Origin of the sequence: Phenylobacterium sp., assembly GCF_041916435.1 — a bacterium.
GTDB lineage: Bacteria > Pseudomonadota > Alphaproteobacteria > Caulobacterales > Caulobacteraceae > Phenylobacterium.
Genome location: NZ_JAYRZM010000006.1, coordinates 385,876 through 440,928 on the forward strand (window position 1 = coordinate 385,876; position 55,053 = coordinate 440,928).

The 55,053-nt window shown below is 71.2% G+C and carries 52 protein-coding genes (2 of these 52 cut by a window edge); 27 read left to right on the top strand and 25 right to left on the bottom strand.

Going from position 1 to position 55,053, the window contains the following annotated elements:
• Positions 1–1,149: the 5' portion of a flagellar protein export ATPase FliI gene (fliI, locus tag ACE3TA_RS18750; protein WP_374575848.1), read on the bottom strand. The gene continues 189 nt to the left of window position 1, outside the view; only the first 1,149 of its 1,338 coding nucleotides appear in the window; its start codon is at positions 1,147–1,149; the stop codon falls past the left edge of the window.
• A 370-nt stretch (positions 1,150–1,519) separates the two neighbouring features.
• On the opposite strand from fliI, the gene ctrA reads away from it, so the two are divergent.
• Entirely contained in the window at positions 1,520–2,215 is a 696-nt protein-coding gene (ctrA, locus tag ACE3TA_RS18755; RefSeq protein WP_374575849.1) for a response regulator transcription factor CtrA, read from the top strand.
• Positions 2,216–2,324: 109 nt separating this feature from the next.
• On the top strand, positions 2,325–4,718 hold the full coding sequence (locus ACE3TA_RS18760) for a M20/M25/M40 family metallo-hydrolase (protein ID WP_374575850.1): 2,394 nt from the start codon (positions 2,325–2,327) through the stop codon (positions 4,716–4,718).
• Position 4,719: 1 nt separating this feature from the next.
• On the opposite strand, the gene ACE3TA_RS18765 is transcribed toward ACE3TA_RS18760, so the two are convergent.
• Both ACE3TA_RS18765 and ACE3TA_RS18770 read right to left on the bottom strand, forming a co-directional pair.
• Positions 4,720–6,081 carry a hypothetical protein gene (locus ACE3TA_RS18765; RefSeq protein WP_374575851.1) on the bottom strand — a complete coding sequence of 454 codons (1,362 nt, stop codon included), beginning with the start codon at positions 6,079–6,081 and terminating at the stop codon, positions 4,720–4,722.
• 9 nt (positions 6,082–6,090) lie between these two features.
• The gene (locus tag ACE3TA_RS18770; protein ID WP_374575852.1) at positions 6,091–6,432 is read right to left on the bottom strand and encodes a helix-turn-helix domain-containing protein; all 342 of its coding nucleotides are present in this window, start codon (positions 6,430–6,432) and stop codon (positions 6,091–6,093) included.
• Between the two features lie 266 nt (positions 6,433–6,698).
• Here ACE3TA_RS18770 and ACE3TA_RS18775 point away from each other — a divergent pair, with 266 nt between their 5' ends.
• The 4 genes from ACE3TA_RS18775 (at position 6,699) to ACE3TA_RS18790 (ending at position 10,368) form a co-directional block, all read left to right on the top strand.
• Entirely contained in the window at positions 6,699–7,061 is a 363-nt protein-coding gene (locus ACE3TA_RS18775) for a hypothetical protein (protein ID WP_374575853.1), read from the top strand.
• Between the two features lie 54 nt (positions 7,062–7,115).
• A complete protein-coding gene (gene arsC, locus ACE3TA_RS18780; protein ID WP_374575854.1) occupies positions 7,116–7,469 on the top strand; it encodes an arsenate reductase (glutaredoxin) in 354 nt (117 codons plus the stop codon).
• A 275-nt stretch (positions 7,470–7,744) separates the two neighbouring features.
• Positions 7,745–9,025, top strand: a complete 1,281-nt coding sequence (locus tag ACE3TA_RS18785; RefSeq protein WP_374575855.1) for a peptidoglycan DD-metalloendopeptidase family protein — start codon at positions 7,745–7,747, stop codon at positions 9,023–9,025.
• Positions 9,026–9,132: 107 nt separating this feature from the next.
• Positions 9,133–10,368 carry a TetR/AcrR family transcriptional regulator gene (locus ACE3TA_RS18790; protein ID WP_374575856.1) on the top strand — a complete coding sequence of 412 codons (1,236 nt, stop codon included), beginning with the start codon at positions 9,133–9,135 and terminating at the stop codon, positions 10,366–10,368.
• Between the two features lie 85 nt (positions 10,369–10,453).
• On the opposite strand, the gene ACE3TA_RS18795 is transcribed toward ACE3TA_RS18790, so the two are convergent.
• The 8 genes from ACE3TA_RS18795 to ACE3TA_RS18830 form a co-directional block, all read right to left on the bottom strand.
• Complete coding sequence (locus tag ACE3TA_RS18795) at positions 10,454–11,536, bottom strand: Zn-dependent alcohol dehydrogenase (RefSeq protein ID WP_374575857.1); 1,083 nt, start codon at positions 11,534–11,536, stop codon at positions 10,454–10,456.
• Between the two features lie 179 nt (positions 11,537–11,715).
• Positions 11,716–12,111 carry a hypothetical protein gene (locus ACE3TA_RS18800; RefSeq protein ID WP_374575858.1) on the bottom strand — a complete coding sequence of 132 codons (396 nt, stop codon included), beginning with the start codon at positions 12,109–12,111 and terminating at the stop codon, positions 11,716–11,718.
• 80 nt (positions 12,112–12,191) lie between these two features.
• On the bottom strand, positions 12,192–13,088 hold the full coding sequence (locus ACE3TA_RS18805) for an alpha/beta fold hydrolase (RefSeq protein WP_374575859.1): 897 nt from the start codon (positions 13,086–13,088) through the stop codon (positions 12,192–12,194).
• 132 nt (positions 13,089–13,220) lie between these two features.
• Positions 13,221–14,843 (bottom strand): long-chain fatty acid--CoA ligase, encoded by a 1,623-nt coding sequence (locus tag ACE3TA_RS18810; protein ID WP_374575860.1) that lies wholly within the window; start codon positions 14,841–14,843, stop codon positions 13,221–13,223.
• Between the two features lie 85 nt (positions 14,844–14,928).
• A complete protein-coding gene (locus tag ACE3TA_RS18815; protein WP_374575861.1) occupies positions 14,929–15,732 on the bottom strand; it encodes an FkbM family methyltransferase in 804 nt (267 codons plus the stop codon).
• Between the two features lie 27 nt (positions 15,733–15,759).
• Positions 15,760–16,518 carry a bifunctional 2-polyprenyl-6-hydroxyphenol methylase/3-demethylubiquinol 3-O-methyltransferase UbiG gene (gene ubiG, locus ACE3TA_RS18820; RefSeq protein WP_374575862.1) on the bottom strand — a complete coding sequence of 253 codons (759 nt, stop codon included), beginning with the start codon at positions 16,516–16,518 and terminating at the stop codon, positions 15,760–15,762.
• A gap of 57 nt (positions 16,519–16,575) precedes the next feature.
• Positions 16,576–16,959, bottom strand: coding sequence for a type II toxin-antitoxin system VapC family toxin (locus tag ACE3TA_RS18825; RefSeq protein ID WP_374575863.1), 384 nt, complete (start codon positions 16,957–16,959; stop codon positions 16,576–16,578).
• Positions 16,952–17,443 (bottom strand): AbrB/MazE/SpoVT family DNA-binding domain-containing protein, encoded by a 492-nt coding sequence (locus tag ACE3TA_RS18830; protein WP_374575864.1) that lies wholly within the window; start codon positions 17,441–17,443, stop codon positions 16,952–16,954. The genes ACE3TA_RS18825 and ACE3TA_RS18830 overlap by 8 nt, the downstream gene beginning before the upstream one ends.
• A 141-nt stretch (positions 17,444–17,584) precedes the next feature.
• Here ACE3TA_RS18830 and ACE3TA_RS18835 point away from each other — a divergent pair, with 141 nt between their 5' ends.
• Positions 17,585–18,835, top strand: coding sequence for an aspartate kinase (locus tag ACE3TA_RS18835; RefSeq protein ID WP_374575865.1), 1,251 nt, complete (start codon positions 17,585–17,587; stop codon positions 18,833–18,835).
• Here the strand turns inward: ACE3TA_RS18835 and ACE3TA_RS18840 are convergent.
• A complete protein-coding gene (locus tag ACE3TA_RS18840; RefSeq protein ID WP_374575866.1) occupies positions 18,832–20,256 on the bottom strand; it encodes an MFS transporter in 1,425 nt (474 codons plus the stop codon). The two genes, ACE3TA_RS18835 and ACE3TA_RS18840, sit on opposite strands and share 4 nt — an antisense overlap.
• Before the next feature lie 72 nt (positions 20,257–20,328).
• Between ACE3TA_RS18840 and ACE3TA_RS18845 the strand changes: the two genes are divergently transcribed.
• Complete coding sequence (locus ACE3TA_RS18845; protein WP_374575867.1) at positions 20,329–20,952, top strand: helix-turn-helix transcriptional regulator; 624 nt, start codon at positions 20,329–20,331, stop codon at positions 20,950–20,952.
• A gap of 10 nt (positions 20,953–20,962) precedes the next feature.
• Here ACE3TA_RS18845 and ACE3TA_RS18850 read toward each other — a convergent pair whose 3' ends face one another.
• From ACE3TA_RS18850 to ACE3TA_RS18870, 5 genes are all read right to left on the bottom strand, one after another.
• Positions 20,963–21,487: an SRPBCC family protein gene (locus tag ACE3TA_RS18850; protein WP_374575868.1), complete on the bottom strand. Its 525-nt coding sequence runs from the start codon at positions 21,485–21,487 to the stop codon at positions 20,963–20,965.
• Positions 21,488–21,497: 10 nt separating this feature from the next.
• Positions 21,498–21,923, bottom strand: coding sequence for a VOC family protein (locus ACE3TA_RS18855; protein ID WP_374575869.1), 426 nt, complete (start codon positions 21,921–21,923; stop codon positions 21,498–21,500).
• Between the two features lie 92 nt (positions 21,924–22,015).
• The gene (locus tag ACE3TA_RS18860; protein WP_374575870.1) at positions 22,016–23,269 is read right to left on the bottom strand and encodes an RNA polymerase sigma factor; all 1,254 of its coding nucleotides are present in this window, start codon (positions 23,267–23,269) and stop codon (positions 22,016–22,018) included.
• Positions 23,266–23,637 (bottom strand): YciI family protein, encoded by a 372-nt coding sequence (locus ACE3TA_RS18865; RefSeq protein WP_374575871.1) that lies wholly within the window; start codon positions 23,635–23,637, stop codon positions 23,266–23,268. The genes ACE3TA_RS18860 and ACE3TA_RS18865 overlap by 4 nt, the downstream gene beginning before the upstream one ends.
• 122 nt (positions 23,638–23,759) lie before the next feature.
• Positions 23,760–24,464 (bottom strand): YceI family protein, encoded by a 705-nt coding sequence (locus ACE3TA_RS18870; protein ID WP_374575872.1) that lies wholly within the window; start codon positions 24,462–24,464, stop codon positions 23,760–23,762.
• 123 nt (positions 24,465–24,587) lie between these two features.
• Here ACE3TA_RS18870 and ACE3TA_RS18875 point away from each other — a divergent pair, with 123 nt between their 5' ends.
• The 4 genes from ACE3TA_RS18875 to ACE3TA_RS18890 all read left to right on the top strand — a co-directional run bounded on the left by ACE3TA_RS18875 (position 24,588) and on the right by ACE3TA_RS18890 (position 27,889).
• Positions 24,588–24,932, top strand: a complete 345-nt coding sequence (locus ACE3TA_RS18875) for an ArsR/SmtB family transcription factor (RefSeq protein ID WP_374575873.1) — start codon at positions 24,588–24,590, stop codon at positions 24,930–24,932.
• 11 nt (positions 24,933–24,943) lie between these two features.
• Complete coding sequence (locus tag ACE3TA_RS18880) at positions 24,944–25,402, top strand: SRPBCC family protein (protein ID WP_374575874.1); 459 nt, start codon at positions 24,944–24,946, stop codon at positions 25,400–25,402.
• A gap of 8 nt (positions 25,403–25,410) precedes the next feature.
• The gene (locus ACE3TA_RS18885) at positions 25,411–26,073 is read left to right on the top strand and encodes a glutathione S-transferase family protein (protein ID WP_374575875.1); all 663 of its coding nucleotides are present in this window, start codon (positions 25,411–25,413) and stop codon (positions 26,071–26,073) included.
• Between the two features lie 112 nt (positions 26,074–26,185).
• A complete protein-coding gene (locus tag ACE3TA_RS18890; protein ID WP_374575876.1) occupies positions 26,186–27,889 on the top strand; it encodes a hypothetical protein in 1,704 nt (567 codons plus the stop codon).
• Positions 27,890–27,896: 7 nt separating this feature from the next.
• Here ACE3TA_RS18890 and ACE3TA_RS18895 read toward each other — a convergent pair whose 3' ends face one another.
• Positions 27,897–29,645 carry an alpha/beta hydrolase gene (locus ACE3TA_RS18895; RefSeq protein WP_374575877.1) on the bottom strand — a complete coding sequence of 583 codons (1,749 nt, stop codon included), beginning with the start codon at positions 29,643–29,645 and terminating at the stop codon, positions 27,897–27,899.
• Positions 29,646–29,855: 210 nt separating this feature from the next.
• Here ACE3TA_RS18895 and ptsP point away from each other — a divergent pair, with 210 nt between their 5' ends.
• The 9 genes from ptsP to ACE3TA_RS18940 all read left to right on the top strand — a co-directional run bounded on the left by ptsP (position 29,856) and on the right by ACE3TA_RS18940 (position 39,469).
• The gene (gene ptsP / locus ACE3TA_RS18900) at positions 29,856–32,120 is read left to right on the top strand and encodes a phosphoenolpyruvate--protein phosphotransferase (RefSeq protein WP_374575879.1); all 2,265 of its coding nucleotides are present in this window, start codon (positions 29,856–29,858) and stop codon (positions 32,118–32,120) included.
• Positions 32,121–32,271: 151 nt separating this feature from the next.
• The gene (locus ACE3TA_RS18905; RefSeq protein WP_374575880.1) at positions 32,272–33,258 is read left to right on the top strand and encodes a helix-turn-helix domain-containing protein; all 987 of its coding nucleotides are present in this window, start codon (positions 32,272–32,274) and stop codon (positions 33,256–33,258) included.
• A 54-nt stretch (positions 33,259–33,312) separates the two neighbouring features.
• The gene (gene ispG / locus ACE3TA_RS18910) at positions 33,313–34,455 is read left to right on the top strand and encodes a flavodoxin-dependent (E)-4-hydroxy-3-methylbut-2-enyl-diphosphate synthase (protein WP_374575881.1); all 1,143 of its coding nucleotides are present in this window, start codon (positions 33,313–33,315) and stop codon (positions 34,453–34,455) included.
• A gap of 90 nt (positions 34,456–34,545) precedes the next feature.
• Complete coding sequence (locus ACE3TA_RS18915) at positions 34,546–35,025, top strand: hypothetical protein (RefSeq protein ID WP_374575882.1); 480 nt, start codon at positions 34,546–34,548, stop codon at positions 35,023–35,025.
• 145 nt (positions 35,026–35,170) lie between these two features.
• Positions 35,171–35,464 (top strand): hypothetical protein, encoded by a 294-nt coding sequence (locus ACE3TA_RS18920; RefSeq protein WP_374575883.1) that lies wholly within the window; start codon positions 35,171–35,173, stop codon positions 35,462–35,464.
• Positions 35,465–35,614: 150 nt separating this feature from the next.
• Positions 35,615–36,691 (top strand): peptide chain release factor 1, encoded by a 1,077-nt coding sequence (gene prfA / locus ACE3TA_RS18925; RefSeq protein WP_374575884.1) that lies wholly within the window; start codon positions 35,615–35,617, stop codon positions 36,689–36,691.
• Between the two features lie 47 nt (positions 36,692–36,738).
• Complete coding sequence (locus tag ACE3TA_RS18930; protein ID WP_374575885.1) at positions 36,739–37,515, top strand: MOSC domain-containing protein; 777 nt, start codon at positions 36,739–36,741, stop codon at positions 37,513–37,515.
• Positions 37,512–38,381: a peptide chain release factor N(5)-glutamine methyltransferase gene (prmC, locus tag ACE3TA_RS18935; RefSeq protein WP_374575886.1), complete on the top strand. Its 870-nt coding sequence runs from the start codon at positions 37,512–37,514 to the stop codon at positions 38,379–38,381. The genes ACE3TA_RS18930 and prmC overlap by 4 nt, the downstream gene beginning before the upstream one ends.
• A gap of 257 nt (positions 38,382–38,638) precedes the next feature.
• The gene (locus ACE3TA_RS18940) at positions 38,639–39,469 is read left to right on the top strand and encodes a DUF4167 domain-containing protein (protein WP_374575887.1); all 831 of its coding nucleotides are present in this window, start codon (positions 38,639–38,641) and stop codon (positions 39,467–39,469) included.
• Positions 39,470–39,744: 275 nt separating this feature from the next.
• Here the strand turns inward: ACE3TA_RS18940 and ACE3TA_RS18945 are convergent, their stop codons facing one another.
• Positions 39,745–41,742: a TonB-dependent receptor gene (locus ACE3TA_RS18945; protein WP_374575888.1), complete on the bottom strand. Its 1,998-nt coding sequence runs from the start codon at positions 41,740–41,742 to the stop codon at positions 39,745–39,747.
• 106 nt (positions 41,743–41,848) lie between these two features.
• Between ACE3TA_RS18945 and ACE3TA_RS18950 the strand changes: the two genes are divergently transcribed.
• The 5 genes from ACE3TA_RS18950 (at position 41,849) to ACE3TA_RS18970 (ending at position 44,189) form a co-directional block, all read left to right on the top strand.
• Entirely contained in the window at positions 41,849–42,334 is a 486-nt protein-coding gene (locus ACE3TA_RS18950) for a Fur family transcriptional regulator (RefSeq protein WP_374575889.1), read from the top strand.
• Positions 42,335–42,359: 25 nt separating this feature from the next.
• A complete protein-coding gene (gene arfB / locus ACE3TA_RS18955) occupies positions 42,360–42,782 on the top strand; it encodes an alternative ribosome rescue aminoacyl-tRNA hydrolase ArfB (RefSeq protein ID WP_374575890.1) in 423 nt (140 codons plus the stop codon).
• 65 nt (positions 42,783–42,847) lie between these two features.
• Complete coding sequence (locus ACE3TA_RS18960; protein ID WP_374575891.1) at positions 42,848–43,381, top strand: hypothetical protein; 534 nt, start codon at positions 42,848–42,850, stop codon at positions 43,379–43,381.
• Between the two features lie 2 nt (positions 43,382–43,383).
• Complete coding sequence (locus tag ACE3TA_RS18965) at positions 43,384–43,785, top strand: GFA family protein (protein WP_374575892.1); 402 nt, start codon at positions 43,384–43,386, stop codon at positions 43,783–43,785.
• 47 nt (positions 43,786–43,832) lie between these two features.
• The gene (locus tag ACE3TA_RS18970; protein WP_374575893.1) at positions 43,833–44,189 is read left to right on the top strand and encodes a hypothetical protein; all 357 of its coding nucleotides are present in this window, start codon (positions 43,833–43,835) and stop codon (positions 44,187–44,189) included.
• A gap of 71 nt (positions 44,190–44,260) precedes the next feature.
• On the opposite strand, the gene clpB is transcribed toward ACE3TA_RS18970, so the two are convergent.
• The 5 genes from clpB to ACE3TA_RS18995 form a co-directional block, all read right to left on the bottom strand.
• A complete protein-coding gene (gene clpB, locus ACE3TA_RS18975) occupies positions 44,261–46,843 on the bottom strand; it encodes an ATP-dependent chaperone ClpB (protein WP_374575894.1) in 2,583 nt (860 codons plus the stop codon).
• Positions 46,844–46,970: 127 nt separating this feature from the next.
• A complete protein-coding gene (locus tag ACE3TA_RS18980) occupies positions 46,971–47,327 on the bottom strand; it encodes a response regulator (protein WP_374575895.1) in 357 nt (118 codons plus the stop codon).
• The gene (locus tag ACE3TA_RS18985) at positions 47,324–48,361 is read right to left on the bottom strand and encodes a sensor histidine kinase (protein ID WP_374575896.1); all 1,038 of its coding nucleotides are present in this window, start codon (positions 48,359–48,361) and stop codon (positions 47,324–47,326) included. The genes ACE3TA_RS18980 and ACE3TA_RS18985 overlap by 4 nt, the downstream gene beginning before the upstream one ends.
• Before the next feature lie 113 nt (positions 48,362–48,474).
• On the bottom strand, positions 48,475–50,706 hold the full coding sequence (locus tag ACE3TA_RS18990; protein ID WP_374575898.1) for an arylsulfatase: 2,232 nt from the start codon (positions 50,704–50,706) through the stop codon (positions 48,475–48,477).
• A gap of 103 nt (positions 50,707–50,809) precedes the next feature.
• On the bottom strand, positions 50,810–52,744 hold the full coding sequence (locus ACE3TA_RS18995) for an alpha/beta fold hydrolase (RefSeq protein WP_374575899.1): 1,935 nt from the start codon (positions 52,742–52,744) through the stop codon (positions 50,810–50,812).
• Positions 52,745–52,896: 152 nt separating this feature from the next.
• On the opposite strand from ACE3TA_RS18995, the gene ACE3TA_RS19000 reads away from it, so the two are divergent.
• Positions 52,897–54,183, top strand: a complete 1,287-nt coding sequence (locus ACE3TA_RS19000) for an OmpP1/FadL family transporter (protein ID WP_374575900.1) — start codon at positions 52,897–52,899, stop codon at positions 54,181–54,183.
• A 3-nt stretch (positions 54,184–54,186) separates the two neighbouring features.
• Here ACE3TA_RS19000 and ACE3TA_RS19005 read toward each other — a convergent pair whose 3' ends face one another.
• Positions 54,187–55,053, bottom strand: the 3' portion of a protein-coding gene (locus ACE3TA_RS19005; protein ID WP_374575901.1) for a M20/M25/M40 family metallo-hydrolase. Its footprint extends 546 nt past the window's final position; 867 of the gene's 1,413 nt are visible here — the last part of the coding sequence; its start codon lies beyond the right edge, outside the window; the stop codon is at positions 54,187–54,189.

A 55,053-nucleotide genomic window follows, 5' to 3' on the forward strand; every position in this document is an offset into this window, starting at 1 on the left:
CGACAGCGCCTGGCGCGCGGAGGTTACGATCTCGCGCTCCGGCATGGACTGGCAGCCCGGCATGGTCCGGCTGATGGACTTCAGGACGTTGATCGCCGGGAAGCGGCCGCGCTCGGCGATCGCCCGTTCCATCACGATGTGGCCGTCGAGGATCCCGCGCACGGCGTCGGCGATCGGCTCGTTGTGGTCGTCGCCGTCCACCAGCACGGTGAAGAGCCCGGTGATCGGCCCGGCGGTGGTGCCGTCCGGCCGCACGGGCCCGGGCCCGGCCCGCTCCAAGAGCTTGGGCAGTTCGGTGAAGACGGTGGGGGTGTAGCCCTTGGTGGTCGGCGGCTCGCCCGCGGCCAGGCCGATCTCGCGCTGGGCCATGGCGAAGCGAGTGACCGAGTCCATCAGGCACAGCACTTCCATGTCCTGGTCGCGCAGGAACTCGGCGACGGCGAGGGTCATGTAGGCGGCCTGGCGGCGCTTCAGCGCCGGCTCATCGGAGGTGGCCACCACCACCACGGCGCGCTTCAGCCCCTCCTCGCCCAGGGTCTCCTCGATGAACTCGCGCACCTCGCGGCCCCGCTCGCCGATCAGGCCCACGACCACGGCGTCGCAGTCGGCGTTCTTGGCCAGCATCGACAGGAGCACCGACTTGCCCACGCCCGAGCCGGCGAACACGCCCAGGCGCTGGCCGCGGCAGCAGGTGGTGAAGACGTTCATGGCGCGCACGCCAAGGTCCAGCCGCGCGCCCACCCGCCCGCGGGCGTGGGCCGGCGGCGGCGGGCTGCGCAGGGGATAGGCGGCCACGCCCTGGGGCAGCGGGCCCTTGCCGTCGATCGGCTCGCCGAAGGCGTCGACGATGCGGCCGAGCCACGCCTTGGTCGGCCGCACGGCCGAACCCAGCGGCTCGATGCGGATCTCCGCGCCGGGGGCGACGCCCTCGACCGGACCGAACGGCATCAGCAGGGCGCGCGTCTCGCGGAAGCCGACGACCTCGGCCGGCAGCGGCGTGTTGGAGCGGCGCTCGATCTCCACGCGGGCGCCCACGGCCAGCCGGGTCAGGCCGCCACGGGCCTCGATCAGCAGCCCGTTCACGGCCGCGACGCGACCGGACACGATGAGCGGATCGATACGCTCGACGGCGGCGACGAGATTACGCACGGACAGCCCTTCCAACCGAGGTCCGAGAGTCGGCCCCGCGCCGTTAACTCCGGGTGAAGATTCGGCCGCCGGGCCTGCGGTCTTGCGTCTCACTTCGCCCCCAAAATCCGGGAGCGGCGCAGGGGATCGCGAAGCACCCCGGACCCGCCGGAGCAGGCCCCGTTGTCCAATCACAAAAGATTCAACCGGGGTGCGACTCCGCGTCCGCCGGCCCTGCTTGCTGGCGATTCCGAAATCGCGTTAACGATTCGCTCAGCAGGATTTCACCATTAACCGGTCTTAAATTACCTCGCCGGCAAGTTAACGGCGAGGGTCCGAGCGGATTCCGGGTTTGGGCGGAAGAGGCTAGGCGGCGTTCGAGGAGGGGTAGATGCGCGTATTGCTTATCGAGGACGACAGCGCTACCGCGCAGAGCATCGAGCTGATGCTGAAGTCCGAAGGCTTCAACGTCTATACGACGGACCTCGGGGAAGAGGGCGTGGATCTGGGCAAGATCTACGACTACGACCTGATCCTGCTTGATCTGAACCTGCCCGACATGAGCGGCATGGACGTGCTGCGCACCCTGCGCGTGGCCAAGATCAACACCCCGATCATGATCCTGTCCGGCACCGCCGAGATCGACACCAAGGTCAAGACGCTCGGCGGCGGCGCCGACGACTACATGACCAAGCCCTTCCACAAGGACGAGCTGGTGGCCCGCATCCACGCGGTGGTCCGCCGTTCCAAGGGCCACGCCCAGTCGGTGATCAAGACCGGCGACATCACCGTCAACCTTGACGCCAAGACGGTCGAGGTGAACGGCACGCGCGTGCACCTGACGGGCAAGGAATACCAGATGCTGGAGCTGCTCTCCCTGCGCAAGGGCACGACCCTGACCAAGGAGATGTTCCTCAACCACCTCTACGGCGGCATGGACGAGCCTGAGCTGAAGATCATCGACGTCTTCATCTGCAAGCTGCGCAAGAAGCTGGCCGCCGCCGCCGACGGCAAGCACCACATCGAGACCGTCTGGGGCCGCGGCTACGTGCTGCGCGATCCGCACGAATCCCAGGTCGCGGCCTGACCGCCCGCACATTCGAACGACCTCGACGCCCGCCGCTCCCGGCGGGCGTTTTCATTTCGTCGACGGCTCGCGCTAAGTTCGGCGCCGGGTCGCTTGGGAGGCGGGGACCATGGAACGAACGCTAGCGCTGGCCGCCAGCCTGATCCTGGCGGCGATCCTGGCCTGGTTCCAGGAGCTGCCGCCTCATCCGCTGCACGCGAACGCCCCCGCCAGCCAGTTCTCCGCCGGCCGCGCCATGGCCGACGTGCGCGCCATGGGCGCCAGGCCGCACACCGTGGCCTCGCCCGCCGACGCCGAGGTGCGCGCCTATCTCGTCAGGCGCATGGAGGCGCTCGGCCTGTCGCCCCGCATCCAGCGCGGCGTGGCGTTCGAGCAGCGGGCCCGGCGCGGCTACGCCAGCGCCGAGGGCGCGCCGGTCCAGAACGTGGTGGGCGTGCTCCCCGGCCGCGACCGCAGCGCCCCGGCGGTGGCGCTCATGGCCCACTACGACACCGTGCCCGCCTCGCCCGGCGCGGCCGACGACACCACGGGCGTGGCCTCCGCCCTTGAGATCGTGCGCGCCCTGAAGGCTCGCGGAACCCCCGCGCGCGACGTGGTGGTGCTGATCACCGACGGCGAGGAGGCGGGCCTGCTCGGGGCGCGCGCATTCTTCGCCTCCGATCCCCTGGCCAAGCACATCGGCTTCATCCTGAACATGGAATCGCGCGGCGGCGGCGGGCGCGTGCAGATGTTCCAGACCGGCGCCCGCAACGGCGAGACCGTCGACCTGTTCCGCCGCTCGGCGGCGCGGCCGGAATCCAGCTCCCTGGCCGTGTTCCTCTACGAGCACATGCCCAACGACACCGACTTCACCGTCTCGCGCGCGGCCGGGATCGCGGGGCTGAACTACGCCTTCATCGGCCGCCAGTTCGACTACCACTCGCCCACGGCCACGCCGGACAATCTGGAACGGCGCACCGTGCAGGACATGGGCCGCCAGGTGCTGGCCGCGGCGGCCGAGGCGGCGAACGCGCCAAGCCTGCCCGCGCCCGCGCCGAACAAGGTCTACGCCCAGGTTCCGCTCGGCGGGGTGATCGCCTATCCGCAGACGGCCGGCTGGCTGGTGCTGGCCGCCGCCGCCGCGCTGATCCTGGTCGGCCTCGCCCGCGCGCGCCGGCGCCAGGCCCTGGCCTGGCGCGACCTGGCCCAGGGCGTGGGCGCGGCGGTCTATCTCGTCAGCACCTCGGCCGTGCTCCTGCGGCTGGCCCGGCGCGCCACCGGCGTGGACTTCGGCTTCCTCGAGCAGCGCCGGCTGCTGGCCGAGGTCACCCGCTTCGAGACGGCGATCGTCTTCATCGGCGTGGGCGCGGCGCTCTATGCCGCCGCGGCCCTGGCCCGCGGCGGCGCGCGGCGGCCCGCCGCGGCCCTCGCCCTGGGGGCCGGCGTCCTGTGCACCGCCTTCGGCGCGGTCGACCCGATCGGCCTGGGCCTGGGCCTCGTCGGCGCGCTCAGCGCCTTCGCCGTCTTCGGCCGGCCCGCGGGCACGCCCGGCGCCTGGGCGGGCGTGCTGCTGACCGGCCTCGCCGCCGCCGCCGGCCTGCAGGCCGCCGCGCCGGAGACGGCCTTCCTGATCGCCTGGCCCCTGGTGCTGGCCGGCCTCGCCGCGGCGGTCAGCGCCCTGGGCTCGGCCCGCAGCCTGCCGGTGACCATCGCCATCGTGGTGATCGCGATCCCGGGACTGGCCTGGATCGGCGACTTCGCCCACGGCCTGTTCCTGGGCCTGGACATGCCCGAGCTCCTGGCCGTCACCGCCTGGCTCGCCGCCTTCCTGATCTGGCCGCTGGCCCACCCGCGCATCGGCGGCGCCGGCCGGGTCACCGCCGTGGCCGTGCTCAGCCTCGGCTTCCTCTTGATCGTCTACGTGCGCTTCACCCCGCCGTGGACCGAGCGCCATCCGCAGGCGAGCATCGTCGCCTACCAGGTCGACGCCGACGCGGCCCGCGCCTACCGGATCAGCGCCACGCCCGAGCTCGCGCGCTGGTCGCGGGCGGTGCTGCGCGCCGACGGCGGGGCGGTTGCCAGGCGCGCCCTGCCCGCCCTCTGGCGAAAGCCGGTGGACGCCGCGCCCGCCGCCTCCGTCGCCGCCGAGCCGGCCAGGCTGGACCTGGCGCAGCGGCCCGACGGCGTGCGCGAGCTGAAGGCCGTCGCGCCGGCCGGAGCGCAGATCCTGGCGCTGCGCCTGAAGACCAGCGCGCCCCTGGCCGACGTGCGGCTGAACGGCCAGCCGGCGAAGATCCTCGAGAAGGCCGGCGACGAGGCCGACATCCGCTGGTGGGGCCCGCCCGAGGACCTGGTCGTCACCTTCCGGTCCGGCGGTTCCGGCGCGCTGCAGGCGGGGCACGCGGCCGTGATCCGCCGTTGGCCGGCGGCCGCCAAGCCGCTGCCGGCGCGGCCGAGGGACGTGATGGCCTTCGACCTGTCGGACTCCACCATCGTCACCGGCTCGGCCAGGCTGTCCTGGTGAGCTAGATCACGTCCGAGCTGATCCAGATCGACGAGCCGATGCTCAGGATCGCGCCGTTGTAGCTGAAGTGCTCGGGCGCGCCGTCGACGACCACCGAGCCCGAGGTCGCGGTCGCGGTCGAGCCCTGCTCGCCGTGTCCGAGCGCGATCTTGCCGTCCTGGACGGCCACCAGCACGTAGCCGTCCTCCACTCCGTCGCCGTTCACGTCCACGCCCACCCGCTCGCCGGGGACCGCCGAGGTCAGGCCCAGCAGGGTGGAGGCGTCGCCGCTGCCCGCCAGGACGTTGTCCACCGGCGTGATGCTGGTGATCGTCACCTTGTGGATGGTGTCGAAGCGCACCGTGTCCCCGGCGACCTGGCTGTAGTCGATGATCACGCCGAGGTTGGTGTTGGCGTCGCTGGTGTGCGTCGGCGTGGAGACGATGAAGGTGTCCGCGCCGGACCCGCCCTCGGCGACCACGTTGGACTGCACCGAGATCTTGTCGTTGCCGCCGCCGCCGTCCAGCACGTCCACCTGGCCCTTCGGCGCGCCGCCCCCGGAAATCACGTCGTCGCCCAGGCCGCCGTGGATCACCTCGGCCGCTGGCGTGCCGGTCAGGGTGTCGGGGCCGTCGGTGCCGTTGATCGTGGCGACCGGCGCCTTGATCGGCGCGGCGCCGGCCGGCGACACGGTCGCCTCATGCTCGGCGGCGGCCTGCGGCTGCACGGTCAGATGGGAGGCCGCCGGCGCGTCGATGTGGGCGTCGCCGCCGTGCGCGGCGGGCTGCTCCGCGGCCGTGGCGTGGGGCATGCGCGCCGCGCCGAGCTCCAGGGCCGCGTCACGCCCGGCGGCGGCGGCGGCCGCGTCGGCCGCGTGCGGCGCCGCGGACAGGTCGGCGGCGGCGCTCTGCGCCGTTTCAGTAGGCTCGGCCAGCGGCAAGCCGGCGAACTGCGCGCCGGCCTTGAACACAGCGGCCGGATCCAGGCCGAAGGCCGAGGCGGTGACCAGCGCCACCAGCAGTTGGGCGTTGCGCTGATCCAGCTCGTGGTCGAACGCCGGCGCGTCCTGGGCGGCCGGCGCGTCCTCGTCGCCCAGCATCCGGCCGAGCGCCAGCCACAGGTCGCGGCCCTCCCGCACCAGGTCGGCCACCATGTCGTGGATCACCACCGACCCGCCGATCCGGGCCACGTGCACCAGCACGTTCTCCTGGTCGTCCTTGATCACGCACCAGGGGTCGCCCTCGTCGCTGGCGCCGTAGACCACCTCGACGCCGACGACCTGGGCCTTCAACTGCTTGGCGAGCGAAAGGATCTGCGCGCGCTCGGACGACGTCCAATCGCGAACAGCGAAGAACTGCCCCGTGAAGGGAAGGACTTCCCCCATCGTCCCGCCTCAGGCGCGTGCGGCCACGCGCTGTTCCTGAACCCCGGCGCCCTCGCTCTCGAAGAGCAGCCTGTACAGTTCAGGTTCATAGAACCTGAGGAGCGTTCTGGCGAATCCGGCGGCGTCCAGGCCGAGCGCCTCGGCCCAGGCGCCCTGCGCCTCGATCGGCACGCGTCCCTGGCCGCCCTCCACCTGGGAGACGAAGGTGTAGTAGCGAAGGCCCACGCGGCTGGCGAGCTCGGCCTGGGTGAGGCCGGCGTCCTCGCGCCGCGCCCGCAGCCAGCGGCCCGCCTCACGCCGCAGGCTCTTGGTGAGCGCCAGCCGCTCCGGGTCCATCGCCGTTCGAGACATTCCCGCTCCCGTTGCAATCGGGCCGGCGACAAGCGTCATCCGAAAGCCGCTTGCGTCCTGCCGCTCATGGACGTACAGTTTTTACGTAACTAGTCCAAAAGCAATTCGTAACTAATCGTCACCTGGGCCTAATAGCTCACTTCGACCGGTATGACACGCCCTGTCGTGAGCTGATCCCGATCCATGTCCCCCGGGGCGCGCCCAGGTGACGCCCCCCTTCGCGGCGGCGCGATCAGGCGTCGCCACCGTCCGGCCAACAATTGGCCTTGTTGATCTGGCTGTTGCATCTCATGCACCTGACTGAGTTCGGATTTCTGATGGCGGGCGTGCTGGCGGTGGTCGCCGGGCTCACCGCGCCGCTGCGGCCCGACATGATCGCCGCCAAGGAGACCTCCTCCCTCGTGGCCTTCCTCACGGCGGTCGGCTGCACCCTGGCCTGCGCGGCGCTGATTCTCGCCGAGCCCTGGATGCTGCAGAACACGCCGGTGGCCGCCGTCCTGGCGCTCAGCCTGATGCACACGGCCGTGACCGCGGCGAAGTGGCGTCGCGAACGGGCCGCCGCCCCGCGCGCGCCGGCCCGAGACCCGGCCCCTCGCGGCGAAGAACAGCTCCTGCGCAAGATTGCCTGACGCCCGGTCCTTGGCTAACCCTGCCGGCCTTCGGCCAGGCAAGGACGGGACCAGATGAGCTCGAACATCGTCATCTACCACAACCCCGCGTGCGGAACCTCGCGCAACACCCTGGCGCTGCTGCGCGAGAAGGGGCTGGAGCCGACGGTCGTCGAATATCTGAAGGCCGGCTGGACCCGCGAACAGCTCCAGGGCCTGCTGGCCAAGATGGGCGTGAAGGCCAAGGACATCCTGCGCGAGCGGGGCACCAAGGCCGCCGAGCTGGGCCTCACCGAGCCCGGCGTCTCCGACGAGACGATCATCGCGGCGATGGTCGCCGATCCGATTCTCGTGAACCGCCCGATCGTCGACACGCCCAAGGGCGCGGCGCTTTGTCGCCCCGTCGACGTGGTGCTGACGTTGCTTTGAAGCATCGGGCGCCACGGTCGCGCCCAATTCCCCCAATAGGCGAGCATCAGTGACAGTTTGGCGCTCGTCCCGATTATCACCAGCCGTTAACCATTCGGCCTGATCATCGCTGAACCCGCTTTCTGCTGGTTCCGACAGAGCGTCAATGGCGAGACGCCCAGTATAGGCGTCACTAGTACGGGGGCACGATGCAAGAATTCGATCCGCGCCAGCTGGCGTCGCGCAAGATTGCGCTGACACCGAAACTCCTCGCAGGCGCCGCAGGCGTCGTAGTCGTGGCCTTCGGCTGCAAACTCGCCCTCGCCAACGGACGAATCGACCCGCCCCTTCCCGACACCGCCTCGGTGCAGCACCTGGCCTCCGAGGCCTTCACCCAGGCCGAGGCCCAGCCGGGCTTCAGCCGCCCGCAGAACGTGGCCCTGAAGATCAAGCCCGGCGAGACCTTCGAGGCCGCCGTGCAGCGCGCCGGCGTGACCGCGCAGGAAGCGCACGAGGCTGTCGCCACCCTCGGCGAGGCCATGGACACCGTCCATATCAAGGCCGGCATGCCCTTCGACGCCGCCATCGCCCAGCCGCAGGGCGAACACGGCCCGGCCCGGCTGATCGGGCTTTCGCTGCGCTCCGGCCCGGCCAGCGCCATCACCCTGTCGCGCACCTTCGACGGGGCGCTGCGCCTGCGCGAGATGCAGGAGAAGGTCAACGACGAGCAGACCGTGGCCAAGGGCGAGATCGACGGCTCGCTCTATGAAAGCGCCGCGCGGCTGGGCGCCACGCCCACCGTCACCGCCCAGGTGGCCAAGATGTTCGCCCACAAGCTGGACTTCCAGCGCGACATCCAGCCGGGCGACAAGTTCACCCTGATCTTCGACCGCAAGGTCACCGAGAGCGGCCGCACCATCCAGAGCGGCGACGTCGAGTACGCCCAGATCAAGGGTGTGAAGTTCTATCGCTTCGAGCGCCGCGACGGCGACGTGGAGTACTTCGACGAGAACGGCAAGAACGTGCGCGGCTTCCTGCTGCGCACCCCGGTCGACGGCGCGCGCATGACCTCCACCTTCGGCATGCGCAAGCACCCGATCCTGGGCTACACGCGAATGCACAAGGGCATCGACTTCGGCGCCGGCATGGGCACCCCCGTGGTCGCGGCCGGCGACGGCGTGGTGGTCGAGGCCCGCCGCTGGGGCACCTACGGCAACTGGGTGCGCATCCGCCACACCGGCGGCTGGGACACCGGCTATGCGCACCTGTCGCGCTTCGCTAAGGGGCTGCACGCCGGCGACCGCGTCCGGCAGGGCCAGGTGATCGCCTATGTCGGCTCCACGGGCGCCTCGACCGGCCCGCACCTGCACTACGAGATCTGGAAGAACGGCCAGCGGGTCAATCCGATCGGCGCCAAGGTGCCGCAGGGCACGGTGCTGGCCGGCGCCGAACTGGCCAAGTTCAGGACGGTGAAGGCGCACATCGACCATCTGGTCGAAACCAAGGGCGACGACCAGAACGGCGAAACCGCCCTGGCGATGGCCGAAACGTCCGATTCGGTAGGCTTGCGGCGTTAAGCCCGAGGCGCCGGCGCATCCATAGGGGCCCAATCCGGCCTCACGCCTTTTCGTCGCCTCACGCGGCGCCTATGGTCCGCAGACGAAGCGCAGCCAGCGGAGGTCTCGTGCCCGGCGCAGCCCAGCCCAGCCCAAGCCGCCGTTACGCCGCCAAGCGCGATGCGATCCTGGTGGCCGCCTCCAAGGTCTTCACCGACAATGGCGCCAGCGGCTTCACCCTGGCCGCCGTCGCCAAGCGGATGGACCTGCATCCGGTCAGCCTGACCTACTACTACAAGCGCAAGGAGGATCTGGCGGCCGCCTGCATCCTGCACACGATCACGCGCTTGTCCGACATGCTGGCCGAGGCCGAGGCCGAGCCCAGCCCCACCGAGCGGCTGCGGCGGTTCATCACCGCCTACTACGCCGCGCGCCGCCGCATCCTGGAGGACGGCGAGCCGCAGTTCGTGCCCATGGGCGAGATCCGCACGATCGGCGCGCCCTACGAGGACTCCCTGGTCACCGCCTACCAGGCCTTCAGCCAGCGCCTCACCTCGCTGCTGAAGGACAGCGAGGCGCCCCTGAGCGGCGGCCGCCGCCGCGCGCTGACCCACCTGCTGATCAACCAGCTCTTCTGGTCGGACACCTGGATCGGCGCCTATCAGGTCGAGGACTACGGCCGGATCGGCGAGCGCGTCGCCGACATCATCATCGGCGGCCTGGCCGCGCCCGGCCGCGCCTCGCCGGAAACGCCGCTGCTGGCCCTGGGCGCCCCGCCGGCCGACAACGACGAGATCACCCGCGAGCGGTTCCTCATCGCGGCCACCGACCTGATCAACCAGGAAGGCTACCGCGGCGCCTCGGTGGACAAGATCTCGGCCCGGCTGAACGTGACCAAGGGCTCGTTCTACCACCACAACAGCGACAAGGACGGGCTGGTGCTCGCCTGCTTCGAGCGCAGCTTCGAGCTGATCGACGAGGCCAAGCGCAAGGCCGCGCCGGCCGCCGACGGCTGGGAGCGCCTGTGGCTGGCCGCCGCCTCGCTGGCGATGCACCAGACCCGCGGCGACCGGGGCAGGCTGTTGCGCCACCACGCGCTGGCGGCCCTGCCGATCGAGACGCGCAAGGCCACCATGGCCCGCTTCCAGCAGATCGCCCACGCCTTCGCTGGCGTCATCAGCGACGGCGTCATGGACGGCTCGATCCGGCCGGTGGACCCGCTGCTGGCCGCCCAGCTCGTCATGGCCATGTTCAACTGCGCCCTGCCGCTGGACTACTGGACCCCCGGCTCCACCCTGGAGACGGTGATGGACGCCCATGTGCGCCCGGCGCTGATGGGCGTGTTTTCGCCGGCGACGGCCTGACCGGGCGCTTTCCGCAAGGCGGACCCCCGAAAACAAGAACGCCCGGCGCGAGGCCGGGCGTTCGTCTGGGTCGTCGCGTCGCCGGTCAGTTGAAGGTGATGACCGAGCGGGCCAGGCCGCCCTTCTTCATGTCGGCGAAGCCTTCGTTGACCTCTTCCAGCTTGATGCGCTGGGAGATCAGCTCGTCCAGCTTCAGCTTGCCGGCCATGTAGAAGTCGACCAGGCGGGGCATGTCGACCGGGAAGCGGTTGGAGCCCATCAGCGAGCCCTGGATGCGCTTCTCGCCCAGGAAGGCCGCGCCCATCAGGCTGATGGTCTGGCCCACCGGGATCATGCCGATGATGTTGGCCGTGCCGCCACGGCGCAGCATGTTGAACGACGCCTCGGCGGTCTTGGCCAGGCCGATGGCCTCGAACGAGTGCTGCACCCCGCCCTTGGTCATCTCCATGACTTCCTTGACCGCGTCGGTCTTGGAGGCGTCGATGAAGTCGGTCGCGCCGAACTCGCGGGCCAGGTTGTCCTTCGAGGCCACGGTGTCGATGGCGATGATCCGGCCCGCGCCGGCGATCGCCGCGCCGTTGACCGCCGCCAGGCCCACGCCGCCCAGGCCGATCACGGCCACGGTGTCGCCCGGCCGGACGCTGGAGGTATGGATCGCCGCGCCCACGCCGGTCATCACCGAACAGCCGATCAGGGCGGCGCGGTCCAGCGGCATGTCCTTGCGGATGGCCACGCAGGCGTGCTCGTGGATCAGCATCTGCTCGGCGAAGGACGACAGGTTCAGGAACTGCTGCATCGGCCCGTCGGCCTTCCGCAGGCGGGGCTCCTCGTCGGCGCCGCGCCTGGTCTCGGGGCTAACGCACAGGCTGAGGTGCCCGGTCAGGCAGTGCTCGCAGTGGCCGCAATAGGCCGACAGGCAGGTGATCACGTGGTCGCCCGGCTTCACCGTGCGCACTTCGGAGCCCACCGCCTCGACGACGCCGGCGCTTTCGTGGCCCAGCACCGCCGGCAGCGCCGTCGGATAGGAGCCTTCCATGAAGTGCAGGTCGGAGTGGCAGAGGCCGGCGGCGACGGTGCGGATCAGCACCTCGTGGGGACCGGGCTTGTTGATTTGGACGTCTTCGATCTGAAGCGGCTTGCCCACTTCGCGCAGCACTGCGGCCTTCATCTGGCGTGTTCCCCGAACGGCGCCCCTTGGCGGGGCCGGTTTTCAAAGCCCGCGGACCGCGGGCGTGGCCCAATCTTATCGTCGTTCAGGTGATCTCGGCCAACCCCTTTGAGTCGAGAAAACGCCCGGCGCGCGGGCCCGGGGAACGATCCCCGGGCCTCTGAGCCGCCCGAGCCGCCCTAGTGCTCGGCGCCGGCCAGGATCTCGGCCCTGGTCTGGCTGGAGACAAGCACGCCGTCGCTGAGCTTCAGGGTGCTGGCGGGCACGGTCGCCCACTTGTTCGCGCCGAGGTCGAGCGTCACGGTTTCGGCCGCGCCGGAGGCGGCGGGCTTGACCTTGGCGATCTTGCCGATGCTCACGCCGGCCGCGTCGCGCACGGCCGCCCCGGCGCGCAGATCGGCCATGCCCACGACGCCGGAGGTGTCGGTCGCCGCGCCCGTGGCGGCCTTCGGCGCCGGATCGCCGGCCATGGCCCCCGTGTCGGAGCTGGACATCGCCCCGGCGGCTTCCTGGGCGAAGGCGGGAACGGCGAAGAGCGTGGACGCGGCGGCGGCGATGAGGAGCTTGCTAGCCATTGGACGTGTCTCCCTGGTGGCTGGTTGGCCCCCTCCCGAGAACGCCCTTCACAACTGCGAGAGCAGCGCCAGGGTTCCCTTCAGGCCCCAACCATGTCGGCCGAACGGCGGGCCAGCGGCCGCCATCCGCTCCACGCCCGCAGCGACGGCCAGGGCGAGCGCGGGGCCGCCCGCGGCGGGATGCAGCCCTCGATCGCCGCGATCAGCGCCTCGGTGGGACCGTCGTTCAGGAAGTGGTTGGCGCCCTCCACCCGCTCGAAGCGCATCGGAAGCCGCGTGCGCGTCTCGCGCACCAGCCGCTCGGCGATCTCGATCGGGGCGAAGTCGTCCTCCTCGCCATGGATCACGTGGATGGGGATGCGCAGGCTCGCCAGGGCGCGCCGCGCCCGGTCCAGTTGCGCCGGCTGGCCGCTCACCTCGCGCACGGCGTTGCGCAGGTCGCGCGGCAGCACCTTCAGCATCATCGCGCCCACGTCCACCAGCCAGCGGGCCGTCGGGCCGGGCTCGCCGAAGTAGCCGCTCATCAGCACCAGGCCCGCCACCTTGCCCGGATGGGCCGCGGCCATCACCGAGGCGATCGCCGCGCCGTAGGACTGGCCCACCAGCAGGATCTTCTGGCCGCGCTCCGCCTTCAGCAGCGGCGCCAGAGCCTCGGCCTGCAGCACGATGTCGCCCACCGCCGTCGCCGGCTCCGAGGCGCCGTAGCCGGGCCGGTCCACCGCCGTCATCTCCCGCTCGGGCCCCAGGGCCGCGAGGGCCGGGGCCCAGTACTCGGCCCAGGAGGGCGCGCCGGTGATCACCACGATCTTCCAGGGGGCGGGCGTCTCGCGCGGCGTGGTCAGCGCCGAGAGCGTCCAGCCCAGGCCGCCGCCGGCCTGAAAGGCGACGCGCCTGACCGCGCGCTCGCCGAAGGTCTCAGCCGTGGGCGCGTGCTCGGCCCGTCCAGTCAGGGCGCACTCCACGCACGCCCAACCCATCTCCAACACGCCTCGCGGGCGTCTGCGCGCCACAGTGCGGCCTCCGTCGACCTATCCCGCAACGCACAACGCGGCAGACGCGCCAAGGTTCGACCGCGTCGCAGAATGAGACGCAGGCGTGGCGCCGGCGCCTCAGGACTTGGCCGGGACCACCGTCTCGCGCAGCTCGCGCTTGAGCACCTTGCCGGTGGGCCCGATCGGCAGGGCCTCGACGATGCGCACCTCGTCGGGCGTCCACCACTTGGCGACGCGCTCGGCCACGTGCGCCTTCAGCTCCTCCGGATCGGCCGAGAAGCCGGGCCTGAGCGCCACCAGCAGCAGCGGCCGCTCGTCCCACTTCGGATGCGGCACGCCGATGGCCGCGGCCATGGCCACCGCCGGGTGCGAGGAGACCGCGTCCTCCAGGTCCAGGGTGGAGATCCATTCGCCGCCGGACTTGATGACGTCCTTGGCCCGGTCGGTGAGCCGCAGGTAGCCCTCCGCGTCGATGGTGGCGATGTCGCCGGTGTCGAACCAGCCGTCGTCGGTGAAGGCCTGCGCGCCGTCGCCCTTGAAGTAGGACGAGGCCACCCAGGGCCCGCGCACCTGCAGGCGGCCGGCGCTCTTGCCGTCGCGCGGCAGCTCGTCGCCGCTCTGGTCGTCGATGATGCGCAGCTCCACGCCCCACAGGCCGCGGCCGGCCTTGAGCTTGCGCGCGACCGCCGCGTCGGCGCTCTCGCCCGCGTGGCGCGGCAAGGGGGTGTTGATCACGCCCATGGGGCTCGTCTCGGTCATGCCCCAGATCTGGCGCACGGTCGCGCCCAGGCTCTCCTCCACCCGCCGCACCAGCGAGGCGGTGGGCGCCGAGCCGCCGATGCAGACGTTGCGCACGCTGGTCAGCCGCCCGCCGGTCTGGTCCAGGTGGTCCAGCACCCCCACCCAGATGGTGGGCACGCCCAAGAGGAAGCTCGCCTGCTCGGCCACCGCCAGCTCGCATACCGACGGGCCGTCCAGATGCCGGCCCGGCAGCACCAGCTTGGCCCCCACCAGCGGGGCGGCGTAGGGCGTGCACCAGGCGTTGGCGTGGTACATCTGGGCGCAGGGCAGCACCACGTCGCGGGCCGACAGGTCGAAACAGTCCGGCATGGTCGTGGCCATGGCATGCAGCACCGTCGAGCGGTGGCCGTAGAGCACGCCCTTGGGATTGCCCGTGGTGCCGGAGGTGTAGCAGAGGCCGGACGCGCTCTTCTCGTCCAGGTCGGGCCAGCCGAAGTCCGGCGAGTTGAGCCGGATCAGCTCCTCGTAGACCAGCGAGCCGGCCGGCGCCTCGGCCGGCACGTGCTCCAGGTCGGTCATGGCCACGAAGGTCTTCACCGTCGGCATGCGGTCCTTCAGCTCGGCCACCAGCCCGGCGAAGCTGATGTCGTAGAACAGCACCGTGTCCTCGGCGTGGCCCGCCACCCAGGCCACCTGGTCCGGGTGCAGCCGCGGATTGATCGTGTGCACGATCGCGCCGACGCCGGGCACGGCGTAGTAGAGCTCGAAGTGGCGGTGGGTGCTCCAGGCCAGGGTGGCCACCCGGTCGCCGGGCTTCACCCCCAGGCCGACCAGGGCGTTGGCCATGCGCTTGGCGCGCGCCAGGGCGTCGGCGTAGCCGTAGCGGTGGATCGGCCCCTCCACCGTGCGCGTCACCACCTCGGTGTCCGGATGGTAGAGCGCCGCGTACTCCAGGATCGACGGCAGGTTCAGCGGCCGATCCATCATCAGGGCCTGCATACGCGACCTCCTCCCTTATCGTTGATCAGGCGGACCCTAGAAGCGCGCGGGGAACAACGCCAGGGGCGCCGCCCTCAGGCCGCCCTCAAGCCGCCATGCGCGCCTTGAACACCCCGTCGGGCAGCCACGGGATGCGCGAGGGATGGACGAAGAAGTAGTCCTTCCAGCGCACGCCGGCCTCGACAGAGTCGCACTCCTCCAGCCGGTCGCCGTTCAGGCCGAACATGCGGTAGCCGCGCGACAGGAACAGGTCCACCACCGCCTGGGCCGAGCCGCCGAAGCGCTCCTGCAGCATCATCGGATGGATCTCGATCAGCACGTGCGGGTGGTCGCGCTCGATCACGCCCAGGGCGCCGGAGAGCGCCATCTGCTCGGCGCCCTCGACGTCCATTCGGATGAAGTCGACGTAGGCCACGCCGTTCTCGGCGCAGTACTCGTCGAGCGCCACCACCCTGGCCGGCTCCACCTGGGCGCCCATGTCGTCCAGGTCCGGCCGCACCGGGCCCTTGGGCACGGATTCGGCGACGAAGGCGAAGGCCCGGCCGAGCCGCCCGGAGGTCTTCATCGGCGTCACCAGCAGGGCGTCGCCCGGCTTGTCGGCCACCGCCGCGTTCACCGGCGTCACCCGGTCGGCGATGCCGTGCCAGGCCAGGCAGGTCTTCAGGACCTCGAAGGTGAAGCTCGACGGCTCGAAGGCGTAGATGCGCGCCTTTGGCGCGACCTGGGTCATCACGTAGCAGTGGCGTCCATCGCTGGCGCCGATGTGCAGGCACACCGGCTCGCCGCTCAGCAGGTCCGCCAGGTAGGGCGTCTCGGGCTCGTGCTTGGCCCAGCGCAGATTGCGTCGCCAGGCTCGGAAGGCGTGGCCGAGCACGCGAAGCGAAGCCATGGATGCTCCTTTGACCCTGACGCCTGTTTAGGACGCGTCGCGGGCCACCGTCACCATGTAGTTGATGTCGCAGTCGGATGAGCGGATCCAGCGTCCGGCGAGCGGCTGGAAGACCACGCCGAACGGCCCGTCCACGGTCACCGCCTCGCCCGTCAGGAAGCCGCGCAGCTCCTCCGGCTTGAGGAACTTCTTCCAGTCGTGCGTGCCCGCCGGCACCCAGCCCAGCACGTATTCGGCGCCCACCTTGGCCAGCGCCAGGGCCTTGAGCGTGCGGTTCAGCGTGGCCACGATCATCAGCCCGCCCGGCGCCAGGAGGCGCGCGCAGGTGCGCAGGAACTCGCCCGGGTCGGCCACGTGCTCGATCACCTCCATGTTGAGGATCACGTCGAACGGCCCGTCACCCTCGGCCAGCAGCGCTTCGGCCGTGGCGCAGCGGAAGTCGATGGAAAGGCCCTGTTCGGCCGCGTGGGTCGAGGCCGTGCCGATGTTCCGCTCCGAGGCGTCCACCGCCGTCACCGAAAAGCCCAGCCGGGCCATGGGCTCGGAGAGCAGGCCCCCGCCGCAGCCGATGTCCAGCAGCCTCAGCCCCTCGAACGGCGCGCGCGCCGCGCCGTCGCGGCCGAACCGCGCCAAGGCCTGCTCGCGAATGAACGCCAGGCGCACCGGATTGAACACGTGCAGCGGGGCGAACTTGCCCTTGGGATCCCACCACTCGGCGGCGATGCGGGAGAAGCGCTCGACCTCGGCGGGATCGACGCTGGAACGGGCCTTGGCGGTGGCGGTCATGACGCCCTCAATAGCTCCCCGCGCCGTCCGTGCGAAGTCCGGCGCTGCAGGCGCGGGCTATCGGATCAGACGCACCTCCACGCCCACGTCCACCGCGCCCCAGGCGCGATCGGCGGTGAGCGCTGCGGCGCCTTCCCGCCTGGCCAGGGCCAGACATGCGCGATCGCCGAGCGACAGGCCGTGCCGGCGGGTCCGCCCCCTCAGGGCGCCGGCCTCCAGCGCCAAGCCCTCGTCGAACGGTTCGACATGGAAGGCCGCCGCCCGCACGATCTCCACCGCCCCGGCGGGCTCGACGCCCCGATCGATCAGCTTGGCCACCACCTCGGCCAGATTGACGGCGGAGATGACGCAATCCGCCAATCGCTCGCCCACATCCTCGCCGCCGGGCTCCGCCTCGATCCAGGCGAGCACGGCCGAGGCGTCCAGCACCAGGTCACTCATCGTCGAGCTCGCGGCGGACCTCGGCCCTGCGGTCGGCGATCAGCTCGTCGACCATGCTGGGACCGCCCGGCGGCAGCAGACGCCGGGCCAGCTCACGCGCGCGGCGGGCCGAGGTCGCTCCCGCGATCAGTTCGATGCTCTCGCCCTCCAGCCGCCCCATCACGACCGAGCCGGGCTTCAGCCCCCACGCGTCGATCACCTGCCGCGGCAGCGCGAGCCGGCCTTGGGCGTCCATCTCCATGCGGAAGACGCCGCCCCCGCGCCACTGGGTGGGATGGACATCGGCCCGGAACGGCGCGGCGTCGCCCTCCGACACGCCTGAAGAGGCGGCCGCCTTGTCGCCTTCCAGCACGTTGCGGACATGCTGGTAGCGCTTGCCCAGCAAGCGCGCGATCTCGGCGCGCGGATAGCCGGCGCGGTCGAGCGCGCGGATCTTGTCGGCGACGGTCGCCTGGGCGCCGACGATCTCTTCGGCGGTGGTCATGTCGAAGCTCGTTCGGACAGGTAGTTAGGCATGTATGTACGTAGGCCGCCGCCTGATCGCGGTCAAGCGCATTGCCCCCTCGCCCCGGCCTCGCTATTAGGCGCGCTTTCCCCTCCCCATCGAGGAGCCTGCTAGCCCGTCATGTCACGGCTGGTGATGAAATTCGGCGGCACGTCGGTCGCCGACCTGGAGCGTATCCGGCGCGTGGGCCGGCTGGTCGCCGCCGAGGTCGAGGCTGGCCACAAGGTGGCCGTGGTGGTCTCGGCCATGGCCGGCAAGACCAATGAGCTGGTGGCCTGGACCGACGCGGCCGGCGCCGCGGCCCAGGGCCTGACGCCCTCCGACGACGAGTACGACACGGTCGTGGCCTCCGGCGAGCAGGTGACCGCCGGGCTCCTGGCCATGGTCCTGCGCAACATGGGCCTGCGCGCCCGCTCCTGGATGGGCTGGCAGATTCCGATCATCGCCGACGACGCCCACGGCCGCGCGCGCATCGACGACGTCCCGCCGGAGAAGCTCGCCGCGGCGATGGACGGCGGCGAGATCGCCGTGATCGCCGGCTTCCAGGGCGTGACCCGCAACGGGCGCATCGCCACCCTGGGCCGTGGCGGCTCAGACACCAGCGCCGTGGCCGTGGCCGCCGCCGTCAAGGCCGAGCGCTGCGACATCTACACCGACGTGGACGGGGTCTACACCACCGACCCGCGCATCGAGACCAAGGCCAGGAAGCTCGCCAAGATCTCCTACGAGGAGATGCTGGAGATGGCCTCCCTGGGCGCCAAGGTGCTGCAGACCCGCTCGGTCGAGCTGGCGATGTCGCAGCACGTGCCCGTGCGCGTCCTTTCAAGTTTCGTCGAACCGGGCGAGGCGCCCGGCCAAGGCACCATCGTGTGCGACGAGGAAGAGATCATGGAAAAGCGGATCGTCAGCGGCGTGGCCTACAGCCGCGATGAGGCCAAGATCAGCCTGTTCGGCCTGCCCGACCATCCGGGCGTGTCCTCGGAGATCTTCGGCCGCCTGGCCGACGCCAACGTCAACGTGGACATGATCGTCCAGAGCCACGCGCGCACGCGGAACACGGCCAACATGGAGTTCACCGTGGGCAAGCGCGACGCCGCCCGCGCCGTAGAGATCGTGCGCGCCGCCCAGAAGGAGATCGGCTTCGAGGACGTTGCCGTGAACGAGGACGTGGCCAAGGTCTCGGTGATCGGCGTCGGCATGCGCAGCCATGCGGGCGTGGCCAAGACCATGTTCAGCGCGCTCGCCGACAAGGGTGTGAACATCCAGGTGATCTCGACCTCCGAGATCAAGATCAGCGTGCTGATCGACGCGGCCTACACGGAGCTGGCCGTGCGCGCCCTGCACGGCGCCTACGGCCTGGACCAGCTCTAGGCGGCGGGCGCGGCCTGGTCGGGCGCCGGTTCGGCCCTGGCGGCGGCCAGCCGCCCGGCCGTCCACACGCCCAGCGCGGCCACCGGCAGCACCGCCACGAACACCCAGAAGCTGACCGCCTCGGCCACCTGGGCGGTCACGCCCTCGGCGAAGCCCAGCATGTTGGCGACCACGGCCGCCAGCGCCGCGCCGGCCGCCCCGCCGGTCAGCCGCACGGTCATGATCGCCGCCGAGCCGATGGCCCGCTCGCCGATGGGCAGGGCGGTGATCACCTTCTGGCTCATGAAGGCCGAGGACAGGCCGAAGCCCGCGCCCAGCAGCCCCGCCCCGGCCACCACCGCCGGCAGCGGCCAGTGGCCGAACGCCAGGGCGCACAGCCCGAGCCCGGCCGTCACCAGCACCGCCCCAATGAAGATCAGCCGGTCGGGCCAGCGCCCGGCCAGGTGCGCCACCGGCAGGGCCGCGCCGGTCCAGGCCATGGCCTCCACCGCGATCACGTAGCCGGCCTCCAGCGCCGAATAGCCGCGCAGGGTCTGCAGCACCACCGGGCCGTAGACCGAAAAGCCCATGGAGGCGGCGGTGGTCAGGAACATGGTGGCGTAGCCCGCGCCGGGGATCGCCCGGAGGTCGGCCGAGCCGATCGGCAGCAGGCGCGCGGCCTGGGTCGCGTCGAACCGCACCGTGACGGCCAGCAGCACCACGCCCGCCGCCGTCAGCAGCCCCGCCACCAGCACCTCGCCGGCCACGTCGGCGTAGCCGATCGCCGAGATCGCCAGGGCCACCATGACGAGCTGCGGCCAGGCCACCGCCGCGCCCTCGTCGGCGTCGCCCTTCGGCAGGAGCTTCAGCGCCACCAGGGCCACCGCCGCGGCTTGGGCGGCGAAGAACCAGAACACCCATCGCCAGGCGCCGGCGTCGGCGAACAGCCCGCCCAGCAGCGGGCTGATCAGGGTGGCGATCCCCCAGATCGAGGTGGAGGCCGCATAGACCCTGGCCAGGGTCCGGTCGGGAAACAGCAGGCCGATCGCCACCGAGCAGAAGCCGATCACCCAGCCGCCGCCGACGCCCTGCATGATGCGGCCGGCCAGGAAGCCCATGATCTCCGGCGCGGCGGCGCTCAGCGCGCAGCCGGCGGCGTAGAGCAGCGCCGCTCCGGCCATGGCCCGGCGCAGGCCGAACCGCTGGGCCAGGAGGCCCGCGCTCGCCCCCGCCAGCACCGAGCCCAGCAGGAACCCGGCCGTCGCCCAGCCGAAGAAGGCGTAGCCGCCCAGCGCCTTGCCGACGCTGGGCATGATGGTGGCGGTCACCAGCGAGTCGGCGGCGTTCAGCCACACGCCCAGGCAGATCAGCGCGAACAGCGGCAGGCGGCCCTCGCTGAGGACGTCGGCCCACCCGCCGTCCGCCGTCGCCGCCTTGGTCATCGAATCCTCCCGCGCCATCGCCGAGCGATCCCTAGACAGTCGCGGCTATTTTTGCAATCAACTGCTTGTCAAATGCGCACGACCGCCGACGACATCCTGCTGCACCTGAAGATGCGCGGCCCCGCCCCGGCCGGCGCGCTGGCCGAGCGCCTGGGCGTCACGCGCCAGGCGGTGCGCCAGCAGGTGGAGAAGCTGGCCGCCGAGGGGCTGGTGGAGGCGATCCCCGACCATGCCGGCGGCGTCGGCCGCCCGGGCCAGGCCTGGTCGCTCACACCGGCCGGCCACGCCCGCTTCCCCGACACCCACGCCCAGATGACGGTCGAGCTCGTCGAGGCGGTGCGCGCCGAGTTCGGCCAGGACGGTCTGGACCGGCTGGTGGCGCGGCGCGAACGGGCCGCCGCGGCGGCCTATGCGGCGGCCCTGGACGGCGCGCGCCAGATGGAGGCCCGGCTCGACCGGCTGGTCGAGCTGCGCAGCGCCGAAGGCTACATGGCCGAGTGGCGGCGCGAGCCGGACGGCGCCTGGCTGCTGGTCGAGAACCACTGCCCGATCTGCGCGGCGGCCACGGCCTGCCAGGGGTTCTGCCGCGCCGAGCTCTCGCTCTTCCGCCAGATGCTGGCGCCGGCCAGGGTCGAGCGCGCCGACCACATCCTGGCCGGCGCGCGCCGCTGCGCCTATCGGGTCACGGTGGATTAGGAGATCGCGCTCAGCCCTCCGCCTCAGCCTTCAGGTCCTTCAGGCCCTGCTCGAAGCTGCCGCCCACTACCTTGTCCATGCTGAAGAAGACGCTCATCAGCTTGGAGACGAAGCTCATCGGCCCGTACATGGCCCAGGTCACCGTGGTGGTTCCGCCGTTGGGCTGGAGGGTGAACTCGGCGGTGTTCACCGTCTTCATGGGCCGGGTGAACTCCAGGCGGATCAGCACCTTCGCCTCAGGCTCGGCGCGGGTGATGATCATGTTCCCGGCGCCGGCCTTCCGGCCGTCCCAGGCGTAGGTCGCCCCCTCCCCGGCCTCCGGGCCGCCGTAGACGCGCTTCAGGTCCGCGTCGATCGTCTCGAAGGGCGACCAGTCGCTCCAGCGGCGGAAGTCGGCGATCAGGCCGTAGATCTTCTGCGGCGGCGCCTTGATGGCGATCGAGCGCTGCACGCGGAAACTGTCGGGCCGGGTGGCGGCGTAGGCCAGCAGCCCCGCCACGCCGAGCGCGACGGCGATCAGAACGATCTTCAGCATCGCCTCGTCCTCAATCCCACTTGGGCGGTTGGAACTCGGCCACGGTCTGGCCCATCGACCATTGCACGCCGAAGGGGTCCTTCAGCACGCCGTAGCGGTCGCCCCAGAACATCTGCTGCACCGGGCTGACGACCGTCGCGCCGGCGTCCGCGGCCCGCTTCCACCAGGCGTCGATGTCGTCCACCTGCAGGTGCAGGGTCAGGTTGGCCGGCGCCTCGCGGCTCATGCCCATCTCCGGGAAGATGTCGCTGATCAACAGGTCGCCGCCGTTGATCCGAAGCTGGCAGTGCAGCAGGCGCTTTCCGTCCTTGTCGGGCAAGCGCATCTGCTCGCTCGCGCCGAAGGCGCGCTGGTAGAACGCCGAGGCTTCGGCGGCCCCGTCGATGTTGACGTAGGCGGTGAGCCCGCCCACCGGCTTGGGCGTGTTCTGCGGCATTGACGTCTCCTCGGTCTGAATCGCCGGCCGGCGCCGGCCTTCACTGCAAGGACGCGCGGGCGGGCGCGGTCCCGACAGGAGGAGCGCGTTTTTCAGCCGGCCGCGCCCTCGCCGGCCAGGCGGTCCAGATGCATGCGGATGTGCGAGGCCTCGGCCGGCGTGTTGGCCAGGGCGATGGCCCGTCCGAAGGCTTCGCGCGCCTCGGCCGCGCGGCCGAGCTGCATCAGATAGGCGCCGCGCGCGCCGTGATAGTGGAAGTAGCCGGAAAGCCGGTTCGCCAGCGGCTCGATCATCTCCAACGCGGCCTGCGGGCCGGCCGTCTTGCCGACGGCCACGGCCCGGTTCAGCGTCACCACCGGCGAGGGCTCCAGGTGCTCCAAGAGGGCGTAGAGCCGCTCGATGTTGGTCCAGTCGGTGTCCTCGGCGCGCGCCGCCCGCGCGTGCATCGAGGCGATCGCCGCCTGCACCTGATAGACGCCGGCCCGGCGGTGGCGCATGGCCTTGTCGATCAGCGCCAGCCCCTCGGCGATCAGGTCGCGGTTCCACAGCGAACGGTCCTGGTCGTCCAGCAGGACGATCTCGCCCTCGGCGTCGAAGCGGGCCCGCGCCCGCGAATGCTGCAGCAGCATCAGGGCGGTCAGCCCCATGATCTCCGGCTCGGCCGGGAACATGCGCAGCAAGAGCCGCGACAGGCGGATCGCCTCCTCGCAGAGCGAGCCCTTGGCGGCGGCCTCGGCCGCGCCAGCCGAATAGCCCTCGTTGAACACCAGGTAGATCATGGCCGCCACCACGCCCACCCGCTCGGACCGCTCCACCGGCCCGGGCGTCTCGAAGGCCACGCCCGCGCCGGCCGCCAGGCGCTTGGCCCGGGTGATGCGCTGCTCCATGGCCGCCTCGCTCACCAGGAAGGCCCTCGCGATCTGGCGCACCGAAAGCCCGGAGACGATGCGCAGGGCCAGGGCGATCTGCTGGGTGGCCGGCAGGTCAGGGTGGCAGCAGATGAACAGGAGCCGAAGCACGTCGTCGCGATAGTGCGAGCCGTCCAGGCTCTCGGCGACGGCGGTCTCGGCGTCCTCCAGGTCGGAGAGTTGGTCCTCGTCCGGCAGGGCGGTCAGCCGCTTGGCCCGGCGCGAGGCGTCGATGGCCGCGTTGCGGCCCACCATGATCAGCCAGGCGGCCGGATCGCGCGGCGGCCCGTTCACCGGCCACTTCTTCAGCGCGCGCAGGCAGGCGTCCTGATAGGCCTCCTCGGCCGTGTCCAGGTCACGGAAGTAGCGCAAGAGCGCGCCCACGGCCTGGGGCCGGGCGGCGGTGAGCGCCGCTTCGATCCAGGCCAGTTCGCTCATTTGATCTCCGTTCCCGGTACGAACAGGGCCAGCGGCCGCACCTCGTAGGCGCCGCCCGGATTGGCCTTGGTCAGCTCGCGGCAGACGTCCAGCGCCTCCTCCAGGTTCTCCACGTCGATGATGTAGAAGCCCAGAAGCTGCTCCTTGGTCTCGGCGTAGGGGCCGTCGACCACGACGGGCGGGTCGGAGTTCTTGCGCAGGGTGGTGGCCGCCGTGGTGGGCAACAGGCGGATGCCCGCCCCGAACTTGCCCTGCTCCATCAGCTTGTCGTGCACCACGCCAAGCCGGGCCATCACCGCGTCGTCCTCCTCCTTGGTCCAGGACCAGACGACGTCCTCGTCGTTGTAGCAAAGCACGGCGTACTGCATCGAAGGCTCCTTCCTGCTTCCCCCAAAGGACGGGCGACTATGCCCGCCTCCGACAGGGCGCGCGAGATTCCCCTGGAGCGCGGTCCGCGATAGCGGACGCCGGTCTTGCGATCAGGCCGCGCTCAATCCTTTGAATTGGAGTCGCCGGCGGCCTTGGGGATCGGCCGGGTGAACTCGGCCTCGATGTGGAAGCTCACCGGATCGCCGACGCCGAAGGTCGAGCCCTTGGGCGGCACGCCGTAGCCCATGCCGAACTCCGAGCGGTTGAGCACGCCGTCCGCGGAAAACCCGATGCGCGAGCCGGCCGGGTCCATGCCGTTGCCGGCGTAGCCGCCGTTGAACGTCGCCTTCAGCGTCACCGGCCTGGTCACCCCGTGCAGGCTGAAGTCGCCGGTCACGTCCGCCGTGGCGGGGCCGGTCATCGTCACCGAGGTCGACTTGAAGGTCATCTGCGGGAACTGGGCGGCGTTCAGCCAGTCCTTGCCGGAAAGCTGGGCGTCGAAGTCCACGTCCTTGAACGGATAGTCGGTCTGGATCGAGGCCGGATCGATGGTCGCCGTCACGCTGGAGGCGGCCGGATCGGCCGGATCGAACTTCAGCTCCGCGTCGAACCGGGTGAAGCGGGCGGTGTAGTTGGAAAGGCCCAGGTGGTTCACCCGGAACACGATGCTGCCGTGCGCCTTGTCCAGCGCATAGGTCCCGGCCGGCGCGTCGCTTTTCGGCGGCTGAGGCTGGGCCGCCTCGGGCGGGGCGGCGGCGGTCTTTTCGGCCTTCGGCGAACAGGCGGCGAGCGCGACCAGGGCGCAGGCGGCGAACAGGGGTTTCACGGCGTCTCCTCCTTAAGCGGCGTGCATGGCGATCCTAGGACGCATGAGCCGACCGGATTCCGACAGCATCATGATACTTAAGCAATAGCTTGACTATCCCCGCCAAGGCGGATACTTAAGCGCATGCCTAACCAACAGCCCTCCCTCGACCTGTTGTTCCAGGCCCTGGCCGACCCGACCCGCCGCGCGGTGGTCGAACGTCTGAGCCGGGGGCCGGCCTCGGTCAGCGAGCTGGCCGCGCCGCTGTCCATGTCCCTGCCCGCGGTGATGCAGCACCTGTCGGTGCTGGAGGCGAGCGGCCTGGTCCACTCCGAGAAGGTCGGCCGGGTGCGCACCTGCCGCATCGAGCCGGCGGCCCTGACCAGCGTCGAGCGGTGGGTCGCCGAGCGCCGGGCCGGCTGGGAGCGCCGCCTCGACCGCCTGGGCCGCTACCTGGCCGACACCGAGAACGACACCGATCCCTCCTGAGAGCCGATCCCATGACCGAGCGCACCGTCACCCACGCCATGTTCACCATCGAGCGGACCTTCCCGGCCAAGCCGGCGCGGGTCTTCAAGGCGTTCGCCGATCCGCAGGCGAAAGCCATGTGGTTCGGGGGCCCGGACGATTGGGACGAGACCGAGCGGTCGCTGGACTTCCGCGTCGGCGGCCGGGAGGTCAGCGCCGGCGGCCCGCCCGGCGGCCCGCTCCACCGGTTCGACGCGCTCTACTACGAGATCATCGAGAACGAGCGGATCATCTACGCCTACGAGATGCACCTGGGCGGCGTGCGCATCTCCGTGTCGATCGCCACCATCGAGCTGAAGCCCAGCGGCGGCGGCACGCGGTTCGTCATGACCGAGCAGGGCGCCTTCCTGGACGGCTTCGACAATCCGTCCCTGCGCGAGGAGGGCACGCTGCAACTGGTCGACGCCCTCGCCGCCTCCCTCCAGGACTGAGCCCCGCCATGCCGCTTTCCCTCTACGCCCACCCGTTCTCGTCCTACTGCCAGAAGGCGCTGATCGCCCTCTACGAGAACGCCACGCCCTTCGAGTTCCGCATGCTGGACGCCGACCATGCCGACGCCTTCGGCGAACTGGCGGCGATGTGGCCGCTGGTGAAGTTCCCGGTGCTGGTCGACGGCGCGACGCCGGTCATCGAGGCCAGCGTGATCGTCGAGCACCTGCAGGCCTTCCACCCCGGCCCGGTGAGGCTCATCCCCGACGCCCCCGAGGCGGCGCTGGAGGTCCGCTTCATGGACCGCGTGTTCGACAACTACGTCATGAACGTCCAGCAGAAGCTGGTGGAGGACGTCCTGCGCCCGGCGGACGACGTGCGCGACCCGTTCGGCGTGACCCGGGCCCGCGAGCAGTTGGAGACCATCTACGCCTGGCTCGACCAGCGCCTGGCCGGGCGGACCTGGGCCGTGGGCGAGGCCTTCTCCCTGGCCGACTGCGCCGCCGCGCCGGCCCTGTTCTACGCCGACTGGTCGCATCCGATCGATCCGCGGTTCGCCTCGCTGCGCGCCTATCGCCAGCGTCTGAACGCGCGGCCCTCCTTCGCCCGCTGCATCGACGAGGCCCGTCCGCACCGCCCGCTCTTCCCGCTTGGCGCGCCCGATCGAGACTGACTCAATCCAGCGTCGCGAAAGCGCGACCGACCGTCGCGCTGGGCCCCTTCTCCCGTAAAGCTGGACTTAAATCCTTTAGGGTCGTCTGGACCGAGATGTCTGGGGGCCGTGCTTGTCCAACCTCCATTACGAAGTCCTGGCCCGGCGCCCCGGCGGGGGCATGAACGTGGAGCTCACGTTCTTCGACGAGGAGCGCGCCCTCGCCGAAGGTGAGGACATGTTCGCCACGGGCGAGTTCGTGGGCGTGCGGGTCCTGCGCGAGACTCTCGATCCCGAGACGGGCATCTTCACCGGCAAGGTGCTGCTGCGCCTGGGCGACCAGGACGACGGCAAATTCCGCCGCATCGGCTCCGGCGGCAGCGACAGCGACGCGATAAGCTGCCGCCAGGCCGCCGACTTCTACCAGTTGCGCTCGCGGCTGCAGCTCGCCCGCCTGCTGGAGGGCTGGCTGGGCCGCAACAAGCTCACGCCCTTCGAGCTCCTGCACCGGCTGGACCTGGCCGAGCGCCTGCAACTGGCCAGCACCGAGACGCAGCACGCGATCCAGAAGGTCGCCGTGGCCCGCTCGCTCGGCCGCGGCGCCAGCGTGCACCAGGTGGTGCGCGCCCTGCAGGGCCTGTTCGACCAGGCCGTCGCCGCCCTGCGCGCCGACCGCGCCGCCGGCGTCTTCGTGGCGGTCGCCCCGGCGTCCTTCGCCGGCGTCTGCCGCGAGCTGGCGGGAACCCCGAGGGCCGCCTACCGCCTGGCCGGCGGCGTGGCCGATTTCATCGGCGCCGGGGAAACCTGGTCGGACAAGGCCAACCTGCTGCTCGACCTGGTCGACGCCGCCCCCGACACGGATCCCGCCCGGGCGCTGGCCGCCGAGGTGCTCACCCAGCCGCTCGGCGAGATCCTGGCCTCCAAGGCCGCCTGCGCCGAGCTGCTGGGCGCGGACCTGGACCTGGGCGGCCAGATCGCCGCGACCGTGCGGCTGGTCGCCCCCGACGCGGCCGAGGCGGTGGCCCAGGCCGACCCGGAAGCCGCCGCCCTGATCCCGCCGCTCGGCGAGACCGCCCAGCGCATCGCCGAGCGCCTGGCGCTGTTCGGCTTCGACGACGTGCGCCACACCCTGAGCCGCCGGCTCTTGCAGGACCTGATGGCGCCGCGACGCCTGCGCCCGGCCGATCCGGCCGGCGAGATTCGGCTGACCCGCGCCCTGGGCTTCGTGCTCAGCGCCGCCGACCGCCGCATCCTGCCCGCCGAGGAAGTGCGCGACGCCCTGATCGAGCGCTCGCGGCTGATGGTCAGCCAGGACTTCATGGACGCCTACCTGGGCGCCGAGCGCCCGGCGATGGACGAGGCCTTCGGCCTGGCGCGGCTGATGGACAACCTGGCCGGCGGCGCCAACCGGGCCCAGGCCGCCCGCTGGCTGGAGGCCACCATCACCTCGCCCCGGTTCGACACCGAGCTGGTCTCGGGCCCGGGCACGCCGATGGCCAAGCTCGCCCAGCTCGCCCAGCTCCACCGCACGCTGGCGCGCTCGCGTAACGACGCCGGCCGGGTGGAGAGCCTTCTGGAGCGCATCAGCCTGGTCGCCGACAAGTACGAGGACGCCAAGGGCGTGGTGCGCCAGCTCGTGCGCGCCCAGGCGCCCCTGCCCCAGCGCCTGGGCGCGCTGCTGCGCATGGCCGCCGGCGAGACGGCGCCGCCCGGCGGCGCGGCCTCCCGCGCCAGGACCGAGGCCAAGCGGATGCTGGCCGAACCGGGGACCATGGCGGAGCTTTCCCGCGATCCGGCCGCCCTGAAGCAGCTCCAGGGCCTGATGCGCGCGATCTAGATCCGGCTCAGCGCTGCGCGGCCGCGGCGGGCGGCGGCGCGGGCGGGAAGCGGAAGTGCGGCGACCAGTGGAACGCCGTGCCGGCCACGATGTACCAGGTGATGAACAGCGCGCTCATGAAGGCGCCGGGCGCGTAGCTGTTGGTGCGCCGCCAGGTGAACAGGCCGAACGCCCCCACCACCGCCAGCAGCGGCACGAACTGGATGGCGATGATCACGTTGAGCGCGTCGGCCGGCGTCGCCAGCCGGCCGGTGGCGAACAGGCTGCCGTACTCGATCGCCAGCAGCACGATGAAGCCCGAACTCATGGCGAACTTGGCCCAGCCCAACTGGACGATCTCGCCCTCGCCCTTGACCGGCAGATTCAGCGTCAGCGCGCGCATCGCCGCCAGGAAGAAGGCCGTCCAGAAGGGCAGGTAGACCAGGGCGTGGAGCGCGTGGCGGCCGTCCAGCGGCTTCAGTCCCAGCACCCAGAAGCGGAAGTCCACCTTGAAGAGGGCGTCGGCGGCCACCAGGGCCAGGTAGCCCGCGCCGACGCTGATCAGCGCGGCCAGCGCCGACTTCAGCCACTGGGTCTCGAAGCGCGCCCGGCCGGGCCGCAGCGCCAGGCCCAGCCCCAGGGTGATCACGGCGTTGGCGAGCGCCCAGACCAGGAGCTGGTTGGTCACCCACTGCGGCAGCAGCCGCGAGGGCAGGACGGCCTGGCCCAGGCTCATCAGCGGCAGGTAGGTGGCCGCCGGGATCGCGGCGGTCAGCAAGAAGGCCAGCCACCAGCCGCCGCCCCGCCGCTCGCGCACCGCCTGGCCCGGACGCTCCAGCGAGGCGAAGGCCGGCAGCCGCAGCGCCAGTTGGAAAGCGCCCAGGATCAGCACCGTGCACCCGCCGAACGCGATCAGCGTGCCGACCTCCTTCCAGATCCAGATCTGCTCGGCCGGATCGCGCGGCGAGGCCTCGCCCTTGAGGGTGGTCTGGAACCAGTCCACGGCGTGGCCCACCCCCGGCTCGGAGAAGTGCTCCCACGGGTGCGTCACCGGCGGGATGTAGACCACCCGCGCCGTGCCTTCGGCGACCGAGCCGTAGACCTTGCCCGGCTGCAGCGGCGCCGGCGCGCCGAAGATGGCCGCCAGCCGGGGCGAGGCCGGAACGTCCGCCCCCGTCGGGACCTGCCACATCAAGGGGGCGAACTCATCGTAGCGGCCGAACACCAGGGCGAAGTTCTTCGGGAAGGTCGGCGTGGCCGTCCCCTTGGCGCCCAGCAGGCCCGGCGTGGAGCCCTCCAGCACCACCGCGCGATAGCCGTCGGGCAGCTCCGTGGCCGCGGCCATCACCGGCGAGCCGCCCATGCTGTGGCCCTCCAGCCCGATCTGGTCCTTGTCCACGAACGGCAGGCTTCTCAGGTAGCGCAGCGCCGCCGGCCCGCCGTAGTCCTGCTCGCCCGTCGCGCCCTGCGAATAGCCGTGGCCGGTCATGTCCATGGCCAGCACGACGAAGCCGCGCCGCGACAGCTCGATGGCGAAGGGCGACTGCATCTCGCGGCTGTTGATGTAGCCGTGGCTGGCCAACACCGCCGGCGCCGGGCGCTCGGCGCTCGCCCCCGGCGGCACGTAGAGCAGGCCGCTCATGGTCAGGCCCGCCTGGCCCGGAAAGCGCACGTCGGACACCCTGACCCCGCCCGAGGTCTGGATCGCGTGCGCCAGGAGCGAGCCGCCCAGGACCAGCGCCCAGCCGAGCACGAAGAGCCGCCAGCCCCGTCCCATGTCTCTCCCCGAACGTTGTTATGGTTATAATCGAATGAGTATGTGAGCCGCGCGGCGGCGGGCGCAAGCCGAACGGACCGGACGGGAGCCGGCGGCCGTCCACAAGCCATTACGGCGTGGACGGATCGTCGAGGGCCGACGCCGTATTTCGGTCTCCGTTCCGACGTCCAAAGCTGCTAGGGGACTAACAGGGACAGGAGGTTGCGGCGTATGGCCATTCCGGGCGTCGCCATTCGCGGCCAGCGCAGTCTGCTCAAGCAGATCCGCGAGGCCCTGGCCGGCGGAGGGCCTGCGCAGACGCGCCTGGACATGGTCGTGCGGATCATCGCGCGCTCCATGGTGGCTGAAGTGTGCTCGCTCTACCTGCGCCGGGCGGCCGGCGAGATGGAGCTGTTCGCCACCGAAGGCCTGGCCGAAGGCGCGGTCCACGTCACCCAGCTCAAGCCCGGCGAGGGCCTGGTCGGCGAGATCATGCGCCTGGGCCGGCCGCTGAACCTGTCGGACGCGCCGAACCACCCGGCCTTCTCCTATCGTCCGGAGACGGGCGAAGACCCCTACCACGCCTTCCTGGGCGTGCCGCTGCTGCGCGGGGGCCGGACCATCGGCGTCCTGGTCGTCCAGAACCGCACCGAGCGGGTCTACACCGAGGACGAGGTCGAGGACCTGCAGATCATCGCCATGGTCCTGGCCGAGATGGTGGCCGGCGGCGAGCTGATCACCGAGGACGAGCTCAAGGGCGTCGAGATCGCCCCGCACCGGCCCGAGCGGCTGAAGGGCTCGCGCTTCGCCGACGGCCTGGCCCTGGGAACGGCCGTGCTGCACGAGCCGCCGGTGGCGCCCTCCCAGCTGCTGTCCGACGACGTGGCGGCCGAGGAGGAACGGCTGAAGACGGCGGTCGCCGCCCTGCAGGCGCAGATCGACGACATGCTCGAGGGCCAGCACGGGCTGGTGGACGCCTCCTACGAGGTGCTGGAAAGCTACCGCATGTTCGCCCACGACCGGGGCTGGAACCGGTCGCTGGAAGACGCCGTGCGCAACGGCCTGACCGCCGAGGCGGCCGTGGAGCGCGTGCGCTCGGAACATCGCGCGCGGCTGGGCCAGGCGCGCGACCCCTACCTCAAGGAACGGCTGCACGACCTGGAGGACCTCAACGACCGGCTGCTGCGCCACCTGGCCGGCGACGGCCACATCGCCCGCGAGCTGCCCGACAACGCCATCCTGATCGCCCGCAACCTGGGGCCCGCCGACCTTCTGGAATACGACCGCACCAAGCTGGCGGGCCTGCTCCTGGAAGAAGGCTCGGCCGCCAGCCACGCCACCATCGTGGCGCGGGCGCTGGACATCCCCTGCGTCGGCCGCCTGCCGGGCCTGCGCGACCGGGTGTCCGAGGGCGACCCGGTGATCGTCGACGCCGAGACCGGCGAGGCCTACCTGCGGCCCAGGCTCGACGTGGTGACGGCCATCAAGAACCGCATGGAGGTGCGCTCCCAGCGCCGGGCCGAGTTCGCCAAGCTGCGCGACACCCCCGCCTTCACCCGCGACGGCGCCAAGATCACCCTCTTGATGAACGCGGGCCTGGACGTGGACCTGGACATCCTGGTGGAGACGGGCGCCGAGGGCATCGGCCTCTTCCGCACCGAGTTCCAGTTCATGGTGGCCGAGGAGCTGCCGCGCTTCAATTCGCAGGCCGCCCTCTACGGCCGGGTGCTCGACGCGGCCGGCGACATGCCGGTGACCTTCCGCACCCTGGACCTGGGCGGCGACAAGGTGCTGCCCTACCTGGAGGCCGAGCGCGAGGACAATCCCGCCCTGGGCTGGCGGGCGATCCGCATGGGGCTGGACCGGCCGGCCCTGCTGCGCCTGCAGCTTCGCGCCCTGATCGCGGCGGCGCGCGGCCGGGCGCTGCGGGTGATGTTCCCCCTGGTGGCCAGCGTCGACGAGTTCCGCGCCGCCCGCGCCCTGGTGGACACCGAGGTGGCCTGGGCGCTTCGGCGCGGCCGCCCGGCCCCCTCGCGGCTGGACGTGGGCGCGATGATCGAGGCGCCGGCGCTGATCTGGCACCTGGACGCGCTCCTGCCCATGACCGACTTCGTCTCGGTCGGCACCAACGACCTTATGCAGTATTTGTTCGCCGCTGATCGCGGCAATCCAAGAGTATCCGATCGCTATGACCTGCTCTCGCCGCCGGCTCTGCGGGCGCTCGAGATGATCCAGAGGGCCTGCGCCGACACCGGCACGCCGGTGTCCGTGTGCGGCGAGATGGCCGGCCGGCCGCTGGAAGCCTTCGCCCTTGTAGCGCTTGGGTTCGACCGGCTCTCGATGCCTCCGGCGGGCATCGGTCCGGTCAAGCAGATGGTGCTGTCCTGCGACCGCGAGGCCGCCCGTCGCGGCGTGCAGGCCCTGCTCAAGGGGGGCGCCGGCTCGGTGCGGAACGAGATCGAGACCCTGGCCCGAAAACTGTATCTCGCCATGTAATCGCCGTATTTCGGCACGTGACCGATTAACGCATTGCCTGCCGGATGCTTGAATGTTACGCACAACAGGCTGTTAACGTATGTCCGCTAAGCGTAGGATTCGCTGGGCGCGAGATATGATCGCAGCCTTAGGTCGGGGGCGAGAAACACCCATGCCGCTGGATACTGGCGGACTGTCGCAGCTTGATTTTCGCGTGGACGGAGAATCGCCCTCCGGTCTTCCCGAAACCTTCGTCCCTACGGTTCAGTCAGGCCCCGACATCGGTTCAGCCCTGAAGGCGGCGCGCGAATTCCGCGGCTTGACCTTGAGCGGCCTGGCCGAAACCACCCGGATCCGCGCCGCCTACCTCGAGGCGATCGAGCAGATGCGGCTGGAACGGCTGCCCTCGCGCCCCTTCACGATCGGCTACATCCGCGCCTACGCCAAGGCCCTGGGCCTGGACGGCGACGCCGCCGTCGAGCGTTTCCGCGCCGAAACCCCCGCGCCCGAGGACGGGCTGCGCGCGCCGGTGGGCGTGACCCCGGCGGGCGATCCGCGGCTGGCGGCCATCGCCGTGGGCGCGGCCCTGATCATCGGCGCCATCGTGCTCTGGAACATCGCCCAGCGGGCGATCAACGAAGAGGCTCCGCCGCCGTCCGCCGCGCCGGAGACGGCCGCCCCGGTGGTCACCGCCTCCGGCCCCGTCACCCTCGGCGCGCCGCTCCCGGCGCCCGTGGAGTCCACCACCCCGCCGCCCTACGAAACCCCGGGGCTCGCCGCCGCGGCCGCCGCGGGCGGTTCCGCCGACGCCGCCCTGGCCGCCGCCGCCCAGCGCGCCAAGGAAGCCGCCGCTCCGCCGGTTCCGGCCGCGCCCCTGCCAGCGACCTTCTCGCCCGCCGGCGCGGTCTACGGCGTGGACGCCGACAAGTCGCTCGTCACGCTGCAGGCGCTGAAGTCGACCTCGCTGATCGTGCGCGGCGCCGACGGCTCGGTCTATTTCGCCCGCCAGCTCGCCGCCGGCGAGGCCTATCGCGCCCCCATGCTGGACGGCCTGGTGGCCGAGGTCTCCGACCCGCACGCCATCCACGTGTTCGTCGCCGGCCAGACCAAGGGCCTGCTGCCCGACGCCAAGACCGCGCTGAGCAAGCTGGCCGACTGAGGCCGGCGATCAGCGGTTGGGAAAACCGCGCGGAGGCCTTATTTTCTGCGGCGCATGTCCAGCCAAGATCCCGCCCACGTCCGCCCCTGGCGCGCCATCGAGCGCCGCCCCTCGCGCAAGATCCGCGTCGGCTCCGTCGAGGTAGGCGGCGACGCGCCGATCACCGTCCAGTCGATGACCAACACGGTCACCGCCGACGCGGCGGCCACTATCGACCAGGTCCGCGCCCTGGAGGACGCCGGCGCCGACATCGTCCGCGTCTCCTGTCCCGACGAGGACTCCACCGCCGCCTTCAAGCAGATCGCCAAGGCCGCGCGCGTGCCGCTGGTGGCCGACATCCACTTCCACTACCGCCGCGGGATCGAGGCGGCGGAGGCCGGCGCGGCCTGCCTGCGCATCAATCCGGGCAACATCGGCTCGCCCGCGCGGGTGCGCGAAGTGATCCAGGCGGCCCGCGACCACGGCTGCTCCATGCGCATCGGCGTCAACGCCGGCTCCCTGGAGCGCGAGCTCCTGGAGCGCTACGGCGAGCCCTGCCCACAGGCGATGGTCGAGAGCGCGCTCAACCACGCCCGCATCCTGCAGGATCACGACTTCCACGAGTTCAAGATCAGCGTGAAGGCCTCCGACGTCTTCATGACGGTCGCCGCCTATCAGATGCTGGCCGAGGCCGTGGACTGCCCGCTGCACCTGGGCGTCACCGAGGCCGGCGCCCTGCGCTCGGGCACCATCAAGTCCTCCATCGGCCTGGGCTCGCTGCTCTGGGCCGGCATCGGCGACACCATCCGCGTGTCGCTGGCCGCCGATCCGGTGGAGGAGGTCAAGGCCGGCTTCGACATCCTGAAGTCGCTGGGCTTGCGCCACCGGGGCGTGAACATCATCGCCTGCCCGTCCTGCGCCCGGCAGGGCTTCAACGTGATCAAGACCGTCGAGACCCTGGAGCAGCGCCTGGCGCACATCTCCACCCCCATGAGCCTGTCGATCATCGGCTGCGTGGTGAACGGGCCTGGCGAGGCGCTGATGACCGACGTGGGCTTCACCGGCGGCGGCAAGGGCGCGGGCATGGTCTATCTGGCCGGCAAGCCCGACCACAAGATGGACAACGACGGGATGGTCGACCACATCGTCGAGTTGGTCGAGGCCAAGGCCGCCGAGCTCGAGCGCGCCAAGGCCGCCTCGCTGGAGGCGGCCGAGTAGGCCGATCCGTCGCACCTGGACCTAACCCGTCCTTAATTGCGTTTGACGTGTAGTGCCCCGCCCGAGGGCGAAGCCTGCGCATAGACCAGTATGACCACCCCATCCCCCCAGTCCGCGGCCGACATCCGCCGCCTGACCGTCCGCATCGTCAGCGACGAGGTGGTGCGCATCATCTCGGCCATGGCCGAGCCCTTCGGCGGCGACATCCTGCGGTTCTTCATCTTCACGGCGATCTGGACGGCCAACAGCGGCCACCTGACCTCGCCGGAGCGCTTCGCCCAGTTGCGCGACATCCCGCCCGACAGCCAGCGCCGGCCGGTGTCGGAGGAGGCGCTGCGCAAGACCGTGGGCGTGCCGGCGGCCATCTTCGACGCCTACCTGGACGGGCTGATCGCCAGCGGCGAGGTCGAGCGCACCCCCGCCGGCCTGACCGTGCCCTCCGGCGTGTTCGTCCGGCCCGAGATGATCGCCAGCGCCAACGAATTCCATACGCGCTTCGTCAACACGGTGATGCGCCTGCGCGCCGCCGGCTTCAGCTTCGGCGACGCCGACGACCACGACGGCGATTGACCCGCCGCGCCTGGCGCGACCGGCCGGCCACGGCGCGGAAAGAATTGGCGCTATGCACGCCATTTTATCAACTTGACGCCCGCGTCACCACTTGCGCCCGCCAGCGGCAGTTGATTAGGTGCCCGCTTCCAACAGGGAGAACGCCATGTCCGCGGACGGCAACTGGAAGATCACCATCAACACGCCCATGGGGCCCCAGACGGTGGACGCTTCGATCACCACCAGCGGGGACACCTTCACCGGCACCACCAAGGGCCAGATGGGCGAGCAATCGGTCGAGGGCAAGGTCAGCGGCGACACCCTGACCTGGAGCACGGCCATCACCTCGCCGATGCCGATGACGCTGGAGTTCAGCGCCACCGTCGCCGGCGACTCCATGAGCGGCAACGTCAAGCTCGGCGCCTTCGGCAACGCCTCGCTGAGCGGCGTTCGCGCCTGACGCTTCACCTGCGGCTTCGACGCCGGTCAGGTTCAGGGCCCTCTCCCGCGCGGGACGAGGGCCCTTTCATTTCCGCCCGGACGTTTGGCGCCGCCGCGCCGGGGCGCTAAAGGAAGCGCCCGCGAAACTTCCGGCGAGCCAGATTCTTCCGTGCGACTTCCCCAGGCCAGACTGGACCAGGTGCTCGACCGCTTCCGCGAGATCGAGGCGCGCATGGGCGCGGCCACGGACGGCGGCGAGATCGTGCGCCTGTCCAAGGAGCACGCCGAGCTCAAGCCCGTCGCCGATGCGGTCACCACCCTGGAGCGCGCCCGCGCCGAGCGCCCGGAGCTGGAGGAGATGGCCAAGGCCGCCGACGCCGAGATGGCGGCCCTGGCCCGCGACGAGCTGGACGCGCTGGACGAGCGCCTGCCGGAACTGGAGCACGAGGTCGCCCTCTTGCTCGCCCCCAAGGACCGCGACGAGAACGCCTCGGCCATCCTGGAAGTGCGCGCCGGCACCGGCGGCGACGAGGCCGCCCTGTTCGCCGGCGACCTCTTCCGCATGTACCAGCGCTACGCCCAGAACCACGGCTGGAAGGTGGAGATCGATTCCGTCTCCGAGGGCGAGGTCGGCGGCTACAAGGAAATCATCGCCTCGATCACCGGCGAGGGCGTGTTCGGCCGGCTGAAGTTCGAGAGCGGCGTCCACCGGGTCCAGCGCGTGCCCGAGACCGAGGCCGGCGGGCGCATCCACACCTCGGCCGCCACCGTGGCCGTGCTGCCCGAGCCCGAGGACGTGGAGATCGAGATCAACGATGCGGACCTGCGCATCGACACCTATCGTTCCTCCGGCGCCGGCGGCCAGCACGTCAACAAGACCGACTCGGCCGTGCGCATCACCCACATCCCCACCGGCATCGTGGTGACCTCCTCGGAGAAGTCGCAGCACCAGAACCGCGCGCGGGCCATGAAGGTCCTGAAGGCCCGCCTCTACGAACAGAAGCGCGAGGCGCTCGACACCGCCCGCGCCGAGAGCCGCAAGAGCCAGGTCGGCTCGGGCGACCGCTCCGAGCGCATCCGCACCTACAACTTCCCGCAGGGCCGGGTCACCGACCACCGCATCAACCTGACGCTCTACAACCTGCCCAAGATCATCGAGGGCGAGGCGCTGGACGACGTCATCGAGCCGCTGATCGCCGAGGACCAGGCCGCCCGCCTGGCCGCCCTGGAAGACGAGTTCCGCTGAGGCCCGGCGCGCTTGCCCTGGCGCGCGCCATGGGGCAACGAAAGCCCATGACCGGTCACATCGCCGCCCTCTACCGCCATCCCGTGAAAGGCTTCACGCCCGAACGGCTGGACGCCGCCGAGCTCAAGGCCGGCCAGGTCTTCCCCTGCGACCGGCTCTATGCGGTGGAGAACGGCCCCAGCGGCTTCGATCCCGCCGCCCCCGCCTTCGTGCCCAAGCAGAAGTTCACGGTGCTCGCCCAGATCGCCGAGGTGGCCAGGGCCCGCACCGCCTATGACGAAGCCTCCGGCGTGCTGCACGCCGCCGCCGACGGACGGCCGCCGATCTCGGCCCGCCTCACCGAGGAGGCCGGGCGCGAGGCCTTCGCCGCCTGGCTGACCGGGCTCCTGGGCGAGGCCGCCCGCGGCCCCCTGAAGGTGATCGCCGCCCCCGGCGCCCACCGCTTCACCGACCATCCCCTGGGCCACGTCTCCATCGTCAACCTGGCCAGCGTGCGCGACCTGGAGGCCAGGATCGGCCGGCCGGTCGATCCCCTGCGCTTCCGCGCCAACCTCTACGTCGACGGCTGGCCCGCCTGGGCCGAGAACGATTGGGAGGGGCGCGAGCTGATGCTCGGCTGGGCCAGGGCCAAGGTGTTCAAGCCCATCGTCCGTTGCGCGGCCACCCACGTGGACCCGGCCACGGCTGAGCGCGACATGGAGATCGTCAAGGCGCTGTTCGACAACTACGGCCACATGAACTGCGGGATCTACGTGCACGTCACCCACGACGGCCAGGTCGCGCCGGGCGATGCGGCCACCCAGCCGCGGGACGCCGCCGCATGAGCCTGACCCTGGTCCAGGCCTGGAGCGCGGCCAGGAAGCGGCTGGAGGCGGCCGGTCTCGACGGGCCGGTGATCGACGCGCGCCTGCTGGTGGAAGCCGCCTGCGACGCCACCCGCGCCGACATCGTCACCGATCCGCACCGCCCCCTCACCGCCGACCAGGAGGCGCGGCTCGACGGCTTCCTGCAGCGGCGCGAGCGGCGCGAGCCGGTCAGCCACATCCTGGGGCGCAAGGGCTTCTGGAAGGTGATGCTGCGCGTCACCCCCGACGTGCTCACCCCGCGCCCGGACAGCGAGGCCGTCGTCGACTTCGCCCTGAAGTCCTACGGCGAGTACGAGCGCTTCTCGATCCTGGACCTCGGCGTCGGCTCCGGCGCCCTGATCCTGGCGATCCTGGCCGAGCGGCCGGCGGCCAGGGGCCTGGGCGTCGACGTCTCCGAGGAGGCCCTGGCCGTGGCCCGCGAGAACGCCGCCAACCTCGGCCTGGAGCCGCGCTGCGCCCTGCTGCGCGGCGACTGGACGGCGGGCCTGGACGGCGAAAGCTTCGACCTGGTCGTCTCCAATCCGCCCTACATCGCCAGCGAGGTGATCGCCGGCCTGGAGCCGGAGGTGCGCGACTACGAGCCGCGCCTGGCGCTGGACGGCGGCCCGGACGGCCTGGACGCCTACCGCATCCTCGCCCCGGAGATTCTGCGGGTGCTGAAGCCCGGCGGCCGCTTCGCCGTGGAGATCGGCTACGACCAGAAGACGCAGGTCGAAGCGCTGTTCCAGGCGGCGGGCGCGGCGGCGATCCGCACCCTGCCGGACCTGTCCGGCCGCGACCGCGTTGTCACGGGCGAAAAAAGACCCTTGGAAAGAAGCGCCTGAATCGCTACATCAAAAGGCGTCTCCACCCAAATCGCCGGCGTTAGGGTTCAAGCATCCTCGGATGCAGCGCCGCTCCGGCAGGCGTGACCGATCGTGAGAACGGCGAGACGCGCGCCTCAAAGCCCAGGGCGGACGACGGGGAACATTTCGTTTTCGACTTCGGAGTCGCGGGTCGTTTCACCCGCGCTCGTTTAGCAGCCTAGAGGCGGACGCATTTGGTCCTGCCCGGGCGCGGACCTCAGGACGGTCACCGCAGGATGAGAGATTTCAAGGGTATGAAGCGCCAGCGCGGGCGCAATCGCGGCGGCGGCGGCAAGCCGCAACAGAACGCCAACCGCGCGTTCGAGTCCAATGGACCGGACGGTGTGAAGGTGCGGGGCAACGCCCAGCATGTCTTCGAGAAGTATCAGCAGCTAGCGCGCGACGCGGCCTCGTCCGGCGACCGGATCCTGGCCGAGAACTATCTGCAGCACGCCGAACACTATTTCCGCCTGGTGCGCGCGATCCAGCCGCAGCGCCCGGCCTCCGAGATCCTGGGCCGCGACCAGTTCGCCTCGGGCTACGACATCGACTTCGAGGACGAGAACGGCGGCCAGAACGGCGAAGCCGAATCGGCCGAGGCCGAGTCCGGCGAGGGCGAGACCGAGGCCCGCCGGGATCGCGACGACCGCGGCGAGCGGCAACGCGACGACCGCCAGCGCGATGATCGCCAGCGTGACGACCGCCAACGCGGCGAAGGCCGGCGTGACCGCTGGCGCGATCGCGACGACCGGCGCGACCGCGGTGATCGCGGCGAACGGCCCGAGCGGTCCGACCGCGGCGAGGCCCGCGATCCGCTGGCGGTGGTCGAGCCGCAAGGCTCCCCGCTGGTCGCTGAAAGCCGCGAGGCCGAGCCGACCGGGCCGGTGCTGCGCGACGCCGACGGCGGCGAGAGCCACGCCCCGGCCTTCCTGCAGGCCCGCGCCACGCCGGCTCCGGCCGCCGAGGGCGAAGGCGACGCGCCCACCCGCAAGCCCCGCCGCCGCCGCGCCCCGCGCAGCTTCGAAGGCGGCGCCGACGCCCCCTCCGACGCGACCGAGGAAGCCTGAGCCAGGGCGCGCGCAGTTCGGCGGCGAGTACGATCGATAGGCCTCAAGATGCTCCCCCTCTGGGGGAGCTGTCGCACGGCGACTGAGGGGGACTTCGACTCCTCAACACTGACGTCGACGAAAGCTCCCGAGGCTTGCAGCCTGTCCAGCCACGCCGGTGCGCGGCGCGCGGATTTCGCCAAAGTCCCCCTCAGGCCCTTCGGGCCAGCTCCCCCAGAGGGGGAGCATCTGCGGCCCTCGTCGGCGCGGGCTGGCTCGCCGCGTCCCGGCGCTTCCTAGAACGCGTAGCCCACGCCCACGCGGACGCTGCGGCCGGGCAGCGGGGCCACGTCCTTGAGGAACGAGGCGTGTTCGCGCGCCTCCACGTCGGTCAGGTTGCGGCCGTCGATGAAGATCTTCAGGTCCTTGTCCTTGAGCGGGTGGAACGAGACCAGGCAGTTGAGCATGTCGTAGCCGTCGGTCGGCAGCTCGAACTGGGACACACGGGTCTGCTTGGCCACGTGGCGCACCTCCAGCTTGCCGTCCCAGCGCTCGCCTTCCACCACCACCCGGCCGGTGACCGACCACGGCGGGATGCGCGCGGGCGGGCCGAGGTCGGTGTCGCCGTGCACATAGTCGCCCGAGCCTTCCAGCTTCACGGTCAGCGACTGGCCCTTCCAGACCTCGTAGGAGCCCTCGGCCTCGGAGCCGTAGAACGTCGCGCTGGTCTGCACGAACCGGTAGATCGGCAGGTTGCTGGCGGCGTCGACCGCGCCGGTGGCCTGCAGGTCGATGAAGCCGTCGTACTTCACGCCGAAGGCGTGCAGGTCCACCGACCAGGGGCCGGCGTCGTAGTGCACCGTCGCGTCCAGCGAATAGGAGGTCTCCTGGTCGATGGACACGTCGCCCACCTCGTAGGTGCCGGTGGCCGGGTGCGGCCCGTCGGCGAACAGCTCCTCCTCGTCGGGGGCGCGGCTGGTGCGCGAGCCGCTCAGCGCCAGGAACCAGCCGTGGGCCGGGCGCAGGAAGGCGCCGATCGAGGCCGACAGGTTGGTGAAGTCGCGGTCGCCCTTGGAGCTGGAGAGCTTGCGGGTGTCGACGCGCACGCCGCCCTCCACGCCCCAGCTGTCCTTGTCCAGCCGCTGCAGGGTGAAGGCGCCCAGCTCGTTGATGTGCGTCTTGGGGATCAGCGCCTCCTCGCCGATGGCGTCGATCGTGCGGTGCAGGCCCTGGAAGCCCACGCCCCCCTGCCAGCCGCCGCGCTTGGCCTGCACCAGGTCGACGCGGGCCTCGTAGCCCTGCGACAGGAAGGTGGTGCCCGGATCGGGGCCCTCGAACTCGGTGTGCTTGTAGTCGGCCCAGCCGCCGGCGAACTTCAGCTTCTCGAAGGGGCCGGCGTTGAGGTCCATGCCGCCGCGGGTGTCCACGCGGGTCTGCTTGAGCTGGATGTGCACGTCGCTCTCGGCGGCGCTGCCGTAGCTGGTCTCGGTGTGCTTGGCCGCCACCCCGCCCCAGCCGCTGTCGCCCACATAGGAGACGCCGCCGCCGTAGGTGTTCAGGTCCACATAGGTGTTGGGCACCTTGGTGGAGCTCTTGGACGGCGCGGGCAGGCCCTCCTCGGCCGCCAGGCGGCTGGAGATCGGATCGACCGGCACGCGATAGTCCTCGCTGGTGCGGTGCACCCCGTCCAAGGTCAGCATCCACTTGTCGCCCACCCCGGCGCGGAGCTGGCCGGAGGCCTCGCGCCCGTCGTCGCCGCTGTTGGCGCTGACCATCGCCCGGCCGTGGGCGCCGGCCGAATAGGTGTCGGGAATGCGGTCGTCGATGATGTTGACGACGCCGCCGATGGCCGAGCCGCCGTAGGCCAGGGCCGAGGGCCCGCGCAGCACCTCCACGCGCTCGGCCTCCTGCGGATCGGACGCCACCTGGTGGTCCGGCGACAGGCCCGAGGCGTCGATCATGCCCACGCCGTTGGTCAGCACCATCACCCGCGGCCCGGACATCCCGCGGATCACCGGACGGCTCGCGCCCGGGCCGAAGAAGGTGGAGCGCAGCCCCGGCACCCCGGCCAGCGCGTCGCCCAGCCCGCCCGGCGGGCCGGTGTCCAGGTCCTCGCGCTTGAGGATGTTCACGCTGGTGGTGGCCGAGTCCACCGACACCGCATAGGGCGCGGCGGTGACCACCAGTTCGGAGACCGTCTTGTCGGAGGACTTGTCCGCCGCCTCATCGGCCAAGGCGGGACCGGCCGCAGCCATGACGAAGCACGCGGAGGCGAGGAGGAATGACTTGGACATGAAACGAACGCACTCGGGGTTGAACAGCGGCCGAGGCGTTATGAAATAACATAACGAGACGTCAAGCCCATTGCGAAAGAATCCTGCGGCGGGTAGCCAATTGCCTATGGGAACGGAGTGCCATCACGGGGACGGCCCACATGTTGGGCTTTCCGGAAGCGACCTGACCGCCGCCCTGGGCGAGGCCGAGCGCCGCTGCGACTCCACGCAGGAGCGGCTCACCGCCCCGCGCCGGCGCGTCCTGGAGCTGCTGCTCGGCGCCGACGCGCCGATGAAGGCCTACGACCTGATCGCCGCCTACGGCGCCGACGGCGAGCCGGCCAAGCCGCCGACGGTCTACCGCGCGCTGGAGTTCCTGGAGCGTCTGGGCTTCGCCCACCGCATCGAGAGCCTGAACGCCTATGTCCCCTGCCGCATGGAGGACACGGCCACCCACAGCGCCGCCTTCCTGATCTGCGAGTGCTGCGGCGCGGCCGAGGAGTTCGAGCCCGACTTCGCCGCCGAGATGGAAGCCGCCGCCCGCTCCGGCTACCGGGTGCGGGCCGTCACCCTGGAGGCCCGCGGCCTCTGCCCCGCCTGCCAGGCCGAATAGTCCGCCCCCGCCGGCCGGCTCGATCATGATCCAGGTCACCGACGCCATCGCCATCGACGAGGACGAGCTCGTCTACGCCTTCGTGCGCGCCTCCGGGCCGGGCGGCCAGCATGTGAACAAGACCTCCACCGCCGTGGAGCTGCGCTTCGACGCGCGCCGCTCGCCGTCCCTGCCCGAGCCGGTGCGCGCGCGCCTGGAGAAGCTGGCCGGCGCGCGCCTGACCAACGACGGGGTGATCGTGCTCTTCGCCCAGAACCGCCGCTCGCAGGAGCTGAACCGCCAGGACGCGGTCGAGCGGCTGGTCGAACTGATCCGCAAGGCCGCCGAGATTCCCAAGCGCCGCAAGCCGACGCGCCCCACCCTGGCCTCCAAGACCCGCCGGCTGGAGGCCAAGGCGCGGCGGTCCGGCGTGAAGTCCACGCGCGGGCGGCCCAGGTCCGACGACTAAGAGAATCAACCTCGTGCGGCCGCGCACGCTTGGCGAGCGGGGCGCCGAGCGCCTAGAGTGCAGCCATGTCGAGCGCACGCCTTTTCGCCGTCGTCGCCGCGGCGGCCATCCTGACCGCCTGTCAGACGCCCGGGCCTCCGCCCCCGCCGCCGTTCAGGGAGGCTCCGCCCTCGGCCACCGTGTTCCGGGCCGGCGACTTCTCATGGTCGGCGGTGCCCGGCTCCGCGCGCATCGAGGGCCGGCTGACCTATCGCGCCGGGCCGGTCCGCTACACCTGTCAGGGCATGACCGTGGTCCTGACGCCGGAGACGCTGTGGACGCGTCGGCGGATGACCATCCTCTACAACTCGCCCGAGCGCGCGGCCCTGCCGGCCAACGAGGTGCGCGCGCGCACCCCGTCCGCGCCCAACGACGACTATTCGGCCTTCGTGCGCCGCACCACCTGCGACGCGGCCGACCACTTCAGCTTCTCCGGCCTGCCCGACGGCGCCTGGTTCGTGATCACCGTGGCCAAGCCGGTGGCCGCCCAGGGCGAGACCATGGCGATCATGCGCCGCGTCACCACCCACGCCGGGCGCGTCACGCCGGGCGACCTCTAGCCGTGCGGCTCCGCACGGCGGCCTGCGCCTGCGGCCGGCTGACGGCCGTGTGCGAGGGCGAGCCGGTGCGGGTCTCGGTCTGTCACTGCCTGGCCTGCCAGCAGCGCACCGGCAGCGCCTTCGGCGCCCAGGCGCGCTTCCCCACCGAGCGGGTGACGATCTCCGGCGAGACCCGGCTGTTCGAGCGCCGCGCCGACAGCGGCAATCTGGTGCGCCATCGCTTCTGCCCGGCGTGCGGCTCCACCGTCGCCTACCAGCTCGCCGACCAGCCGCAGGTGGTGGCGATCCCGCTGGGCGCCTTCGCCGATCCCGGCTTCTCGCCGCCGCCGGCCTTTTCTGTCTACGAACGGCGCAGACACCCCTGGACGGTCGTCCTGGGCGACGACGTCGAACATCTGCCATAGTGACTGTGGCATAAGCATCCTCGAGGGGCGGAGCACGAGGAGAACGCATGAGACGTTTGCTGACCTGTGTGCTCGCCGCCGCCACGCTCGCGGGCGGCCTGAGCACGGCCCTGCCGGCGGCGGCCGAGCCGCACCATCGCTATTATTACAGCGACGGCCGGCGCCATCACGACAACGACGCTGCGGCGGCGGCCATCGCCGGCGGCATCCTGGGCCTGGCGCTCGGGGCGGCCCTGACATCGGGCGACAATCACCGCGCCTACTATCGCGAGGAGGACTACGGCGGCTACGGCCCGCCGCGCTACTACCGTCCGCCGCCGCCCCCGCCGCCGCGCGCCTGCCGCACCGACCGCTACTGGGATCCCTACTACGGCGACTACTACGAGCGGACCCGCTGCTGGTAGGCCGGATGCGAAAAGCCCCTCCCGCCGGGCGGCGAGAGGGGCCTGTCGTCAGCTAGCCATGGAGGTCGCGCTCAGTGCACCTGGGCGCGGCCGATCTCCAGGCCCTCGGGCCCGGCGCCGACGTGGATCACCGATCCGTCCTCCAGGTCGCCGGCCAGCAGCTTGCGGGCGATGGGGTCCATCAGCTCCTTCTGGATCACCCGCTTGAGCGGGCGCGCGCCGTAGACCGGGTCGTAGCCCTTGTCGCCCAGCCAGTGCAGCGCCTCCGGGTCCAGCGAAATCTGCATGCGCCGGTCGGCCAGCAGCTTCTCCACCCGGTCGAGCTGGATGCGCACGATGGAGTCCATCTCCCCGCGGCCCAGGCGCTTGAACAGGATGATCTCGTCGATCCGGTTCAGGAACTCGGGCCGGAAGTGGCGGCGCACCACGTCCATCACCATCGGCCGCACGGCCTCCACGTCCTCGCCGTCCGGCTGGTTGGCCAGGTACTCCGAGCCCATGTTCGAGGTCATGATGATCAGGGTGTTGCGGAAGTCCACCGTGCGGCCCTGGCCGTCGGTGAGCCGCCCGTCGTCCAGCACCTGCAGCAGCACGTTGAAGACGTCCGGGTGGGCCTTCTCCACCTCGTCGAACAGCACCACCTGGTAGGGCCGGCGGCGGACCGCCTCGGTCAGCGCCCCGCCTTCGTCGTAGCCGACGTAGCCGGGAGGCGCGCCGATCATCCGGCTCACCGAGTGCTTCTCCATGTACTCGCTCATGTCCATGCGCGTGACCGCGGTCTCGTCGTCGAACAGGAACTCGGCCATGGCCTTGGTCAGCTCGGTCTTGCCCACGCCCGTCGGGCCCAGGAACAGGAAGCTGCCGATCGGCCGGTTCGGGTCCTTCAGGCCCGCCCGCGCGCGGCGCACCGCGTCGGAGACGGCCTGCAGGGCCTCCTCCTGGCCGACCACCCGCTTGCGCAGGTTGTCTTCCATGGTGAGCAGCTTCTCGCGCTCGCCCTCCAGCATCTTCTCCACCGGCACGCCGGTCCAGCGGCTGACCACCGCGGCGATCTGCTCGGCGTCGACCACCTCCGGCGCCAGGGCTTCCTGCGCGCCTTCGGCTTCCTCTTCCTCCAGGCGCCGTTCCAGCGTCGGGATTTCGCCATAGGCGATCTCGGAGGCGCGCTGCAGGTCGCCGCGGCGCTGGGCCGCCGTCAGCTCGGCGCGCAGCCGGTCCAGGGCCTCGCGGGCCTGGGCGGCCTGGCCGACCTTCTCCTTCTCGGCCTTCCAGCGGGCGGTCATCTCGGCGGACTGGCCTTCCAGGTCGTCGAGCTCCTCCTCCAGCTTCTCCAGCCGGGCCTTGGAAGCCGCGTCGGTCTCCTTGGACAAGGCCTCGCGCTCGATCTTGAGCTGCACGATGCGCCGGTCGATCTCGTCCAGCTCCTCGGGCTTGGAATCCACGGCCATGCGCACGCGGCTGGCCGCCTCGTCCACCAGGTCGATGGCCTTGTCCGGCAGGAAGCGGTCGGCGATGTAGCGGTTCGAGAGCGTCGCGGCGGCCACGATGGCGCTGTCGGAGATGCGCACCCCGTGGTGCACCTCGTACTTCTCCTTCAGGCCGCGCAGGATGGAGATGGTGTCCTCCACCGAGGGCTCCTCGACGAACACCGGCTGGAAGCGGCGGGCGAGCGCGGCGTCCTTCTCCACGTGCTTGCGGTACTCGTCGAGCGTCGTCGCGCCCACGCAGTGTAGTTCGCCGCGGGCCAGGGCGGGCTTGAGCAGGTTGGAGGCGTCCATCGCCCCGTCGGACTTGCCCGCGCCCACAAGGGTGTGCATCTCGTCGATGAACAGGATGATCGAGCCCTCGGCCGCGGTCACCTCGTTCAGCACCGCCTTCAGCCGCTCCTCGAACTCGCCGCGGTACTTCGCCCCGGCGATCAGGGCGCCCATGTCGAGCGACAGCAGCTTCTTGTCCTTCAGGCTCTCGGGCACGTCGCCGTTGATGATGCGCAGGGCCAGGCCCTCGACGATGGCGGTCTTGCCGACGCCGGGCTCGCCGATCAGCACGGGATTGTTCTTGGTGCGGCGCGACAGCACCTGGATGGTGCGGCGGATCTCCTCGTCGCGGCCGATCACCGGGTCCAGCTTGCCGTCCTTGGCCGCCTGGGTCAGGTCGCGGGCGTAGCGCTTGAGCGCGTCGTAGCCTTCCTCGGCCGAGGCGCTGTCGGCGGTGCGGCCCTTGCGCACGGCCTTGGCCGCTTCCTCCAGGCCCGCCACGGTGGCGCCGGCCGACTTCAGCGCGTCGGCGGCCGCGCCCTTCTCGCCGGCGATGGCGATCAGCAGGCGCTCGGTGGTGACGAAGGCGTCGCCGGCCTTCTTGGCGCCTTCCTCGGCCTGGGCGAAGACACCGGCCATTTCAGGCTTCATGTAGAGCTGGCCGGAGCCGCCCTCCACTTTCGGGATCTTGCCGAGCGCGGCTTCGACCGCGCTGTCGGCCTGATCGGGCCGTCCCCCGGCGCTCTGGATCAGGGCGCGGGACAGGCCGTCCTTCTCCTCCAGCAGCACCTTGAGCAGGTGCTCGGGCGCGAGCTGCTGGTGGCGCCGGGCGAGCGCCAGGCTCTGGGCGGATTGGATCGCCTGCTTGGCGCGATCGGAATAGAGATCGATGTTCATGGGCTCCCCTCGTTAGGCGGACTCGCCGGGATCGCCTTGACCAAGCGCAATCCCGACGTTCCGGATGTAGTGTGGCTTATTCGCAACACAAGTCGGCGACAGCCCGATCGGCGCGCCTTCGCGGGATTCAGCCGAAGCCGCGGACCACGGCGGCCAGCAGGCCCAGGTGTATCGGCTTGGTCAGCAGCGGCACGTCGTCGTGGCCGGCGGGCACGCCCTGCACGCCGTAGCCCGTGAGCCAGGCGTAGGGCACGCGCCGGCAGCGCAGCACGTCGGCCGCCGCCGCCGAGGTCTGTCCGTCGCCCAGGTTGACGTCCAGGAGCGCGAAGTCGGCCTCGCAGGTGCGGGCCAGCCGCACCGCCTCGCAGGCCGTCGCCGCCGAGCCGGCGATTTCGCAGCCCAGGTCCTGCAAGAGGTCCTCGATCAGCATGGCGACGATGGCCTCGTCCTCGATGACCAGCGCCCGCTTGGCGTCCACGATCATGCGCGCAGCCCTCCCGGCGCCTCGGACGCGCCGTCCTCCACGTCGCCGGCGGTGACCACGCAGCGCAGCCCCTCGGGACGGAACTCCAGGGTGGCGGCGCCGGCCATGTCCCGCGCCAGGCCGTCGATCAGCCGCGCGCCGAACCCGCGGCGCTTGGGCTGCGCCACGGCCGGCCCGCCGTGCTCCTGCCACACCAGCCGCAGGGCGCCGGGCGCGCCGCCGGCCGACCAGGTGAGGTGGATGACGCCGTCATCGTGCCGCAGGGCGCCGTACTTGGCCGCGTTGGTGAACAGCTCATGCAGCGCCATGGCCAGAGCCACCGCCGGCTTGGGCTGCAGGCGCACATGCGGCCCCTCGGCCTTCACGCGGGCGGCCGCGCCGTGCGCCTCGATCGCCGAGGCGACGATGTCGGCCAGGTCCGCCCCGTCCCAGCTTTCGCGCGTGAGCACGTCATGGGCCTTGGCCAGCGCCAGCAGCCGCTCGTTCAGCGCCGTGCGGGCGCTGTCCAGCGAGACGGCGTTGCGCAGGGTCTGCAGGGCCACCGACTGCACCGTCGCGAGCGTATTTTTCACTCTATGGTTGAGTTCGTTGACCATCAGCCGCAGCCGTTCCTCGGTCCGCGTGCGCTCGGTCACGTCGCGCATGATGCCGGTGAAGAACCGTTCGCCGTTCTCGCGCCATTCGGCCACCGACAGCTCCAGCGGGAAGGTGGAGCCGTCCTTGCGCTGGCCGCTCACGGCGCGGCCGACGCCGATGATCCGCCGCTCGCCCGTGCGGCGGTAGCGGTCGAGATAGCCGTCGTGAGCGCTGCGGTAGGGCTCGGCCATCAGCATGTTGACATTCTGGCCGATCACCTCGGCGGCGTCATAGCCGAACAGGGTCTGGGCGGAAGGATTGAGCGCGCGGACCACGCCCATCTCGTCGATCACGACGATGGCGTCCACCGCCGTGTCGAAGATCGCCCGATAGCGACCTTCCTCGCCCACCAGGTCGTGGACGTCAGCGGACTTGTCCGATTCCTCCGCTTCTCGCACCGCGACACCCAGCGACTGAGAACGACTCGAACTTACGCGTCACGATAGAACCTGCAAACCCTGAACAATTCGAGTCCCCGCGCGCGGCAGGCGATGGCCGCGCGCGGTCTCGCCTATTGGCGCGCCATCTCCGCGGCGCCCACCGCCTCGCCGTCCAGCGTCTGGTCCTCGTCCATGGTCACCGTCACCTTGCGCAGCGTCCCGGTGAAGCTGAACGGGGCCGGATAGTCGGCCACCGGGCTGCCCCGGTCGCGGCCGATGTCCAGGCCCGACCAGGAGATCAGGGTGGCGAAGCCGTAGGGAGTCTCCACCTCGCCGGCCGCCTCGCCGTCGATGGTCAGGGTGAAGCGCCGCGGCTGGCCCTGGCGGCAGATCACCCCCAGCTTGCGCGGCCCCGGCGGAACCGGCCGGTCGGAGACCACCTCGATCAGCTTGCCGCCCACGTTCAGCACGTGGTGCAGCCGCCCGCCCTTCAGGAACAGCGAATAGCCGCAGGTGGCGTCCCCGTGGGCGATCAGCACGCCCTCGGCGCCGTCCGGCGGGATCGTCGCGTCCGCCTCGATGCGATAGGTGCGGCTCCTCACGTCCGGGGCCATGTCGGTGGGCAGGTGGCCCATGCCGGCGTGGAACACGAAGCGCTTGCGCGGCCCGTGGAAGCGCTGGGCGTTCTCAGCGAAGCGCGGCCCGAAGCGGTCGTCCAGCGGCAGCACCTGGCAGGCCTCGGCCTGCTTCCACCATTCGTCGACCAGCGCCTTCAGCCGCTCCGGCTCGGCCCCAGCCAAGTCGTTGGTCTCCGAGAAGTCGGCGTCCAGGTGGAACAGCTCCCACTTGTCGTCCTCGAAGGACGAGCTCGGCGGGTGGAAGGCCACCGCCTTCCAGCCGTCCTTCCAAAGGCCCCGGTGGCCGAACATCTCGAAGTACTGCGGCCGGGTGCGGCGCGGGGCGGCCGGGTCGTTCAGCGAGGCGGCGAAGCTCTGGCCCTCGATCGGCTTCTGCGCCACGCCGTTGACGCTGGCCGGCGGCTCCACGCCCACCAGCTCCAGCACGGTCGGCGCGAAGTCGCTCGCGTGGCAGAACTGGTGGCGCAGCTCGCCGCGCGCCTTCACCCCATTGGGCCAGGACACGATCAGGGGGTCGCGGATGCCGCCGCCGTGGGTGTTCTGCTTGTAGCGGCGCAGCGGCGTGTTCGAGGCCATCGCCCAGCCGTGCGGGAAGTTGGAGTGGGTGTCGGGCCCGCCGATGTCGTCGATCCGGGCGAGCTTCTCGTCCATCGGCTCGAACTTCATGTTGTAGGGGCCCATGGCGTTGATGAAGCCCAGCGGCCCGCCCTCCTGGCTGGCGCCGTTGTCGGAGAGCACGAAGATCAGGGTGTCGTCCTTGACGCCGGTCTCCTCCAGGAAGGCGACCAGCCGCGCCAGGTGCCGGTCGGTGTGGTCCAGCATCCCGGCGAAGGCGCTCTGCAGGCGGGTGAAGACGCGCCGCTCGTCCTCGCCATGCTCGTCCCAGGCGCGCACCCCGTCGTTGCGGGCGGGCATCTGGGTGTCGGCCGGGACCACGCCCATCGCCTTCTGCCGCGCCATGCGCGCTTCGCGCTCGGCGTCCCAGCCGTGGGCGAACACCGGGTCATAGCTCTTGATGATGTCCTGCGGCGCCTGGTGCGGCGCGTGGCAGGCGCCGAACGCCAGCCACAGGAGCCACGGCGCGTCCGGCGCATTGGCCTGGTGGTCGGCCAGGAAGCGGATCGACTCGTCCACCAGGTCCTCGGTCAGGTGGTAGCCGTCGGCGTAGCCGGCCGGCGCGTCGATCGGCGTGTTGTCGCGCACCAGCTCGGGCGAATACTGGTCGGTCTCGGCGTCCATGAAGCCGTAGAAGCGGTCGAAGCCGCGGCCCAGCGGCCAGCCGTCGAACGGCCCGGTCGGCCCGGTCTCCGTCAGCGAGGTCACGTGCCACTTGCCGACCATGTAGGTGCGATAGCCGTGCGGGCGCAGCATCTCCGGCAGGGTGCCGGCCTCCTTGGAGATCTTGCCGCGATAGCCCGGATAGCCGCTGTCGAAGTTGGCCAGGCACCCCACGCCCACCGAATGGTGGTTGCGCCCGGTGAGCAGCGCCGCCCGCGTGGTCGAGCACATCGCCGTGGTGTGGAAGCCGGTGTAGCGCACCCCCTGGGCGGCCAGGCCGTCGATGGTCGGCGTGGCGATCGGCGAGCCGTAGCAGCCGAAGTCCGAGAAGCCCACGTCGTCGAACAGCACCACCAGGATGTTCGGCGCGCCCTTGGGCGGTCGCGGCGCGTCCGGCCAGTAGGGCGTGGAATCCGCCAAAGTCCTGCCGATCTTGGCCGTGGTCATCGCATCCTCCCGGGGCGTTCGCGTTATATTGGCACTCTTACTGCCATCTCTTGGCGGACGCAACCTGCCAGCCGGCGCGCAGCGCTCGGGGAAGGCCGGGGGCCTAGTTCGGCGGGTTGTTCTTCTCCAGGAACGCCACGACCGCCTGCAGCATCTGCAGCCGCGTCTCGCCGCGCGACAGCCAGTGGTCCTCGCCCTTCTCGACGATGAACTCGACCGGCTTGCCGGCCTTCTCCAGCGCCTTGGCCATCACCTGGCTCTGTTCCAGCGGCACCACCGTGTCGTCGCGGCCGTGGATCAGCAGGATCGGGATGTCTACCTGCTCGGCGTGCAGGGCGGGGGAGACCTCAGCGAGCTTCTCATCGTCGCGATCATCCGCGCCCATAAAGCGCAACCAGTAGCGCTCCGCGGCCACCGTGTTCTGCCGCTTCGACCAGATCACCATGCGCCGCAGGTCCGAGGGACCCGCCACCGAGGCGGCGCAGCGGTAGACGCCGCGGTCCAGCGCCGCGCCGGCCAGCGCCGCGTAGCCGCCGTAGCTGGCGCCGACGATGCACACCCGCTTCGGATCGATGACCCCCTCGCCCGCCAGGTAGCGCACCCCGTCGGACAGGTCGGTCTGCATCTTGCGGCCCCACTCGCCGAAGCCGGCCTTCAGGAAGTCCCAGCCGAAGCCGTCGGAGCCGCGGAAGTTCACCTGCAGCACGGCGTACCCGCGCGAGGCCATGGCCTGGGCCCACCAGTCGAAGCCGGGCGTGTCCCGCGAGGCCGGGCCGCCGTGCGGGAAGACCACCAGCGGCAGGTTCTTGGCCGCCCGCCCCTTCGGCGTGGTGAGGTATCCGCTCAGCTCCAGCCCGTCCTTGGCCTTGAAGCGGATCGGCCTGACCGGCGAGATGTCCGCCGCGGTCAGGCCCTGGTAGACCACGCCGAGCCACTTGGCCGATTTGGTGGTCAGGTCGACGAGGGCGTAGGCCGGCCCGTCCGTCGGCGAATCGCACAGCACCACGAAGCGGCGCCGATCGGCCGACGAGCTGACCAGCAGCACCCGGTTGTTCGGAAACGCGCGCTGCACGGCGGCCCAGATCTTCTGGTCGCGGGGATTGAAGAACTCGTAGCGGTCCTCGTCGCCGACGAGCCCGTGGAAGCCGATCAGCCGATGGTCGGCCGGATCCCACAGGTCCTCGCCCAGCGGTTCGGTCGTGAAGGGCTCGACCCATTCGCCGACGTCCGGCGCGATCTCGCGAAGGTCGGCCTTGCCGTCCGTGTAGTCGGCCACGAGAACCGACGCGCCGTCGCGGCCGAGCCCCGGCAGGTCCGGCCAGTCCGCATAGGCCTGCTGGGTCGTGACCACGCGCCAGCGGTCGCCGTCGCCGCGCACCTTCAGCGACCACCGCGCCGCCTCCGGGTCGTATTCCGCCTGGCCGACCGCCCGGCCGTCGGCGCTCACCACCCAGTCTTGGGTGTCGTCGGAGCCGTTCTCGAAGACCTGGGCCGTCACCGTCTCCAGATCGACCTTGTAGAGCGACAGCCGCCCGCGCCCGCCGACGAAATGGACGCCCTGCACGAAGGCGTAGGGCTTGCCGTCGAGGATGCGCACGACCGGGGCCGACGCGATCACGTTCATCGAATCGCCGACCCTGCCCATGAGCGGCTTCAGCCGGTTGTGCTCGAGGTCGTAGACGAAGCCCATGTACCATTCCCGGCGGGCCGACAGCACGTCGACGGCCATCTTGGCCGTCGAGCCGGTGATCAGCAGGTGCTTGTCGTCGGCCCATTCGAGCCCGCGCACCTTGGCCTGGCCCGCGTCCAGCGCGCGCTCCAGCTTGCCCGTGCGCAGATCCTGCACGACGACCTTGCGCTCTTCGCCGTCGGTCCAGATCACCGCCAGCCAGTCGCCGCTGGGCGAGATCGCCGCTGTCTCGATGTTCGGCAATCGGCCGTAGGCCTCCAGCGGCGCGGCCGCGCACGGCGTGGCGATCCAGAACACCGCGACCCAGGCCGCCAGCAGGCCGCCCAGCCGGATCCGCACACTCGTCATGGTGTTAGCCCCCCGATACCCCGCGCCACGGTGGCGCACCAGCCATGAGGGATCAAGCCCGCACGCGGCGTCGCGCCGGGGCGCAACGCCTGGGCGGTTTGCGCACTTAAGAGGCATCGCCCATCGGGCCTCAGTACCGGAGCAGCTCCTCCATGCCTCCCAAGATCCTCTTCGCCCTGGCCTGCGCGGCCGGGGTCGGCGCCGCCTCGCAGGCCCACGCCGCCGGCTTCTACCTTCAGGAACAGTCCGTCCGCGGGCTCGGCCGCGCCTACGCCGGCGAGGCCGCCGACCAGGGCCCGGCCTCGCTGTGGTGGAACCCGGCCTCCATCGCCCGCTCCCCGCGCGAGGTCTATGTCGGCGTCCACGGCGTGCTGATCGATTCAAAGGTCAGCGACGCCGGCTCGACCGTCACCTACCCGGGCGGCGCCACGGTTCCGACGGTCGGCCAGGAGCGCGCCTTCAAGCCGATCCAGGACGGCGTCGCGCCGAACTTCGCCATCGCCGCGCCCCTCGGCGACCGCTTCGCCCTCGGGCTCAGCGTGGCCGCGCCGTACAACTTCACCACCGAATACGAGCCGACCGCCTGGGCGCGGTACGACGCCCTGACCTCGCGGCTGAACACCGCCGACATCCAGCTCACCGGGGCGATGCGGGCGACCGACTGGCTCGACCTGGGCGTGGGCGTCGACGCCGAATACACCGACGCCAAGCTCACCACCGCCTATCCCAACCTCTCGCCGCTGCTGCCCGACGGGGTGTCGCAGTTGAAAGGCGACGGCTGGAACTACGGCTGGACGGCCGGCGCCCAGGCCCATTTCGGCGACTGGTCGCTCGGCGCCAGCTACCGCTCGGCCATGGACCACGACCTGGACGGCCGCGTGCTGGTCATGGGCCTGGTCGGCCCGCTGGCCGCGGCCAACGCCGACCTCGCCGGCTCGGCGAGCTTCACGACGCCCTGGATCGCCACGGTCGGCGCGCGCTGGCGGGCCACCGACAAGCTGACGCTCAACGCCCAGGTCCAGCGCTTCGGCTGGAGCAAGTTCGACGCGATCACGGTGGACACGGCCGCGGGCCGGCAGGTCATGGAGCAGAACTACCGGGACACCACCTCCGGCGCGGTCGGCGTGGACTATGCGCTCAACGACCGCCTGACCCTGCGGGCGGGCGTGCAGTACGACCCCACGCCCACGCCCGACGGCGAGCGCACCGCCCGCGTGCCGGACGGCGACCGCTGGCTCTACGCCGCCGGAGCGACCGCCCAGCTCGGCCCCGCCACCAAGCTCGACGTGGCGGCCGCCTACATCGACTTCGACAACAGCACCATCACCCACGACGCGGTGTTCTACGCCGGCACGCCCGCGCAGGTGACAGCCAGCCAGCGCGGGCGCGTGCAGGGACGCGGCGCGGTGCTGTCGGTCGGCCTGCGCCGGACGTTCTAGGGCCTAGCCCTTGGCGTTGGCGTAGATCTTCACCACCCGGTAGAGGAACTCGCGGCCGTCATAGAGCGACTTGACGCGGATGCGCTCGTTCAGGCCGTGCACGCCCTGGCCGTCCTTGTCGCCCAGCATGCCCGAAAGCCCGTAGGTCGGCGTGCCGATGGCGTTCAGGAAGCGGCCGTCGGTGGCGCCCGTGGCCATGGCCGGCACCAGCGGCAGGCCCGGCCAGAGCTGGGCGGCCACCGTCTTCACCGGCCCGACGATGGCGTCGGTCAGCGGCGGCGGCGGGGTCACCGGGCTGCGCTCGCCGACGGCGGTCACGGCGATCTTCGGATCGTCGAACACCTGGACCAGCTTGGCCTCGACGGAATCGACGCTCTCGCCCGGCAGGATGCGGCAGTTCACATTGGCCTCGGCCCGCTGCGGCAGGGCGTTCGGCGCGTGGCCGGCGTCGACCATGGTGGCGACGCAGGTGGTGCGCATCATCGAGTTGCGCGACGGGTCCTTGGCCACCTCGGCGATGGCCGCCGGGTCGCCGGCCAGCGCGCCCAGGAGGGCCTTGCCGGTGTCGCCGCCCTCGATCGCCGCCATCTCCTTGAAGTGGCCCTGGGTCGCCTCGTTGATCGCCACCGGGAAGTCGTAGTTCTGCAGCCGGGTCAGCGCGGCCGACAGGTGGTAGATCGCGTTGTCCTTCACCGGCCGCGAGGAGTGGCCGCCGGGGTTGGTCGTGACGAGCTGGAAGTCCTGGTAGACCTTCTCGCCGGCCTGGATGCCCAGGAACACCGGCTTGCCGTCGGCGTCCACCTGCCCGCCTGCGCCCTCGTTCAGGGCGAAGGCCGCCGACAGCGCCTCGGGATGGGTCTTGATCAGCCA

What these genes read in the sequence shown, in the direction of transcription:
- ctrA (WP_374575849.1), top strand. Translation starts at nt 1,520, where the DNA reads ATGCGCGTATTGCTTATCGAGGACGACAGCGCTACCGCGCAGAGCATC.
- ACE3TA_RS18760 (WP_374575850.1), top strand. Translation starts at nt 2,325, where the DNA reads ATGGAACGAACGCTAGCGCTGGCCGCCAGCCTGATCCTGGCGGCGATC.
- ACE3TA_RS18765 (WP_374575851.1), bottom strand. Translation starts at nt 6,081, where the DNA reads ATGGGGGAAGTCCTTCCCTTCACGGGGCAGTTCTTCGCTGTTCGCGAT.
- ACE3TA_RS18770 (WP_374575852.1), bottom strand. Translation starts at nt 6,432, where the DNA reads ATGTCTCGAACGGCGATGGACCCGGAGCGGCTGGCGCTCACCAAGAGC.
- arsC (WP_374575854.1), top strand. Translation starts at nt 7,116, where the DNA reads ATGAGCTCGAACATCGTCATCTACCACAACCCCGCGTGCGGAACCTCG.
- ACE3TA_RS18795 (WP_374575857.1), bottom strand. Translation starts at nt 11,536, where the DNA reads ATGAAGGCCGCAGTGCTGCGCGAAGTGGGCAAGCCGCTTCAGATCGAA.
- ACE3TA_RS18800 (WP_374575858.1), bottom strand. Translation starts at nt 12,111, where the DNA reads ATGGCTAGCAAGCTCCTCATCGCCGCCGCCGCGTCCACGCTCTTCGCC.
- ACE3TA_RS18805 (WP_374575859.1), bottom strand. Translation starts at nt 13,088, where the DNA reads ATGGGTTGGGCGTGCGTGGAGTGCGCCCTGACTGGACGGGCCGAGCAC.
- ACE3TA_RS18810 (WP_374575860.1), bottom strand. Translation starts at nt 14,843, where the DNA reads ATGCAGGCCCTGATGATGGATCGGCCGCTGAACCTGCCGTCGATCCTG.
- ACE3TA_RS18815 (WP_374575861.1), bottom strand. Translation starts at nt 15,732, where the DNA reads ATGGCTTCGCTTCGCGTGCTCGGCCACGCCTTCCGAGCCTGGCGACGC.
- ubiG (WP_374575862.1), bottom strand. Translation starts at nt 16,518, where the DNA reads ATGACCGCCACCGCCAAGGCCCGTTCCAGCGTCGATCCCGCCGAGGTC.
- ACE3TA_RS18825 (WP_374575863.1), bottom strand. Translation starts at nt 16,959, where the DNA reads ATGAGTGACCTGGTGCTGGACGCCTCGGCCGTGCTCGCCTGGATCGAG.
- ACE3TA_RS18830 (WP_374575864.1), bottom strand. Translation starts at nt 17,443, where the DNA reads ATGACCACCGCCGAAGAGATCGTCGGCGCCCAGGCGACCGTCGCCGAC.
- ACE3TA_RS18835 (WP_374575865.1), top strand. Translation starts at nt 17,585, where the DNA reads ATGTCACGGCTGGTGATGAAATTCGGCGGCACGTCGGTCGCCGACCTG.
- ACE3TA_RS18840 (WP_374575866.1), bottom strand. Translation starts at nt 20,256, where the DNA reads ATGACCAAGGCGGCGACGGCGGACGGCGGGTGGGCCGACGTCCTCAGC.
- ACE3TA_RS18845 (WP_374575867.1), top strand. Translation starts at nt 20,329, where the DNA reads ATGCGCACGACCGCCGACGACATCCTGCTGCACCTGAAGATGCGCGGC.
- ACE3TA_RS18850 (WP_374575868.1), bottom strand. Translation starts at nt 21,487, where the DNA reads ATGCTGAAGATCGTTCTGATCGCCGTCGCGCTCGGCGTGGCGGGGCTG.
- ACE3TA_RS18855 (WP_374575869.1), bottom strand. Translation starts at nt 21,923, where the DNA reads ATGCCGCAGAACACGCCCAAGCCGGTGGGCGGGCTCACCGCCTACGTC.
- ACE3TA_RS18860 (WP_374575870.1), bottom strand. Translation starts at nt 23,269, where the DNA reads ATGAGCGAACTGGCCTGGATCGAAGCGGCGCTCACCGCCGCCCGGCCC.
- ACE3TA_RS18865 (WP_374575871.1), bottom strand. Translation starts at nt 23,637, where the DNA reads ATGCAGTACGCCGTGCTTTGCTACAACGACGAGGACGTCGTCTGGTCC.
- ACE3TA_RS18875 (WP_374575873.1), top strand. Translation starts at nt 24,588, where the DNA reads ATGCCTAACCAACAGCCCTCCCTCGACCTGTTGTTCCAGGCCCTGGCC.
- ACE3TA_RS18880 (WP_374575874.1), top strand. Translation starts at nt 24,944, where the DNA reads ATGACCGAGCGCACCGTCACCCACGCCATGTTCACCATCGAGCGGACC.
- ACE3TA_RS18885 (WP_374575875.1), top strand. Translation starts at nt 25,411, where the DNA reads ATGCCGCTTTCCCTCTACGCCCACCCGTTCTCGTCCTACTGCCAGAAG.
- ACE3TA_RS18895 (WP_374575877.1), bottom strand. Translation starts at nt 29,645, where the DNA reads ATGGGACGGGGCTGGCGGCTCTTCGTGCTCGGCTGGGCGCTGGTCCTG.
- ptsP (WP_374575879.1), top strand. Translation starts at nt 29,856, where the DNA reads ATGGCCATTCCGGGCGTCGCCATTCGCGGCCAGCGCAGTCTGCTCAAG.
- ACE3TA_RS18905 (WP_374575880.1), top strand. Translation starts at nt 32,272, where the DNA reads ATGCCGCTGGATACTGGCGGACTGTCGCAGCTTGATTTTCGCGTGGAC.
- ispG (WP_374575881.1), top strand. Translation starts at nt 33,313, where the DNA reads ATGTCCAGCCAAGATCCCGCCCACGTCCGCCCCTGGCGCGCCATCGAG.
- ACE3TA_RS18915 (WP_374575882.1), top strand. Translation starts at nt 34,546, where the DNA reads ATGACCACCCCATCCCCCCAGTCCGCGGCCGACATCCGCCGCCTGACC.
- ACE3TA_RS18920 (WP_374575883.1), top strand. Translation starts at nt 35,171, where the DNA reads ATGTCCGCGGACGGCAACTGGAAGATCACCATCAACACGCCCATGGGG.
- ACE3TA_RS18930 (WP_374575885.1), top strand. Translation starts at nt 36,739, where the DNA reads ATGACCGGTCACATCGCCGCCCTCTACCGCCATCCCGTGAAAGGCTTC.
- prmC (WP_374575886.1), top strand. Translation starts at nt 37,512, where the DNA reads ATGAGCCTGACCCTGGTCCAGGCCTGGAGCGCGGCCAGGAAGCGGCTG.
- ACE3TA_RS18940 (WP_374575887.1), top strand. Translation starts at nt 38,639, where the DNA reads ATGAGAGATTTCAAGGGTATGAAGCGCCAGCGCGGGCGCAATCGCGGC.
- ACE3TA_RS18945 (WP_374575888.1), bottom strand. Translation starts at nt 41,742, where the DNA reads ATGTCCAAGTCATTCCTCCTCGCCTCCGCGTGCTTCGTCATGGCTGCG.
- ACE3TA_RS18950 (WP_374575889.1), top strand. Translation starts at nt 41,849, where the DNA reads ATGGGAACGGAGTGCCATCACGGGGACGGCCCACATGTTGGGCTTTCC.
- arfB (WP_374575890.1), top strand. Translation starts at nt 42,360, where the DNA reads ATGATCCAGGTCACCGACGCCATCGCCATCGACGAGGACGAGCTCGTC.
- ACE3TA_RS18960 (WP_374575891.1), top strand. Translation starts at nt 42,848, where the DNA reads ATGTCGAGCGCACGCCTTTTCGCCGTCGTCGCCGCGGCGGCCATCCTG.
- ACE3TA_RS18970 (WP_374575893.1), top strand. Translation starts at nt 43,833, where the DNA reads ATGAGACGTTTGCTGACCTGTGTGCTCGCCGCCGCCACGCTCGCGGGC.
- clpB (WP_374575894.1), bottom strand. Translation starts at nt 46,843, where the DNA reads ATGAACATCGATCTCTATTCCGATCGCGCCAAGCAGGCGATCCAATCC.
- ACE3TA_RS18980 (WP_374575895.1), bottom strand. Translation starts at nt 47,327, where the DNA reads ATGATCGTGGACGCCAAGCGGGCGCTGGTCATCGAGGACGAGGCCATC.
- ACE3TA_RS18990 (WP_374575898.1), bottom strand. Translation starts at nt 50,706, where the DNA reads ATGACCACGGCCAAGATCGGCAGGACTTTGGCGGATTCCACGCCCTAC.
- ACE3TA_RS18995 (WP_374575899.1), bottom strand. Translation starts at nt 52,744, where the DNA reads ATGACGAGTGTGCGGATCCGGCTGGGCGGCCTGCTGGCGGCCTGGGTC.
- ACE3TA_RS19000 (WP_374575900.1), top strand. Translation starts at nt 52,897, where the DNA reads ATGCCTCCCAAGATCCTCTTCGCCCTGGCCTGCGCGGCCGGGGTCGGC.